Annotated in this window: 51 protein-coding genes (2 of these 51 running past the window's edge); 26 read left to right on the forward strand and 25 right to left on the reverse strand. The window is 44.6% G+C overall.

What is annotated here, in order from left to right:
• Positions 1 to 660, reverse strand: partial view of an asparaginase gene (locus tag DFP81_RS06195; protein ID WP_115896890.1) — the 5' portion only. 339 nt of this gene lie to the left of the window's left edge; 660 of the gene's 999 nt are visible here — the first part of the coding sequence; the start codon lies at positions 658 to 660; its stop codon lies beyond the left edge, outside the window.
• A 124-nt stretch (positions 661 to 784) separates the two neighbouring features.
• Positions 785 to 1,672, reverse strand: coding sequence for an HTH-type transcriptional activator IlvY (gene ilvY, locus DFP81_RS06200; protein ID WP_115896891.1), 888 nt, complete (start codon positions 1,670 to 1,672; stop codon positions 785 to 787).
• A gap of 213 nt (positions 1,673 to 1,885) precedes the next feature.
• Here ilvY and ilvC point away from each other — a divergent pair, with 213 nt between their 5' ends.
• The 5 genes from ilvC to DFP81_RS06235 all read left to right on the forward strand — a co-directional run bounded on the left by ilvC (position 1,886) and on the right by DFP81_RS06235 (position 10,343).
• Entirely contained in the window at positions 1,886 to 3,358 is a 1,473-nt protein-coding gene (gene ilvC, locus DFP81_RS06205; RefSeq protein WP_115896892.1) for a ketol-acid reductoisomerase, read from the forward strand.
• A gap of 161 nt (positions 3,359 to 3,519) precedes the next feature.
• Positions 3,520 to 5,007 (forward strand): molybdate ABC transporter ATP-binding protein ModF, encoded by a 1,488-nt coding sequence (gene modF / locus DFP81_RS06210; protein WP_115896893.1) that lies wholly within the window; start codon positions 3,520 to 3,522, stop codon positions 5,005 to 5,007.
• A gap of 159 nt (positions 5,008 to 5,166) precedes the next feature.
• The gene (locus tag DFP81_RS18600) at positions 5,167 to 7,779 is read left to right on the forward strand and encodes a KAP family P-loop NTPase fold protein (protein WP_115896894.1); all 2,613 of its coding nucleotides are present in this window, start codon (positions 5,167 to 5,169) and stop codon (positions 7,777 to 7,779) included.
• Between the two features lie 359 nt (positions 7,780 to 8,138).
• Positions 8,139 to 9,092 (forward strand): hypothetical protein, encoded by a 954-nt coding sequence (locus DFP81_RS06230; RefSeq protein ID WP_147299438.1) that lies wholly within the window; start codon positions 8,139 to 8,141, stop codon positions 9,090 to 9,092.
• Between the two features lie 3 nt (positions 9,093 to 9,095).
• Positions 9,096 to 10,343, forward strand: coding sequence for a hypothetical protein (locus DFP81_RS06235; RefSeq protein ID WP_115896896.1), 1,248 nt, complete (start codon positions 9,096 to 9,098; stop codon positions 10,341 to 10,343).
• Between the two features lie 39 nt (positions 10,344 to 10,382).
• On the opposite strand, the gene DFP81_RS06240 is transcribed toward DFP81_RS06235, so the two are convergent.
• The 5 genes from DFP81_RS06240 to DFP81_RS06260 form a co-directional block, all read right to left on the reverse strand.
• Entirely contained in the window at positions 10,383 to 11,507 is a 1,125-nt protein-coding gene (locus DFP81_RS06240; protein WP_115896897.1) for a helix-turn-helix transcriptional regulator, read from the reverse strand.
• Between the two features lie 151 nt (positions 11,508 to 11,658).
• Positions 11,659 to 12,390, reverse strand: coding sequence for an anti-sigma factor (locus tag DFP81_RS06245; protein ID WP_115896898.1), 732 nt, complete (start codon positions 12,388 to 12,390; stop codon positions 11,659 to 11,661).
• A complete protein-coding gene (locus tag DFP81_RS06250) occupies positions 12,387 to 12,950 on the reverse strand; it encodes a sigma-70 family RNA polymerase sigma factor (RefSeq protein ID WP_245959097.1) in 564 nt (187 codons plus the stop codon). The genes DFP81_RS06245 and DFP81_RS06250 overlap by 4 nt, the downstream gene beginning before the upstream one ends.
• A 115-nt stretch (positions 12,951 to 13,065) precedes the next feature.
• A complete protein-coding gene (locus DFP81_RS06255; protein ID WP_115896899.1) occupies positions 13,066 to 13,617 on the reverse strand; it encodes a DUF3455 domain-containing protein in 552 nt (183 codons plus the stop codon).
• Positions 13,618 to 13,985: 368 nt separating this feature from the next.
• Positions 13,986 to 14,669 (reverse strand): hypothetical protein, encoded by a 684-nt coding sequence (locus tag DFP81_RS06260; protein WP_115896900.1) that lies wholly within the window; start codon positions 14,667 to 14,669, stop codon positions 13,986 to 13,988.
• Between the two features lie 309 nt (positions 14,670 to 14,978).
• Here DFP81_RS06260 and aphA point away from each other — a divergent pair, with 309 nt between their 5' ends.
• Positions 14,979 to 15,689: an acid phosphatase AphA gene (aphA, locus tag DFP81_RS06265; protein ID WP_115896901.1), complete on the forward strand. Its 711-nt coding sequence runs from the start codon at positions 14,979 to 14,981 to the stop codon at positions 15,687 to 15,689.
• A gap of 279 nt (positions 15,690 to 15,968) precedes the next feature.
• Positions 15,969 to 16,385 (forward strand): PhnE/PtxC family ABC transporter permease, encoded by a 417-nt coding sequence (locus tag DFP81_RS06270; RefSeq protein WP_245959098.1) that lies wholly within the window; start codon positions 15,969 to 15,971, stop codon positions 16,383 to 16,385.
• A gap of 62 nt (positions 16,386 to 16,447) precedes the next feature.
• Here DFP81_RS06270 and DFP81_RS06275 read toward each other — a convergent pair whose 3' ends face one another.
• On the reverse strand, positions 16,448 to 18,043 hold the full coding sequence (locus DFP81_RS06275) for an L-lactate permease (protein WP_115896902.1): 1,596 nt from the start codon (positions 18,041 to 18,043) through the stop codon (positions 16,448 to 16,450).
• 27 nt (positions 18,044 to 18,070) lie between these two features.
• Between DFP81_RS06275 and DFP81_RS06280 the strand changes: the two genes are divergently transcribed.
• A complete protein-coding gene (locus DFP81_RS06280) occupies positions 18,071 to 18,316 on the forward strand; it encodes a hypothetical protein (RefSeq protein WP_115896903.1) in 246 nt (81 codons plus the stop codon).
• A 228-nt stretch (positions 18,317 to 18,544) separates the two neighbouring features.
• Here the strand turns inward: DFP81_RS06280 and DFP81_RS06285 are convergent, their stop codons facing one another.
• Entirely contained in the window at positions 18,545 to 19,726 is a 1,182-nt protein-coding gene (locus DFP81_RS06285; RefSeq protein ID WP_115896904.1) for an MFS transporter, read from the reverse strand.
• A 134-nt stretch (positions 19,727 to 19,860) separates the two neighbouring features.
• On the opposite strand from DFP81_RS06285, the gene DFP81_RS06290 reads away from it, so the two are divergent.
• Positions 19,861 to 20,751 carry a LysR family transcriptional regulator gene (locus DFP81_RS06290; RefSeq protein WP_115896905.1) on the forward strand — a complete coding sequence of 297 codons (891 nt, stop codon included), beginning with the start codon at positions 19,861 to 19,863 and terminating at the stop codon, positions 20,749 to 20,751.
• Positions 20,752 to 20,763: 12 nt separating this feature from the next.
• On the opposite strand, the gene yghU is transcribed toward DFP81_RS06290, so the two are convergent.
• A complete protein-coding gene (yghU, locus tag DFP81_RS06295; RefSeq protein WP_115896906.1) occupies positions 20,764 to 21,615 on the reverse strand; it encodes a glutathione-dependent disulfide-bond oxidoreductase in 852 nt (283 codons plus the stop codon).
• A 225-nt stretch (positions 21,616 to 21,840) separates the two neighbouring features.
• Positions 21,841 to 22,617: a ferredoxin--NADP reductase gene (locus tag DFP81_RS06300; protein WP_115896907.1), complete on the reverse strand. Its 777-nt coding sequence runs from the start codon at positions 22,615 to 22,617 to the stop codon at positions 21,841 to 21,843.
• A gap of 156 nt (positions 22,618 to 22,773) precedes the next feature.
• Here DFP81_RS06300 and DFP81_RS06305 point away from each other — a divergent pair, with 156 nt between their 5' ends.
• Together DFP81_RS06305 and DFP81_RS06310 are read left to right on the forward strand one after the other, a co-directional pair.
• On the forward strand, positions 22,774 to 23,721 hold the full coding sequence (locus DFP81_RS06305; RefSeq protein ID WP_115896908.1) for a LysR family transcriptional regulator: 948 nt from the start codon (positions 22,774 to 22,776) through the stop codon (positions 23,719 to 23,721).
• Between the two features lie 295 nt (positions 23,722 to 24,016).
• Positions 24,017 to 24,598 carry a porin family protein gene (locus tag DFP81_RS06310; protein WP_115896909.1) on the forward strand — a complete coding sequence of 194 codons (582 nt, stop codon included), beginning with the start codon at positions 24,017 to 24,019 and terminating at the stop codon, positions 24,596 to 24,598.
• Between the two features lie 57 nt (positions 24,599 to 24,655).
• On the opposite strand, the gene DFP81_RS06315 is transcribed toward DFP81_RS06310, so the two are convergent.
• On the reverse strand, positions 24,656 to 25,006 hold the full coding sequence (locus tag DFP81_RS06315; protein WP_115896910.1) for a putative quinol monooxygenase: 351 nt from the start codon (positions 25,004 to 25,006) through the stop codon (positions 24,656 to 24,658).
• Positions 25,007 to 25,216: 210 nt separating this feature from the next.
• On the opposite strand from DFP81_RS06315, the gene nfsA reads away from it, so the two are divergent.
• Positions 25,217 to 25,954: an oxygen-insensitive NADPH nitroreductase gene (gene nfsA, locus DFP81_RS06320; RefSeq protein WP_115896911.1), complete on the forward strand. Its 738-nt coding sequence runs from the start codon at positions 25,217 to 25,219 to the stop codon at positions 25,952 to 25,954.
• A gap of 131 nt (positions 25,955 to 26,085) precedes the next feature.
• Here the strand turns inward: nfsA and DFP81_RS06325 are convergent, their stop codons facing one another.
• Positions 26,086 to 27,321, reverse strand: coding sequence for an NAD(P)/FAD-dependent oxidoreductase (locus tag DFP81_RS06325; RefSeq protein WP_115896912.1), 1,236 nt, complete (start codon positions 27,319 to 27,321; stop codon positions 26,086 to 26,088).
• Between the two features lie 263 nt (positions 27,322 to 27,584).
• Here DFP81_RS06325 and DFP81_RS06330 point away from each other — a divergent pair, with 263 nt between their 5' ends.
• Entirely contained in the window at positions 27,585 to 28,895 is a 1,311-nt protein-coding gene (locus DFP81_RS06330) for a YjiH family protein (protein WP_115896913.1), read from the forward strand.
• An 87-nt stretch (positions 28,896 to 28,982) separates the two neighbouring features.
• Here the strand turns inward: DFP81_RS06330 and DFP81_RS06335 are convergent, their stop codons facing one another.
• Positions 28,983 to 30,140, reverse strand: a complete 1,158-nt coding sequence (locus DFP81_RS06335) for a TauD/TfdA family dioxygenase (protein ID WP_115896914.1) — start codon at positions 30,138 to 30,140, stop codon at positions 28,983 to 28,985.
• A gap of 108 nt (positions 30,141 to 30,248) precedes the next feature.
• Here DFP81_RS06335 and DFP81_RS06340 point away from each other — a divergent pair, with 108 nt between their 5' ends.
• Positions 30,249 to 31,160, forward strand: coding sequence for a LysR substrate-binding domain-containing protein (locus DFP81_RS06340; RefSeq protein WP_115896915.1), 912 nt, complete (start codon positions 30,249 to 30,251; stop codon positions 31,158 to 31,160).
• 9 nt (positions 31,161 to 31,169) lie between these two features.
• Here DFP81_RS06340 and DFP81_RS06345 read toward each other — a convergent pair whose 3' ends face one another.
• On the reverse strand, positions 31,170 to 32,120 hold the full coding sequence (locus DFP81_RS06345; protein WP_115896916.1) for a LysR family transcriptional regulator: 951 nt from the start codon (positions 32,118 to 32,120) through the stop codon (positions 31,170 to 31,172).
• Positions 32,121 to 32,280: 160 nt separating this feature from the next.
• On the opposite strand from DFP81_RS06345, the gene DFP81_RS06350 reads away from it, so the two are divergent.
• On the forward strand, positions 32,281 to 32,934 hold the full coding sequence (locus tag DFP81_RS06350; RefSeq protein ID WP_115896917.1) for a nitroreductase family protein: 654 nt from the start codon (positions 32,281 to 32,283) through the stop codon (positions 32,932 to 32,934).
• Between the two features lie 111 nt (positions 32,935 to 33,045).
• Here DFP81_RS06350 and DFP81_RS06355 read toward each other — a convergent pair whose 3' ends face one another.
• The 4 genes from DFP81_RS06355 to DFP81_RS06370 form a co-directional block, all read right to left on the reverse strand.
• On the reverse strand, positions 33,046 to 33,996 hold the full coding sequence (locus DFP81_RS06355) for a sensor domain-containing diguanylate cyclase (protein WP_115896918.1): 951 nt from the start codon (positions 33,994 to 33,996) through the stop codon (positions 33,046 to 33,048).
• Positions 33,997 to 34,282: 286 nt separating this feature from the next.
• Complete coding sequence (locus DFP81_RS06360; protein WP_115896919.1) at positions 34,283 to 35,710, reverse strand: sigma-54-dependent transcriptional regulator; 1,428 nt, start codon at positions 35,708 to 35,710, stop codon at positions 34,283 to 34,285.
• Positions 35,707 to 37,398: a transporter substrate-binding domain-containing protein gene (locus DFP81_RS06365; protein WP_115896920.1), complete on the reverse strand. Its 1,692-nt coding sequence runs from the start codon at positions 37,396 to 37,398 to the stop codon at positions 35,707 to 35,709. The genes DFP81_RS06360 and DFP81_RS06365 overlap by 4 nt, the downstream gene beginning before the upstream one ends.
• A gap of 2 nt (positions 37,399 to 37,400) precedes the next feature.
• A complete protein-coding gene (locus DFP81_RS06370; RefSeq protein ID WP_115896921.1) occupies positions 37,401 to 38,327 on the reverse strand; it encodes a LysR substrate-binding domain-containing protein in 927 nt (308 codons plus the stop codon).
• A gap of 235 nt (positions 38,328 to 38,562) precedes the next feature.
• On the opposite strand from DFP81_RS06370, the gene cuyB reads away from it, so the two are divergent.
• Together cuyB and DFP81_RS06380 are read left to right on the forward strand one after the other, a co-directional pair.
• On the forward strand, positions 38,563 to 39,270 hold the full coding sequence (gene cuyB / locus DFP81_RS06375; RefSeq protein ID WP_245959099.1) for a cysteate racemase: 708 nt from the start codon (positions 38,563 to 38,565) through the stop codon (positions 39,268 to 39,270).
• Between the two features lie 235 nt (positions 39,271 to 39,505).
• Positions 39,506 to 40,786, forward strand: a complete 1,281-nt coding sequence (locus DFP81_RS06380) for a dicarboxylate/amino acid:cation symporter (protein WP_115896922.1) — start codon at positions 39,506 to 39,508, stop codon at positions 40,784 to 40,786.
• A gap of 425 nt (positions 40,787 to 41,211) precedes the next feature.
• Here DFP81_RS06380 and hutG read toward each other — a convergent pair whose 3' ends face one another.
• The 4 genes from hutG to hutU form a co-directional block, all read right to left on the reverse strand.
• A complete protein-coding gene (gene hutG, locus DFP81_RS06385; RefSeq protein WP_115896923.1) occupies positions 41,212 to 42,042 on the reverse strand; it encodes an N-formylglutamate deformylase in 831 nt (276 codons plus the stop codon).
• Entirely contained in the window at positions 42,035 to 43,273 is a 1,239-nt protein-coding gene (gene hutI / locus DFP81_RS06390; RefSeq protein ID WP_245959100.1) for an imidazolonepropionase, read from the reverse strand. Before hutI ends, hutG begins: the two co-directional genes overlap by 8 nt.
• A 95-nt stretch (positions 43,274 to 43,368) precedes the next feature.
• Positions 43,369 to 44,904 carry a histidine ammonia-lyase gene (hutH, locus tag DFP81_RS06395; RefSeq protein WP_115896924.1) on the reverse strand — a complete coding sequence of 512 codons (1,536 nt, stop codon included), beginning with the start codon at positions 44,902 to 44,904 and terminating at the stop codon, positions 43,369 to 43,371.
• 119 nt (positions 44,905 to 45,023) lie between these two features.
• Positions 45,024 to 46,712, reverse strand: coding sequence for a urocanate hydratase (hutU, locus tag DFP81_RS06400; RefSeq protein ID WP_115896925.1), 1,689 nt, complete (start codon positions 46,710 to 46,712; stop codon positions 45,024 to 45,026).
• 302 nt (positions 46,713 to 47,014) lie between these two features.
• Here hutU and DFP81_RS06405 point away from each other — a divergent pair, with 302 nt between their 5' ends.
• A complete protein-coding gene (locus tag DFP81_RS06405; RefSeq protein ID WP_115896926.1) occupies positions 47,015 to 48,424 on the forward strand; it encodes a formimidoylglutamate deiminase in 1,410 nt (469 codons plus the stop codon).
• Positions 48,414 to 49,037, forward strand: coding sequence for a HutD/Ves family protein (locus DFP81_RS06410; RefSeq protein ID WP_115896927.1), 624 nt, complete (start codon positions 48,414 to 48,416; stop codon positions 49,035 to 49,037). The genes DFP81_RS06405 and DFP81_RS06410 overlap by 11 nt, the downstream gene beginning before the upstream one ends.
• 18 nt (positions 49,038 to 49,055) lie before the next feature.
• Here the strand turns inward: DFP81_RS06410 and hutC are convergent, their stop codons facing one another.
• Both hutC and DFP81_RS06420 read right to left on the reverse strand, forming a co-directional pair.
• The gene (hutC, locus tag DFP81_RS06415; RefSeq protein ID WP_245959101.1) at positions 49,056 to 49,811 is read right to left on the reverse strand and encodes a histidine utilization transcriptional repressor HutC; all 756 of its coding nucleotides are present in this window, start codon (positions 49,809 to 49,811) and stop codon (positions 49,056 to 49,058) included.
• 83 nt (positions 49,812 to 49,894) lie between these two features.
• On the reverse strand, positions 49,895 to 50,554 hold the full coding sequence (locus DFP81_RS06420) for a cytochrome b/b6 domain-containing protein (RefSeq protein WP_115896929.1): 660 nt from the start codon (positions 50,552 to 50,554) through the stop codon (positions 49,895 to 49,897).
• 177 nt (positions 50,555 to 50,731) lie between these two features.
• Between DFP81_RS06420 and DFP81_RS06425 the strand changes: the two genes are divergently transcribed.
• The 7 genes from DFP81_RS06425 to arsH form a co-directional block, all read left to right on the forward strand.
• Complete coding sequence (locus DFP81_RS06425; RefSeq protein ID WP_115896930.1) at positions 50,732 to 51,763, forward strand: SRPBCC family protein; 1,032 nt, start codon at positions 50,732 to 50,734, stop codon at positions 51,761 to 51,763.
• Between the two features lie 166 nt (positions 51,764 to 51,929).
• A complete protein-coding gene (pepQ, locus tag DFP81_RS06430) occupies positions 51,930 to 53,228 on the forward strand; it encodes a Xaa-Pro dipeptidase (protein WP_115896931.1) in 1,299 nt (432 codons plus the stop codon).
• A 314-nt stretch (positions 53,229 to 53,542) separates the two neighbouring features.
• Positions 53,543 to 54,535: a tripartite tricarboxylate transporter substrate binding protein gene (locus DFP81_RS06435; protein WP_115896932.1), complete on the forward strand. Its 993-nt coding sequence runs from the start codon at positions 53,543 to 53,545 to the stop codon at positions 54,533 to 54,535.
• Between the two features lie 62 nt (positions 54,536 to 54,597).
• A complete protein-coding gene (locus DFP81_RS06440; protein WP_115896933.1) occupies positions 54,598 to 55,116 on the forward strand; it encodes a tripartite tricarboxylate transporter TctB family protein in 519 nt (172 codons plus the stop codon).
• A 3-nt stretch (positions 55,117 to 55,119) separates the two neighbouring features.
• On the forward strand, positions 55,120 to 56,634 hold the full coding sequence (locus DFP81_RS06445) for a tripartite tricarboxylate transporter permease (RefSeq protein ID WP_115896934.1): 1,515 nt from the start codon (positions 55,120 to 55,122) through the stop codon (positions 56,632 to 56,634).
• A gap of 198 nt (positions 56,635 to 56,832) precedes the next feature.
• Entirely contained in the window at positions 56,833 to 57,168 is a 336-nt protein-coding gene (locus DFP81_RS06450; protein ID WP_115896935.1) for a metalloregulator ArsR/SmtB family transcription factor, read from the forward strand.
• Positions 57,169 to 57,196: 28 nt separating this feature from the next.
• Positions 57,197 to 57,671: the 5' portion of an arsenical resistance protein ArsH gene (gene arsH, locus DFP81_RS06455; RefSeq protein ID WP_115896936.1), read on the forward strand. Its footprint extends 245 nt past the window's final position; the window shows 475 of its 720 coding nt (coding positions 1–475); it begins with the start codon at positions 57,197 to 57,199; its stop codon lies off the right edge, out of view.

Consider the following 57,671-nt stretch of genomic DNA (forward strand, 5'->3'; position numbering starts at 1 on the left):
TTTTTGTCGGGCTGGCGCCAGTTCATCTGGGCTTGAAAATTTAGCAAAGGCAAGCGCCAGATTAGTCAGTGGCATTGCCCATGTAGGCGCAGAGCAACCATCCGGAGACCAATGGGCATTGTCATAATCGTATTCACACATTTGCGCCATGGTGGCTGAGATTTTTTGCTGTACTGGGTGGTCTACTTCTATGTAGCCACGCGGTGAGGTGCCTAACAATTTGGCCAACCCAAGCATACCAGCGTGCTTTCCCGAGCAATTATTGTGCAGTTGATTGGGTATTTCACCCTTACCAGCCAATTCATAACTGGCTTCAGCGCGCATCGGCCAATGGCAGCCACACTCAAAATCACTTTCTGAGAGAGATAATTTATCTAGCATACTTTGCACTGTCGCAACGTGCTTTGGCTCACCACCATGCGAAGCACAACAAATGGCTACTTCTTGATCATTAAAAGCAAACTTCTGCGCCCCTCCCATTTCGATAAAAGCAAGTGCTTGCATAGCCTTAATAGCACTACGTGGGTACACTAAAGACGCCACATCTCCCCACGACTCTACAACCTCACCCGTACTCGAAACAATAACAGCCTTTATATTGTGCTCGCTTTCAACCACCCCGCCACGGGACACTTGGACGGTAAGAGAATCGTGCTTCATATCAAACTCCTTGTTTGAAAATAACCTGACTCACAGACTAAAAGGAACGGGCCTTTACCACAAGTACCAACAAAAGCTTCTACCTCACTCTAACCTGACTAAGAAAGCGGGTAAACAGATTAAACTAGTTGCTTTCTATGAGATCCCAAAAGGCTGCAACCATGGGGTTTTTAAGGTTTTTTGTTAGCGTAAATAAACCAATATCGTAGGGTTCCAGCTCTGGCTTCACATCCAATACCTGAATACGATCTGCAAGTGGACTGTTGTCTAATACGATTTTCGGCACCACACCAACACCAAAACCTAAGCTCACCATACTCACAATGGCTTCATTTCCTGTTACTTGGGCATAAATCTTGGGGGCAATGGAGTGCTCAGCAAACCAGTCGTCTACTTGCTGTCGAGACACCCCACTTTCAGACAAAATCATAGGAATATTCGCCCACTCTTTAGGATCTTCTGGTGGTGTGGTGGGCACATTGGGAACCAATTGCTCTACAGGTGCAATAAATAACAAGGGAGAAATGGCCATTGGTTTAAACGTCAATCCACGCGGAATTTTATTGGGACGCGCGGCTATCGTAATATCTTCCAAACCATCCAATATATGCGCAATAGCGTGTTCTGGGTCGCCCGTTCTGAGTTTAATTTCAATGCCGGGTTGAGCCAGCCGGAATCGATTTAGCAATTCAAATAAGAAGCTATAGCTGGCGGTCACCGAGCCATACAAACTAATTTCGCCACGCAATTGATCTGAGCTATCCGTTAATTCATGACGAATCACATTCCACTGGTTGCTCGTATCACGAGCATATTTGAGAAACTTTTTGCCTTCCATGGTTAACGTAACAGTACGATTATCACGGTTAAACAGGCTCACACCAACTTCGTCTTCCAACTGTCGGATGTTACGAGAAAGCGCAGAAATGCTGATATGGCACTCATCGCTAGCGCGGCCAAAGTGAAGGGATTCTGCCAGAGCCAAGAAGTGTTTTAAGGATCGTATATTCATAACCGTCAGTTTATCTTATGTTTGCAAAAAATGGGACGTTATATTGCATATATATCAATTTACGAAAGATAGGCTTTTCGATAGAGTGACCCCACTGACATGGTTTGCCACTTTCTATTGGCTTTCTATGTAACCCTTTTTTGAAATTAAACAGTAATATTGACGTGCCTTAATCGTCGATACTTAACTCATAATAATTAGGATGTGTTTATCATGGCTAACTACTTCAATACCTTGCCGCTTCGTGAGCAATTGGCTCAACTAGCAAAATGTCGCTTCATGGACAGCTCTGAATTCTCTGATGGCGTAGAAGCGCTTAAAGGCAAAAAAATAGTTGTCATTGGTTGTGGTGCTCAAGGTCTTAACCAAGGCTTGAACCTACGCGACAGTGGTTTAGATGTATCTTACACATTGCGTGCTGAAGCCATTGCTGAAAAACGTCAGTCTTGGAAAAATGCCACTGAAAACGGTTTTGTTGTTGGCACTTACGAAGAATTGATCCCAACTGCAGACGTGGTTCTTAACCTAACGCCTGATAAGCAACACACTCCAGTTGTTAAAGCGGTTATGCCTCTTATGAAACAAGGTGCTTGCCTATCTTACTCTCACGGTTTCAATATCGTAGAAGAAGGCATGCAGATCCGTGAAGACTTAACTGTCATCATGGTTGCACCTAAGTGCCCAGGTTCTGAAGTTCGCGCTGAATACGTTCGTGGTTTTGGTGTTCCAACGCTTATCGCTGTTCACGAAGACAACGATCCTAAAGGCGAAGGTCTTGCTCTAGCAAAAGCTTACGCTGTCGGTACTGGCGGTCACAAAGCAGGCGTTTTGATGTCTTCTTTCATCGCTGAAGTAAAATCTGACCTTATGGGTGAGCAAACTATCCTTTGTGGTATGTTGCAAACAGGTTCTATTCTTTGCTTCGACAAAATGGTTGAAGAAGGTATCGATGCAGGTTACGCGTCTAAACTTATTCAATACGGCTGGGAAACCATCACTGAAGCATTGAAATACGGCGGCGTAACTAACATGCTAGATCGTCTTTCTAACCCAGCTAAGATCAAAGCCTTCGATCTTTCTGAAGAGCTAAAAGTGATCATGCGTCCTTTGTACAATAAGCACCAAGACGATATCATCAACGGCACTTTCTCTCGCGTTATGATGGAAGACTGGGCAAACGATGATGCTAACCTTCTAAAATGGCGTGCAGAAACAGCAGAAACTAACTTCGAAAAAACACCTGCTGGCGATGTTGAAATTTCTGAGCAAGAATTCTTCGACAATGGCATCTTGATGGTCGCTATGGTTAAAGCCGGTGTTGAATTGGCTTTCGAGACTATGACAGCCGCTGGCATCATTGCTGAGTCTGCTTACTACGAATCTCTACACGAAACACCACTAATCGCGAACACCATTGCTCGTAAGAAACTTTACGAAATGAACGCGACTATCTCTGATACTGCAGAGTACGGTTGTTACCTATACAACCACGCTTGCCTACCATTGCTAGGTGATTTCATGAAAGGCATCAAAACTGACGTGATCGGTAAAGGCCTTGCGACTGACGATAACGGCGTAGACAACGCTCGCCTGATCGAAGTAAACGCCGCACTTCGCTCTCACCCAGTAGAAGCGATCGGTGCTGTACTTCGCGGCCACATGGCTGACATGAAAAAAATCGTTTAATACGATTATTGCGCTTGCCAATACTGTGCTAGACATAGACGCGTATTGGCATCGCTTATAGCATCGTAATTTACTTATAAGAAGCCGAGCTTTTCATCACTGAAGGCTCGGCTTTTTTTGTTGCTTCACTTTGTATTTTTGGTTTAGAAAAGGAATCTATCATGGGCATTGCTATCCACCTAGACGACCTCAGCGTTAACTTCGACGATCGTTTTCAGCTAAATAACCTCAACTGGTCGATTGAAGCAGGTCAGCATTGGGTCGTTACTGGCACCAATGGCTCAGGCAAATCCGCCTTAGCGGCTGTGTTGGCTGGAGTGGGTAAGATAGAACAAGGCAGTTTATCAGGCTTACCAAGTAACGTTGGCCTGGTGTCCTTTGAGGCTCAAGCCGAGTTGATCGCCAAAGAGCTGAAAAAAGACGACGCCGATATCATGGACGTTATCTCCCTTGGCACACCCGTCCATGAAATGATTTTTGACCAATGCCAAGATCCTGAACTGGCACAAGAATTGGTCGAAAAATTTGGCCTAACGCCCCTACTAGATCGTGCTTTTCGTAAATTATCGACTGGTGAAACACGCAAAGTCATGTTGATTCGCGCCCTCTCCAGCAAACCCAACTTGTTGATTTTAGACGAACCATTTGATGGCTTAGATGCTGGCACACTGACCATGCTACAAGAGCACCTGATCAGCATCGCTGATACGGTTCCCATGGTTATGGTACTTAATCGCTTTGATGAAATGCCCGACTTTATTACCCATGTGGCCTACATGGACAAGGTCGCACTCGAGTCAAAAGAAGCACACAAACACCGTTCAGAAAAGAAACTGAGCGGGGCTGGAAAACTAGCACTGACGGTGGATAAAAACGACGAACAAGCCTTTCATGAGCTTTATCAGTTGCTACACCTTAAAACCACCGACCTAAGTGTGCCTGAGGCTGACCCAAGCACTAAACTGCCTGATCTAGACCCAAGCCAACCACTGGTAAGATTAAAACAGGCTAGCATCAAATATGGCGATACTGTCATTGTCGACAAGCTCGATTGGACCATTGAACCAGGTCAACACTGGCAACTCAGCGGCCCTAACGGCAGCGGTAAAACCTGCGTATTGTCCTTGATTACTGGCGACCACCCACAATGCTACACCAATGATATTTTCGTCTTCGGCTTCCAACGTGGTAACGGCGAAAGTATCTGGCAGATTAAACAATTTATCGGTTATGTATCGACCGCACTGCAATGGGAATACCGAGTCAGCACCAGCTGTAAAAACGTCATTATTTCCGGATTCTACGACAGCATCGGCATGTACACTAAATCCACCGATAACCAGAAGAAAATTGCCGACCAGTGGCTTGAACTACTCGGCATGAAAGACCGTGCAGACCAGCCCTTTAACAAGCTCTCCTACGGCGACCAACGACTTCTACTCATCGCTCGAGCCATGGTGAAACACCCACCACTGCTCATCTTAGATGAACCTTGCCTTGGCTTAGATGACATGAACCGTCAGCTAGTTTTGGCCTTGATAGAAAAAATCTGCGAAGGAAAAGAAACCACGGTGCTCTACGTCAACCACCACGCAGAAGATCAGATCAAAGGAATTGAATACTACCTAGGATTGAAGAAGAATAACTAGAATTTTGGTTAGCTTACTGCCTTGAGCAGAAACTGTGTGACGCTTAATTTCGAAACTGCCGCCTACTTCATATGAAGCGTCACACTTGTTTTCAAAAACTGATATAGTTTCATTATCCATATCGACTTATATAAAGAAACTGTCGCAAAGGACATTGCTGTGCCAACGTACCAACCTTTTACAAATGAAGAAAAAGCACACCTGAAAGTCAGATTAAATAAGTTAAACGACGAATCAATTTTCATCTTCTCATCAAGATGCGCCTTAAGTGTATTCCCATTTATTTTTGCAGAAAATAGCTTAACTCCTGAGAATAAGTCAGGTCTAGGATTCTGGAAAAAATCAAAACAAGGAAGATACCTTTTATCTGTATGGAGAGCATTACTTGTTTCTTATACTAATAGCAGGTCATTAAATATAAATCATAAGATTATAGCGAAGAACGCATCTTTGGCTGCCAGTTCTTCTCTGGATTCTAGAAGAGGCGATTTTATTTCTGAAACTGCTGATTATGCAGTTTATTCAGCAGCTTATTCTGTATTATCTTTGCTCTCCCCAAAGCTTGATTATCCCTTGGACACAGCAATTGCAGCATTGAGTTCAGCAAATCATTATCATCCAAGTTATGTAGAGGAAATTAAAAATATAATAATCAATGACTTAGAGAAATTAGAACAGAACATTTATATAAAAGAGACACCTTTATGGTTAGAAACCAAAGACTCCAAATATGTAGACTTAGTTCAACACTACATTACTCCTGAAAAATTAAAAGGCCTTTCAAATCAAATACGAAAAGTAGATACTAAGGCTGCAGAAATCACTGAAAAAATTCAACATATTTATTTAGGGATTTCTAACGCAAAACCAGATAATAAAGCAATAGAAAACGCCCTCGATCAACTGGAAGTGTATTTTTCCAATAAGAGTATTGAAGAAAAAGAGAACAACAATACCTTCTATGGTAAAGAGGATGAAGAATTTTATAGGGAAAACGACGATCTTTTTTATGAGAAAGAAAATGAGACAAATTCTGAAAATGAACTAAAAAAAACAGAATATGATATTGAAACCATCGCGGATAATCGCCACAGCAGTCATCAATATGCCGCGGAAGATAAGCTTAACCGTCAGCATCTAGTGAATACCTTAGCGGCTTTGTTGCAAAACAAAAACAATCATCACCATCAAACCATTGGTTTATTAGGTCATTGGGGAGTTGGCAAGACATCCGTTGTTGAGCTACTAAAAAACGCCCTACAAATGAAACAACAAACAGACGAACCTGATTTTTTATTCGCCGAGTTTAACGCTTGGGAATACGAACACACTGACAACCTGCAGGCAGGCATCGCCCAAGAAATGGTCAAAGCACTTTCTAGCCCAGAGCCTAAACCTGTTTGCTGGGAAAAAGCTTGTTGGCCTTTTAGAAAGCTTTGGCTAACACTACAGTTTGCTTGGAGCTTGCTGGGCTGGAAGATATTAACACCCTTATTTCCTCTTGTTTTCGCACTTGCACCTATTTGGTTTTTATACTTTTTCAATGAACCATTTAAGCAAGTAAATGAATCGATTATTTATATTTTTTCCACTACTTGGTTCATCGGCTTTTTGTACCCAACGTGGAAAGAAGTTAAAAAGGTATTAGCAGGACCACTAGCAAAAGAGTTTTTGACCTATTTGAAATTACCCGATTATGGCGAACACTTAGGCACGATTCCGGTGATGCGTGAACACATTAAAAAACTCACCAAGGTACGTTTGGGCAATGAAAAACGCTTGTTGTATGTGGTGGATGATTTAGACCGCTGTGGACACAAGGGCATTGTTAAAGTGCTCGAGGCAGTGCGAATGGTACTAGATTTAGACAATGTCATTGTGGTAATCACCGTAGACCAACGAATTGCCCTCGCGGCGCTGGCGCTAAATTATAAAGAACTCGCCACACAGCACCATATTGAAGACCCTAGGCTGATCGCTCGCGATTACTTGGCGAAAATCATCCATCTTCCTATTGTACTTACTGAGCCAGATGAAGCATCTGTATCCAGTTATCTTGAACACCTTTGGGAACAGACCAGTTCACCGAAAAGTAATACACCAAATGAAAGAGATGACAATCCAAATAAAGACACCGCCGACAATACCGATGAAACAAGTCAGATAAAAGGTGTTGAGCAAGAAGAAAAAACTAACCAAAGAGCAAACACCCCTTTTCCAAACACTGTCCTCCTCAGTGCAGATGCGACTGAAACAGACTCTCAAATAGAAGAGGCAACTGAACACAAACAACCAGTAGAACAACTTACAGATCTACAGAAGCAAGCCTTCATATTTTGGATAAGGCATTTTGAATTATCGAACCCGCGCCAAATAAAGCGCTTGAATAACAGCTTTAACTTACTTCGAAACTTTTATCCTGAAGATGAGATTTCTGACGATATAGCAACAGAAGAAGGTGGAACTGAGCATGCTTTTCCCATGATGGTGACGTTATTTGCCTTTGAATACCTAAATAATCTTGATGACATGCAAGAGCGACATTCGTTGAAAAAGCTAATTAAAAAAGAAAAAATCGATTCAGAAGGTGCAAATAAAAAATACCTAACGGGTCACAAGATAACGCCATTAGTGATTGAGCTGGCAAACCTGAGCTTAGAAAACACCACTATGATCCAAGGAATTGAGCCTTTCGTTCTTCCAGGGATTGATATGATCGATAAAAATTTTGCCGAAAAAGCTGAAAGCTTTGAAGCAGGAAGATGTAGATGATCTAAGCACTCAATTGATGCTGGTGCATGGCTCCAAGTTTTTGCCATTCTTGCAGAGCACTCTTTTTAAATTCGAGTTTATAAGTCAGCGATGCTGACTGAGATACTTTCTTCATTTGCGCGTTTCTTCGCCAGAGCTACAAGATCCATACCTTCCAATTTATCCATTCAGGCTTCATACGCTTCTGCAGGAACACAGTAAAACGCAGCATCATTAAAACGACAACTCTACCATTAGTTCTGGAGCCAATTCCATCAGGTCAGCTTTTTTGCCTTCCCACCCTCAAATGAGGGTGGTCTGCTCGATTGTAAAGAGTCTATATTTAAATCGTCAGCAAAAACTAAAAAAGAAGATGAATTATGAACAAAGTAACGTCGCTAAAGGTCGTATTATCTGCAGGAATCACTCTCACTTTATCTGGATGTTTCTCAAACACTTCAATGATCATGGACGCGACGGGGGCAAAAAAAGGCGAGCTTCCTGCTTTTCAACAACCCGATTTCACTAATGCTCAAGCTGATTTTAGAAAAAAACTAGAGCAATACCACAATACTAATCAAATGCCTGTGGATACCAGTTCATACAGCAGCTGTAACCTCAGCCAAAAAACACTTCAAGACATATCAGGCTTTACAATCATTGCTGACCTACTTGATACCACTCGAAAAAATAAAGATTCAAAAAAATCACTCACTGCACGAATTGGTCAGGACGCATCTTCTGCTGCAGGGCAAGATATCCAGCAGACTTATCATTGGCAAGGTGGTGCTTTATATGCATCAACCATAGATTGTCAAAAATTAACGAACAATTCAGATGCTAGTAACGTTAGTTTTTTAATTGATAGCCAATACCTAATCAAGACAACAGGAGCTAATTTTAATGGCACACATTCTATTACCGAGCAGAAGCATGTTCAGCGGATAACACCCGATCACATTGTTTCTATAGGCCTATCCTCTACCGTCATGGGTGATGACTTCACAAAAGACTTTGGTACCAAGCTGGCACTTAGTCTGAGCAATTTAAAAGATCCTTCGTTTATTTACACTTACAAGAAAGGAAATGACCAATTAAATATGATTGAAGCACCATCAAGTCCTGGCATCTATTTCACTCAACACTTTATTACCTTAAACAAAGAAGAACAACGGATTCGCTCTTATCGATATACAGGAGCGGTTCATGATGGCGTTGGGCGCTCTCTAAACGGTAAAGCACAAGGTCTACAGGAGAGTTTTGGGAAATACGGTTCCAACCTATGTTTTGATCAAGGAGAACTTGTACAGAAATCAGATTGTGAGACCTTTTAAATAATGTTTACTATTATCTCTAAATGGTTTTTGTTGATTATCTGTTTAGCATGTACGGGCTGCTCAACATTACAGATGCCTCATGGGCTTGGGCCTGCAGAATGTAAATCTGGGGACTGCTCTAATGGTGTTGGATCTCTCTACTCACCATTCGCAAAAGTAACCTATCACGGCGAATGGGATGGAGGGGAGATTGGTAGCGGTACTTATACCATTGACTACAAAGGTCAAGAGTTTACCACTCTTTATAAAGATGGCAGGCCGGTCAGTGGGACTAAGTTTTACCCGCATATTAATGGCGAATTAGATTATTTTACCGGTGAATGGACACAGTATTATGATCCTTTCAGCAAGCAAACCATCACATTTCCCCATGAAGGGATTTACCACTCTATCACTGGCGCAACGTTAACCGGAGAATTCTATGCCATTCCTAGCCGGGGTATGTTTAAGCATATTTATGAGGAAAATCCCGACACCTCACTGAGACATTCAATCGCTAATATCCTTTTTATTGGGAAAGTGAGCTATCAAGGTGAAGAAGAAATCACCACGTTAGCCGGCACAAATTACTTCATCGGCATGCCTTTTATCAGTTCAAAATATTCTGGGTTAAAACCTTCTGATGCCGGTATGTTGGCTCAATTCAAACGCGACTTAAAATCAGAACAACAAGCGCAACAAAATGCCAGAGTACAAGACCAAGGTAACGGCTTCGACTTCGGTAAAATCATTGCGATTGCAGCTACGGTTGCTGTTGCCAGCAGTAATTTCAGCGACTTAGGACCAGATGTAAGCATGTTTTCTTCCACCATGGGTGATTTCACAAACACACAAAAAACACCAGAACAGCAAAAAACGTCCTTTATACAGCACAAAGAACAAGTGACAACACAGGTTCAATCGAATGTGAATAGGATTGAACAACGCTATGCCCCTTTACCAAAACCCAAGCCGCGCTCACAACAAATAATAGCCAAGTCAAAACCTGCAGAAACCAAAGCTGCCACTGCTCAGCCAAGGAATATAAACATAGAGGCGAGTGGCACAACGGGTAGCTATTTTGCGTATGAGCAAGCGCTTGATTTGTCACAAACCAACGCTGAAAACAAGGCGCACTCAATGTGCCGTAACGACCACAATGGACGACTAAAAGCGAACAGTGGCAATATGGCCAAAAAGAATTGTCAGCAAAAGAAAAATGAATTCCGCTGCAATGTGACTATGATTTTTGTATGTCAAAAAGAATAGTTTCTAACACTTAGTAAGCGTTGCTAACTCTGTATCTAGTCAATGGAGCAAAGCGGATAAGATACTACTAATGAGCTCTCCTTGCCTTGAGTGATTGGTTTTAATAAAAACATTTTTCAAATAAGAGCGGATTGTTGCTTCTGTTTTTCCGCTCTTTTTTGAAATGTCTTTTAACGTTAGCCCTGTGACTAAACCCTCACATAATTCAGACTCGGCAGGTGAAAGCGAAAAATATTGTCCAATCGTTTCAGCCTTTGGCAGCTTTCTCTTAGCGGGTTCAACAATAGCCACTAAAGCACCGCCCCGTGAAACATCCGTACTTTCCATCGGCCTTATCAGGACAATAAGCGGGGGTCGACCTACTCTATGTAAAAATAAGGTATCTGCATCATATTCGCCTTGCCCCATGCTAGCTCGAATCACTTGCACTGAGGATCGAAGATACGCGTTTTGAACATCATTCTGTTGGAATATTAATCGTTCATTACGAACAGATAATAATTTTTCTTCTAATAAAAATGCTTTAGCTTGCTGATTCGAGTGAATGACAACGGCCTGTTCATTTAATATCAGCGTTGCCTGAGGCATAGCGTTAACCACACTGGTTAGTGTTTTTCTCGCCACATTTCGCTGATCAATTTGCTGATACAACAAAACGGCTTGCCGGATAAAGGGCACTAATTGATTAAGCCGAGCTAGCTCTTCAGGATGATATATACCTTGGTCAACAGTCCTCTGCATCGTTAATAATATTGTGTGAGTCTGCGTGCAATGAACAACTAACCAAGCACTATCTAGCATATTCTGATCATTCTGCCAGCGCTTATAATCTTCTGTGACATTCAACTCATCCTTGATAGACAAAGCTGAGTGAAATAACCCTGGAGGCTGAAAAGTTGCATATCTAGAAACTAGATCCTGCTGGATCATATTATTCTTTGTATACCAATCTATAAAATCATCCGGCAGTCCTGCATACCAAAGGTGATCAATTTGTAATGGTTGCTTACGAACAACCACTAATTCCGCAGCACATGCATTATGCGTCGTTCGGAGAAGATCTAAAAAATGATGAAAACCTTCTCGATCAGTCAGTCCCTCATATAACGCATGAACAATGTTGGCATCAGGTAGAATCATCTCATTTTTATAACTTAGAGACATATCTAAACCACCTTAAATATTCAGTAATCCCTAGGGATATTATGATAAATAATAATAGCATAGCCCCTTATTCGAACTATTTTATAAAAAAGCAGCAAAAAGAGTCGCGATCCTTGATTACTCTGACCTCTACCATATTTAATATATTGGGCTACAGCATGATTGTGCCGCGACCTATCGATTGAATTGGCCCTGTTGGTTTACCGGTTGGCGAGCCACCTTCTTGCTCTAAAGTCAGCTCAAACAGTTGATTGTCTGTCAGGGGTGGCAGCTTATCCAAAGCAATGTTTAGGGTCTCTCCTTTCTTAACTAAGCCCAGCGACACGGGAGCGTCCCAACCTTCGGCTTTGGTCCAAAACTGCAATGCTTTGCCTGCTGGAATTTCTATCGCGGCTAATGGAACAAGCTGCATTTGCCTTGCTTGACTCGTTTGTATTACCCAGCCAGGTGTTTTGTTTTCAGGCGCGACCAATACAGCAATGTAGGTAGGATCGCTCATGGTAGGTTGGACAGTCTGCAGCTGCACGGCAAAAAATACCGCGACAACAAAACAAGCCGTCGATAAACCACGCCACAATGCTAAATTCTGCCAAAATAAACCTAATTTAGTACTCGCTGGCGCTTTCGTTTGAGTAGCAGACTCTAACGCATCGACGCTACGTTCAATACGCGCAGATAACGGCTGGGGAGCAGTTAATGGCACTAGTCGATCGGTAATAGACAAAAAATGTTCTTGCCACTGATTCACCGCTTTTTGCAGTTCGTCGCTTTGAGCTAAACGCGCTTCAAATGCAACTCGCTCTTCATCATTTAATGTACCCAGTACATATTGTCCAACCCATTCACTGTCTGTCTCTGGCGTGTCATTTGTCGGTTTATTCATTGTAAACACTCCTTCAAGGCCGCCAGACTGCGCTTAATCCATGATTTCACCGTGCCAAGCGGCTTACCTAGCAGCTTAGCGATTTCATCTTGTGTGTAACCATCAACATACGCATGCAAGACACAGAGTTTTCGTTCGTTTTCCAAATGATCCAAACAAACATCAAGCGACGCCTGAGTGAAAACATCGCTAGCGAATTCATCATCTGGATGCTCATTATCCAGTACTTGCTTATCACATAAGTCCAATAAAAAGTCAGGTTCAGCAAGCACTTGTCGTTGGCTGTATTTTAAAGCGTTCAATGCTAAATTTCTTGCTACGGTGTAAATCCACCCCCGAGCAGAGCCTAGCCCTTTATGATAACGATCGGCGTTTTGCCAAATTTTAATGAAGGCGTCATGCACTATATCTTCCGCCAAAGGACGATTTTGTAAAATCCTCATCACCACAGCCAGCAACCTTGGTGCTTCCTGCTCGTAAAGCTGCATTAATGCTCGTCGATTGCCACCAGCACAACACACTAGCGCATTTTCATAATCAAAAGTCGTTACTGATGGCACGCTGATTTTCCTAATGAAAAAACCCAGTGTACGGAACTGGGCTTTTCAAGTCATTAAAGGCTGAAGAAATGACATATCAACTCATTGCTACACTAAATAATAGTCGAGCAAAATATCACTTCGCTTTCCAAAATAAATAATCACCAGAATAGTTCACTACAACAGTGTGGCCAATTTTATCAATGCTGCAGCCTTTCTCAGGTGCCGCACCGCCTTTCAGGTTGATACGCTGAACATAAGTAACCCCCTCTAACGCGCCAGAGCGAGCGGAAGCATTCGCTTTCACCAACTGCATAGGAATACTCCCTTTCGCTGATGGGGATACCGCCAACTGCTTACCGGTAATTGATGAGCCGTCTAAGGACTCCCAAGTAGCAGGAGGCCCAAAATAGGACACTAAATGATTACCCTTATTATCGCTTAAGATGGCGCGTGGGCCAGCAAAAGACCACTTCGCTTGCTTGCTTTTTTTCGCATCGGCTTTACAGACCCAAGTGATATTACCTTGTGCTGAAGTGTACATAACGACCACATTGCCCTCAGGCACTTTTACTGCATCGGGTAATTTGTCTTGAGAAAAACTGCCCGCATAGGATTGTGATGCGGCGGCCATTAATACAGACGCGGCGGTAATTTGTAGGCTTTTACGCATAGTGTTATTTTTCATTTTCATCTTCCCTATTGCTGATAATTGTTAGTGTCAGAAACAGTCAATGTCCTACTGCTAATAGGTACTACAATCGAGAATGTTATTTGGATGCAGAAAAATAAAAATAATTTAAAAAAACCTGCTGAGCCCTACGATAAACCCACGCAGAAGATCAGATCAAAGGAATTGAATACTACCTAGGGTTGAAGAAGAACAACTAGAATTTTGGTTAGCTTACTGCCTTGAGCAGAAACTGTGTGACGCTTAATTTTCGCTTTTAGAAAAAGGCATACCTACCTAATATTAAGCGTCACACTTGCTTACCTAATTAGTCACGCCTATAACTTCCAGAAATAGAAGAAATAAACTCTCTTTAACAGAAGGCTTTAACGAAACAAGCGTTTTCTAAAGCTTCTGAAGTTTTGTTTAGCATCATATAGCTTATAAAAAAACATCAACTCAAAGACAGAAGCGCCGCTCAGTTTAGAGTATTCTTTAACAAAGGCATTAAACTTAGCGTCATCAACAACGCTCCTAAACCTAAAGAACTCCTCCCCTCGCGCTTTCTTAAAAGACCATGAGTTGTATTTAATGATTTTCCCCATGCCGAAATCAAAAGGACAAAACTGCCCCTCTATTTCAACGAAATTTTCGCATCCCACATCAAGCACTAAAACATTAAGCTGGTGTAAGTAAAATAATGTCTGAGCCAGCTTAGAAACCTGTTCATCTCGGTATTCCTTACTTACTTTACCATTCAGAAAACTTTTTACATAAAATGCTTCCACTCTCTTTTTAGATTTTCTTATTTCTAAATCTATATTATCTGGTAGAGGAAATTTATAGCTTTTTATTTTCTGTAGATAGTTAATAATGTTCGCTTCTACATTCCAAATATAATTCTTTTCTTTATCTTTATAATCAAACTCTTTATAGACATATTTGCGGTCCACCAAGGTAGTTCTCCGCCACGAATTCGTGTACTGGCGATCCGAATACACAAAAACATCCGATGAGTTATCGATAATCTTTCTAATTTTTTTGCTGGTCGCTTTTGTCACTAACGACATTGGCATGCCTCCCTACGAACCCAGCCAAAGGGTTAAAAAACCAACTAGATACATTTTATAAAAGTGAAAAATACATGAAAAATACATGAAAAATACATATTAATGCAATATTCCTCATTTGTCAGTCAAAACCGCCTGGCTTCAAGGGATTAGGAGACTGACCAACGCGGGGCAGCTAGATGACCCCCTTAAAAGCAGACCTAACGGACAGATTAAAAGTAAAATTCTCTTAGAAACAATAAGATAGAAAGTCGTATTTTTTCGCTATAGAATGGCAGATGACTTGAATCAAAATGCTGAGGGATCACATTGAAATACACACTAAGCACTATCACTCTAGCGCTGGCTTGCATTGTCAGCCTCCCTGCAAATGCAGACCCAAAAACACCAGGCACTCATCCGGGTTACTCCACTATTGAAATGACAGCAGCAGGCGCCCCTAAAGACGTCCGCATGATTTCTGTCGCGGACATTAAAAAAGAGCTAGAAGGAAAGGCACCTTTTGCTGTGGGCCTGGATATCGATGACACCAGCTTATTTAGCTCTCCCGTTTTTTACCGTGGCCAGCAGGTGTTTTCACCAGGTGGCTACTCTTATTTAACAAACCAAAAATTCTGGGATAAAGCGAACTGCGGATGGGATAAGTTCAGTATGCCTAAGCAGATTGCACAGAAGCTAATTAAAATGCACCAAGAACGTGGCGATGATATTTACTTCATTACGGGACGCACAGGTTCTGCTTGTCACTTCACCACTGACTATTTGCAAAAAACCTTTCAGATCAAGAAAATGAACGATGTTATTTTTGCCGGCAGCAGCCGTACTGAATACACAAAGACTCAGTACATAAAAGCGCATGACATCAAGATCTACTACGGCGATGCAGACGGCGATATTATTTCCGCTCGCGACGCCGGAGCAGAAGGTATTCGTGTGATGCGCGCAGCCAACTCGAGCTATAAGCCAATTCCTAAAAACGGCATTTATGGTGAAAGAGTGCTAAAAGATTCTCAATACTAGTACTCACCACACCTTATAAAACAAAGCCGCTGCTTATTATGGGCAGTGGCTTTGTTGTTACAACCAACTCGCCATAAAGGGCGGCGTCCATTGTTAGCCACTCTCCGTCCATGACGCCATCGTAGAAACGCTAAACATTGCCACCATAGGCACCTTGCTCACCTTGATCATCGCCATTCCTCTGGCCCTTATGAACGCCAGTAACATTACCAGTTCGACCTGGAGTCACTGGATTGCACGTTTTTTCTTAGTGTCTTCGCGCTCCGTCAACTCTTTAGTATGGGCCTTATTGTTTGTTTCTATTTTCGGCCCTGGGGTGATTGCTGGCGTACTGGCGATCGCTTTCGCTCTGTCGGTTTTGTCGGCAAATTGCTCGCGGAGGCCTTGGAAGAAGTCGACATGGGGTCAGTGGAGGCGATTAGAGCAACAGGCGCGTCACCCATGTCTATCTTGATGAAAGGTTATTGGCCGCAAGTGCTGCCTGCCTTCTTTAGTATTATTTTATTCCGCTGGGACATTAATGTCCGCGAATCCGCAGTTCTAGGTTTGGTGGGTGCCGGTGGTATTGGCGTGGTACTGAATGATTCCATGAATCTATTTCAATGGGAGCGTGTTTCGGTCGCACTTTTGGCTATTTTTGTAGTGGTGATTCTGGCGGAGATCCTCGTCGTCAATATTCGTAAGAAATTGATCTAGAAAGGTTTTAAAACAGCAATAAGACCAACACGCCAGATTAGCGTTTGTTGGTCTTGTTATTGTTAACCATGACTGGCCAATACCACCCCCACCAGCGCAGCAACCAAAGCATAAGCCAACATTGGAATAATGGTTTTTTTAATGATAAAACCTTCTTTGTTGTTGATGCCTAAAATAGTAGAAACCGCAATAATATTATTAATACACACCATGTTTCCCATCGCAGCGCCGGCGGATTGCAGGGCTAATATTAAGGTGGTCGATAAACCCACTTGCTCTGCGATGCTTTGCTGAATCCCACCAAAGGTGAGATTGGAAACAGTCGCAGACCCTGAGAAGAAACTGCCTAACGCCCCCAGTAAAGCAGCGAACAACGACCAGCTGTTTCCGGTTACGTCTGCAAAGGCGTTAGCAATCAATAAGATAGGCGACTTTTCAGCGCCGAGCATCATCAAGTTCACCATCACCAAAGCCCCCGCTAAAGAGACGAATGGTAACTTTATGCGACGACCGGTCTCAAAAAAGGCTTCCGCAACTTGTCGACCGGTCATCTTCAGCAAGGGAATTGAGATCAATACCACCAGCATAAATGGAATCAAAGCAGGAACATAGAGGGTTTTATAGGACCAACCCACCGAAGTAGATAAGATGTTGTCAAATGAGATAACCAATGACGGGCTGACTCCTAGGTGCCCACCAACAAAGTCCATGCTTAACCAAGCTTGTGTATTGATCAGCAAGCCTTTGATGCCCAGCTGACTTATTCGCGTGACGATCAAGATCACCATCAGCAGTATCAATGGCAACACCGCAATGAGCACCTCTCGAAATGGCGGACTATCCCCTTTCGGCACATCATGCTCAGCAGCATTCAAACCTATGTCAGCTTTTGCCAACACAACACTTAACACCAAGCCAATAGCCCCACCAAGCAACGAAGGAAATTCATAATTCCAGTTCGCCAAGGCGTAATAAGGCAGGGTGCAAGATAGGATACTCAACAAGATAAACACAAGATTGCGACGAATAAGGTGCCAGCTAACGACAAATTTCAGCGCCAACACAGGCACGATAAACGCGGCGAAAAGATTGATTAGAGCGGTCTGGCTCGACACACTCAAGAGCTGTTCAGACGTTAGGTTTAACCCTTCAAAACCAAACCAGATAGGGGTACCAACCGCACCAAATGACACCGGAACCGAATTCATAACCAAGGCAAAGATAGCCACATTTAATGGCGTAAATCCCAAGCCAATCAGCATTGGCGCAGCTATCGCAGCAGGAGTACCAAACCCTGACGCTCCCTCTAGCATAAACGCAAACGCCCAACCGATAATCATCAACTGGGCAACCGCATTGGTACTAATCGAATCCAGCCAACGCCCAATCACTTTTTCCGCACCTGATATGGCCAGTACCCGATTTAACAAGATGGCCCCCGCGATAATAGAAATCGGTGTGAGCACAGACAAGACACCAGAAATCACATTGGCGGCCATTAAACGCCCGGCGGATTGAAAATAGAAAAGCTGAATCACAGCCACTAATAAGGCGGTTATAGGCAGAGCGATATGGGATGGCAGGGCATGCTTCTTGGTCATCATCCAAATCAGAAGCACAATAGGAAATGCCGAAACAAGAGTACTCTCAACGTCCATATTAGATACCTCATTGCATGTTTTCGGATGACACTCAAAAGCATTGCTTGTCTCGGCTATATAACAAAAACGCCACTCGATGAGCCTGTGGCTTTGTACGCTATTTCAGCTTACTACATAGCAAGAAAGGCACCTATGACCTTGATCAGCTTTACGCAGGTTGTGGCATCGCTTGCCTTTCCCGCCTACTACCCTAGTAATGGCAACTTACAATCAAGCTTTGTGCCAATAAAGGCGAAAAACCTCTTACGCACAGACACAATGCAGCCATGACCTTGCTCGATTTACCAGAACGGCACTCAAATCAGTACCACCTCAGCGTTGAATACCGCAGCTTAAGGCTGGACATCGCTGCAAATAGCAATCGGTGCCGGTGCTGGCATTAGTGAGCGCAACAAAGGAGAGAGGAAAATAACGGGAGACTAAGAAGAAGCTTGATAAGCTGATACAAAAAAGGGGAGCGACATACGTCGCTCCCCTTATCTATTTACTATAAATGAGTTAAGCAGACACAGGCTTTCCTGCTGCTCGATTATCCAGATAACCACTAAAACGAGTCAATACAAAGGCAACCAGAACAATAACACCCCCAACCCACGCGGTGTCGATTAGTTGGAACTGATCCACTATGTGGCCACCAATCAATGCGCCCAATGCAATCCCCACATTAAATGCGGCAATATTCAAACCCGATGCAACGTCTACCGCATGAGGAGCTTCGCGCTCTGCAATCTGTACCACGTAAACTTGCAAACCAGGAACATTACCAAAAGCAAAAGCCCCCCAAATCAGAACCGTCACTAATGCCAACCATGGGTACGGGGCAGTAAAGTAGAACAAGAAGAGCACGGCCGCCAAAGCAACAAACAGGTAAGACAAAGCAGAAACCGCACCCATTCGATCTGCCATTTTGCCACCATAGATATTACCCACAGCAACTGACACACCATAGACCAGCATAATCAAGCCAATCGCTGAAGACGGAAAGCCACTCACGGATTCAAGAATGGACGCTAAAAAAGTAAAGGCAACAAAGGTGCCGCCGTAACCGACCGCCGTCATTGCATAAACTAGCAATAGGCGCGGTTTAGCCAATACAGACAACTGTTTAACCAAACTTGCACTGGAAGATTGCTGCAGATTATTTGGCACCAAAATAGCGCTGCCTAGCATAGCAATTAGGCCCAAAGCCGATACGACTAAAAAGGTGGCTCGCCAACCGAAATGCTGGCCAATCCAAGTACCTAATGGCACACCTGTCACCAAGGCGACGGTCAAACCAGTAAACATCAAAGCAATCGCACTGGCTTCTTTTTCTTTCGATACCAAGCGAGTCGCAATGGTTGAACCAATCGAAAAGAACACACCGTGCGCTAAGCCAGTTAATATTCTAGCGGTAATTAATGCTTCATAGCTCGGCGCTACCCAAGCCAACAAGTTACCAAGAATAAACAAGCTCATTAAGCCAATTAACAACCATTTTCGGTTTACATTGCCGGTTAACGCGGTTAACACAGGGGCACCAATGGCCACCCCTAAGGCGTATAAACTAACCAATAAACCGGCACTAGGCAGGCTCACTGACAAATCGTTTGCAATGGTCGGAATCAGGCCGACAATAACAAATTCGGTGGTACCTATAGCAAAGGCGCTAAGCGCCAACGCCCAAAGAGCAAGCGGCATAATAATGCACTCCTATTTAAAAATGAGATTCAAGTTTTGTTGGAGTGGATTATGAAGCCTGTTAATATTTACAAAAACAGCATTAATAACAAATCACCTTTTCACAAATAGCAACAATATATGAGTGAGGCAAGATGAATGGTATACGCTCAAAAACAGAAGACTTAGAAATACTCCTTGCCGTCGCGGATCATGGGGGGTTTTCTGCCGCAGCCAATGCACTAGACATACAAGTCGCCAAGGTTTCCCGTGCTATTTCGCGCCTAGAGCAAGAGCACGCCTGCAGTTTATTTACTCGCACCACTCGAAAAGTCACAGTGACACAGGAAGGTGAGCAATTTATTCGCTCGATTCGTGAGGCGATGAAGCAAATAATGGGCGCTGAATTCGCCCTTACCGAACAAAAAATACGCCCTAGCGGCCGCTTGCGAATCGACGCCGCCAGCCCTTTTGTTCTTCATCAGCTTGTTCCTTTGATCAAACCGTTTCGAATCGCCTATCCAGACATCGAATTAGAGCTGGTATCCAATGACAGCATTATTGATTTGATTGAGAAACGCACCGATCTTGCAATACGCATTGGCAACCTAACAGACTCAGGATTGTATGCCACTCTCCTTGGCCGCAGCCCGCTGTATCTAGTGGCATCGCCTGACTATCTGAGTCAGGCCGGAACCCCGACTCACCAAGAAGAATTAATTCGACACGAGATTATTGGTTTCTCTGATATTGCCAATCTAAACAAACTGCCCAACACGACACCATTCAACCTCCCAGTCACCATCAAAGCCAGCAGTGGAGAAACCATTCGCCAATTATGTTTAGCTGGCAATGGTATCGCCCTACTGTCTCACTTTATGATTGCTAATGATCTTGCTTCTGGTCGCTTAGTGAGTCTGCTTCCCGAAATTATTCAAAGCCCCAATCCACGCGAGCAAGTTCAGGCTGTGTATTACAAACACACCAAGCTATCGTCGCGAATCGAGGCTTTTTTACAATTTATTACGGGTAAATTGAATCTTTAGTGTGTCGCTGAATTAGTCGAGCAAACCATCAAAGTCAGAGGCCTCATGACGCTCCTGCAACTTGGGTCCGTCACCAAAACCTTTATTAACAATGCGCCCGCGCTGCACCGCTGGGCGCGCTTCAATTTGTTTTGCCCAACGCATTAGATTTTTGTAACTGGCTACGTCTAAGAACTCAGCGGCACCATACAAATTACCCAACACTAAATTGCCATACCAAGGCCAAATAGCGATATCTGCAATCGAGTATTCCTCTCCCGCAAAGTATTCATTTTGTGCTAAATGCTGATCAAGTACGTCTAGCTCACGTTTTACTTCCATTGAAAAGCGGTCAATTGGGTACTGCATTTTAAATGGCGCATAAGCATAAAAATGACCAAAACCACCACCTAAATAAGGTGCAGAACCCATCTGCCAAAACAACCAGTTTCGGCATTCTGTTTTCGCTTTAAAATCACTTGGCACTAACGCATTAAATTTCTCTGCCAGATACTGCAAAATAGATCCAGATTCAAACACGCGCGTTGGCGGTGTTGTACTGTGATCCATTAAAGCTGGAATTTTGGAGTTGGGATTGATTTCAACAAAGCCGGAACCAAACTGATCCCCTTCGCCAATATTAATCAAATAAGCATCGTATTCGGCAGCGTCAATGCCCATAGCCAATAGCTCTTCCAACATGATCGTCACTTTTTGACCATTTGGGGTCGCTAGCGAATGCAGTTGAAGCGAGTGCTTACCTACTGGTAAAACCTTTTCATGTGTAGCTCCCGCTGTGGGTCGGTTAGTTCCAGCAAATTTACCTCCGTTACCTGGCTCCCATTGCCACACTTTCGGTGGAACATAATTTGTGTCAGTACTCATACAATCTCCTAAGAATATTTTGCAAACCAAGTAAAAGCCCTTGTGGCTTATGACACAGTCAAGTTAGCTGGTTTGCCAGTCGTATCGGTCGTACGGCATTGCTTACGCTCTTAGCCCAGTCATAGCTAAGATCGCCCATACTGCCAGTGCACGTAAAAAATAATGACACAAAAAATCCTTTGCGCACTAGAGCACAAAGGATTAAAAAAAAGGAAACTCGTGTGCTTATTTCTCAACGAAAGCTCGTTCGATCACGTAATCCCCTGGCACACCAATTTTAGGCGACTCATTAAAGCCTCGCTGATCCAATAAAGCCGAGGTATCTTTAAGCATGTGAGGGCTACCACAAATCATCACGCGGTCGTGCTCTGGGTTTAATGGCGGTAAGCCGATATCATCAAACAATTTACCGCTGGCGATCAGATCCGTTAAACGTCCCTGATTGCGAAACGGCTCACGTGTCACTGTTGGATAATAGATCAGCTTCTCTCTCACCACATCACCAAAGTATTCGTTATTCGGCAATTCGTTTTCAATAAAGTCCGCGTAGGCCAACTCGCTAACCTGACGAACCCCATGAACCAAAATGACTTTTTCATACTCTTCATAGGCTTCAAAATCTTGAATCAGACTTAAAAATGGCGCTAACCCTGTTCCCGTAGACAATAAATATAGGTGTTTACCTGGGTGTAAATCACGTGTCACTAAGGTGCCTGTTGGCTTGCGACTTACCAATATGTCATCACCTGCTTTTAAATGCTGTAAACGTGACGTTAATGGACCATCGGCCACCTTGATACTAAAAAACTCTAAGTGCTCACTGTAATTAGGGCTAGCAATACTGTAGGCACGGATCAATGGTCGTGAGTCAGTTTCAAAGCCAATCATCACAAACTGGCCATTATCAAAACGTAAACTGGGATCTCGCGTCACTTTAAAGCTAAAAAGATTGTCATCCCAATGATGGACACTCAACACTTGTTCTGTTGCAAATGCGCTCATGATTATCCTGCTATAAATCTATAAAAATACTTGGCTGAGAAAAACGACCCTATAGTCGACACCTCAGCGCTGTTGTTGATCATTCTATAAACAGCTATAGTATTTGTTAAGTTGATTGTTTAGATATTATCCATCTATAAAATAGATATAGAGCCTATGAAATTCACTTTAAGACAGCTTGAGATCTTTGTTGCCATATCCCGTACCGGCAGCGTATCGCGAGCTGCTAGCACCTTATTTCTCTCCCAATCAGCCACCAGCACCGCCTTGGGCGAACTGGAACGCCAATACGATGCTCAATTGTTTGATCGCGCCGGAAAATCACTCAAGATCAATGAAATGGGACGCCAAATTCTGCCTTTAGCGGTCGAGTTGTTAGATCGAGCCGAAGACATTAACAACACCCTCAAAGGCCACCAAGGCTACGGTCTAATGAAAATCGGCGCGACACTCACCATAGGCAACTACTTGGCAACACTACTGGTCGCAGAGTTCTTGCATTTACACCCGGATAGCCAGATTAAGCTTGAAGTCCACAATACCAGCGCAATTATCCAGCAAATCAGTAACTACGAGCTGGACATTGGGCTAATCGAAGGTGCTTGCCACCATCCAGACATTGAAGTGGAAAAGTGGATGGCGGATGAACTGGTGGTATTCTGCTCCCCAGAAAACCCTTTAGCGAAAGCGCAAAATATCAGCATGGAAACTCTGATTAAAACCCCTTGGATTCTTAGAGAAAGCGGCTCAGGGACACGAGAGACCTTTGATCACGCCTTTCATCACTATCATGCTCAATTGAACATTCGTCTAGAACTAGAACATACCGAAGCCATTAAGCGCGCGGTTGAATCGGGTCTGGGAATTGGCTGTATTTCACGCCTTGCGCTAAAAGACGCGTTTCGGCGCGGCAGCCTAGTACCGATAGAAACGCCGGACTTGGACCTAAAACGCTACTTTTATTTCCTTTGGCATAAGAAAAAATATCAGACTCCCAGCATTAGAGAGTTTTTATCTTTATGTCGCGCTATTAGCGAAGGTGTAGAACGCAGCGATCAAGTCAGCCTGTCTCAAATTAACCAGCACGAATCCAACCAGGCATAAATGTATGCTTTGCGACCCTTATCAGTAATTTTTTCAGACGCCATAAAGAAACTTCAAGCTTAAGCAAACTATTCAGCCGCTGTCTATTTTTAACAGCACAGCACCACGACCTAGTTTCTGAAATTACAGCGCTTGTTATGAGAAGAATATGACAGTTTTGTCAGCTTCCTTTCCTAAAAAGGGCAGCAAAAAGGAGATAAACAAAACCAAATAAGACTGGCATACGCCTTGTTAGTTACTCCGATGAAGCGTTTGTTCGCTTCGTCATTTTAGAAATTAACTGAGGAGTAAGCACATGAAGAACTTCATTCCCGCACTCGTGACCAGTGTCGCATTAGTTTCTTTCAGTACGATCGCAATCGCAAACGACACACTCAGCAACAGCCACGGATTTTATATTGGCGGCAACTATGGCTATTTAAAACTTGATGGTGATGATGATTTTGAGCAAGACGATGACCACGACATCAAGCAAGGTGTGATCGGTTATCGCATTAATCAGTACCTAGCATTAGAGGGAAGTTATATCGACTTTGGCCGCTATGGCAATGGGGTAACAAGCGCTAAAACAGACGGCTATACCGCCGCCATCAAAGGCACCATTCCGCTCACTGACCGTGTCGAACTGTTCGCAAAAGCAGGTCAGCTCTGGTATTCCACAGATTATTCTGTTGCTTCCTATAGCGACAGCACAGACGACACCGGGGTATTCGCTGGTGCTGGGGTAGGCTTTAAAGTCACGGAGAATTTTTTGCTGAACGCTCAGTACACCTGGTATGACGTTGATCTAGATGCGAAAAGTGCTACCGACAGCACGAGCACTAATACCAATACAGACTTTAACCAAGCCAGTGTTGGTGCAGAATACCGCTTCTAAGCACTGACGGCTCGACAAGACAATGCTTGTCGAGCCTCTTTTAGAGCGCCGCGACCATCAAGCTAATTTTGGGGCATCAAAGTCTTCAGGTTCATCTGAGTAGACGCACACATTCCAGTCTTCAATTAAGCCATCACTAGACAGGCACTGGCTCTCAAAAAATGCCGCCAATTCACTGCGCTGATTATGCGCTTCAAATGACTTCATATCTTGCCAAATTTCATTGAAAACAATAGGAAAGCTGGTACCAGTTGCCGCTGGACTGGCGATTTGTCGCGTTAAACGATATTGGATACAACCGTCTTCTCGTAGCGTGTTGGCTTCAAGTCCCTGTAATAATTTGAAGGCGGCCTTTTCCTGACCCGCTTTTGGTAAAAACTGCGCAATGCAATACACTTTACTCGACATAATGACATCCTTTCAGAAAATAAAAAACGCTTAAGCTGCTGTTGAAAAGCCGTATGACCATAGCTAATCCACTAGGGAGTGACAAGTTCCTGTGAGCCATTTTCTTCTATTGTCTTCTTTGTGTAGCAAAATGCGAAAGCTCATTAGCTTCTTCCTTTCTGTTAATCCTCTGATTAATATCGATGATTATTATTACAAGGTAGCCTAGTTATGAACCCTATTATTGAAGCCCAACTCGCCCACAAATCGATTCGAAAATATCTAGATAAAAGCATCGAACCCGAACTTTTACACCAGCTTATCCACAGTGCACAAGGGGCAGCTTCATCCAGTTTTATTCAAGCCTATTCATTGGTTCAGGTAACAAACACAGAAAACCGTAAGAAAATTGCCACCTTGGCTGGCGGTCAGAATTGGGTAGAAGACGCCCCTGAATTTCTGGTAATTTGCGCCGACCTAAGCCGAGTAGAATATGCCTGTGTAGAGCAAGGGCTTGGCAAATTAGAAGGCCACACCGAGCATTTTTTAACCGCCACCGTCGATGCCGCCCTAATGGCGCAAAACCTAATGTTAGCAGCAGAATCTGTTGGCCTTGGCGCTGTCTTTATCGGCGGCATTCGCAACGACCCAGCCCAAGTGTCTGAACTCCTTTCCCTACCGGAACAAGTCTACCCTGTGTTTGGTATTTGTCTTGGCTACCCTGATGCGGAACCGGATGTTAAGCCGCGCCTACCTGTTGATGTTGTATTGCATACGGAGCGTTACGATGCGTCTCGCTGTGCAACCGATGTCAAAGCCTATGATGCGCAAATGGAAACCTACTACCAAAGCCGTGGCAATAATCAAAAAGCCAGTAACTGGTCAGAACAAACGGCGGCCGCCGTGCAGAGAAAGAAACGCGAACACATGCTTGGCTTTTTACAAGAACGCGGTTTTCTAAATAAATAAGTTCGCTTAAAGACAGGTTACAAGCTTTGTATTAAATCCTGAAAAGCGTGATTAAGAGTCACGCTTCTCACCTTGCCGCTGATAACAGTCAATTCAATTCGCTAATCTGCGCCTAGCCATTTTCCAGCAAACTAACCTAACTGGTATTTTGGCGCCAATGCACTAAGTAAGGCACTTTCTTCACCTGCAATCGACTTCGCTAGAAGCTCTGCGGTTGTCGGCCCCAATGTAAAACCTTGATGCCCATGACCAAAATTAAACCATAAGCCCTTATGTTTTGGCGCCGCTCCCACCAAGGGCAACATGCCTGGCATACAAGGACGAGTTCCTACCCATTGAGGCTCAATCACCCTGCCTCCTAGGGGAAGTATGTCACTTAACGCCTTAGCACCACGATCCAACTGACGTGTATCAAGTGGCGCCGTCATTGGTACTAACGCTGCCCCGCTTGTCACCCTAAGACCAGATGTCATCGCTGAAGCAACCACGCCATTTTCCACATCCATTAACGGCCGCGTTAGCGCCGTGGGTGAGGTAAAATGCCCATGATAACCACGTTTATAAATCATCGGAATATAATAACCAAAGCGCTTCAATAGCTCTGGTGACCAAGGCCCAAGTGCGATCACCACCTGCTCGGCACTCAATTCCCCTGCTTCAGTCATGACTCGCCAGCCGGTTGCGCTTTGCTGCAAACTATTCGCCTCACCAAAAACAAAGCGCCCACCACGAGACACAAACAAGTCCGCGTATGCTTTCGTCAAATCACCCGGCGATCGACAGCTCCAATTCTGCTCAAAATTAACCACTCCTACCGGATCGGACTGCAACATAGGCTCTTCTACACGGTAATCTTTGCCCTCAATAATGCGAGATATAACACCATATTCCTTAGTCAGAAAAGTGGCTTTTTGTGTGGCGTCATCAAACGCCTCTGCCGTTCGATAGAACATAGCAAAGCCATTGCGTTGAATTAAATGCTCTGCACTGGCATCACAAATCCAAACTTCATGATCTGTAGTTGAGCGTGAAGTAAGCTGAGAATAAACATGAGCAATTTTGCTATGCCGAGCGGCGGAAGATTGTCGAAAGTAAGACAGCAGAGCCGGCGCCATTTGCAGCAATCCATCTAACCGCCAGGTTACATCATTGCCCCTCTCAAAGGCATAATTCAGCAAGCTCATAAAATGTCTTGGCAAGGCATGAGGCTCTGCCGCTTCAGCTTGAATGATGCCAGCATTGCCATAACTGGTTTCACAGCCAGCCTCAATACGGTCCACAAGTGTCACGGTATGGCCCGCCGCCTGTAGCGCAAGCGCACTACTAACACCCACCATCCCTGCGCCTAACACCAAAAATTCAGCCATACCTTCTCCTTAACGATCCATTTAAAACGCTATTAAAAAACACCAATTGTCTATACATGTATTAATGATGTATTTTTGATGGTAAATTATTCCCGCAAGTAAAAAAGAGCGGTTAATAGAGACTATTGCCTCTAAAAACACTAACTCTCTTATTGTCACTTGTTGGTTCAACAATAAAAACAAACATAAATACAAGTTGTATATACATATTGGCGTAATTCTTGCCTTTACGATAGCAACTAAAACCAAAAGGGACGACCCCCATGAACTCAAGCAACACTCAAACGACAAACAAAGGGCTTGCTGCTGCAAAGCTCATCTTATTTAGCGTCATTGGTTTCCTGTTCTTTTTTATGCCGATTACTCTAAACGGTAAAAGTACTATACCACTGGATCACATCGTCTCTTGGCTGCGTTCCGATTTCGCTTACAGTATCCAAGTCTATGCCCTGATCGTGATCATCGCTGGGGGAATCTATCCTTTTTGGAAAGGGACATGGCACACCAGCACCACTAATAAAGTACTGTCCGTATTCAAAGTCCTTGGCGTAATGACTGCGTTAATGGCTTTCTTTTCTGTCGGCCCCGCTTTCTTATTTGAAAAAGACATGCTGCCCTTCTTATTCTCAAAACTGGTTGTACCGGTTGGATTAATTGTGCCGCTTGGTGCTATTTTCTTAGCGTTTTTAATCAGTTACGGTCTTTTAGAATTAGCAGGCATCCTTCTACAGCCGATTATGAAGCCCATTTTTAAAACCCCAGGTAAATCCGCCATTGACGCAGTTGCCTCCTTTGTTGGCAGCTATTCTGTTGGCTTATTAATCACCAACAAGGTGTACAAATCAGGACAGTATTCCGCTAAAGAAGCTGCGATTATTGCGACTGGGTTCTCTACTGTGTCTGCTACCTTTATGGTTATCGTTGCGAAAACGTTAGGCTTGATGGAAGTATGGAATCTATTTTTCTGGAGCACCCTACTCATCACCTTTATCGTGACTGCCATTACCGTTCGCTTGCCACCATTACGCAGTATGAACAATGAAAAAGCCGTTACAGACGTAGACGAAATGAAAGGCTCTCGCATTCAACATGCACTAAAAGAGGGCTTATCCGTTGCCTCTCAAGCTGAACCACTAACTAAAAGCATCATCCAAAACACCAAAGACGGCATGTTAATGGCAATGAGTATTTTGCCTTCCATTATGTCGGTGGGGTTACTTGGCTTGTTGTTAGCTAAATACACACCGATTTTCGATTGGGTTGGTTATCTTTTCTACCCATTTGCATGGGTATTGCAGTTACCAGACCCAATGCTGGTTGCCAAAGCCTCTGCAACAGGTCTAGCTGAAATGTTTCTTCCGGCATTGATCGCGGCCAAAAGTATGTTCGTAACCAAGTTCGTTATTGGCGTAATTTCCATTTCATCGATTCTCTTTTTCTCGGCGTCTATCCCTTGTATTTTGTCGACTCAAATCCCTATTTCAATCCGACAAATACTGGTTGTTTGGTACATACGTACCCTGCTCACCATGGCCATCGCGACCCCTGTTGCCTTCTGGGCTGCCAGCGTATAACCAGGTTAGCAGCGCTCAATAGTAAAAAGCCAACCCGCTAGGTTGGCTTTTCTTACTGCTCTTATCACTTATAGCCCATACCACCACTTAACCATACTGCTCGGCAAGCATTCGTAAACGGCTTTTAAATTCAGAGCGATCCACATAACAGCCATGTAAGTGTCGACGACCACCTTTGTCTTCAAACTGGTTACGCCCGTGTAGCACACGGCGGTTATCAAACACGACCATTTGACCCGCTTGCAGTTTAATTTCGATTTTAAAACGCTCGTCACGTAACCGCGCCATCAGGTTGCGATAAGCAAGGTAATAGTCGTGCATTACATCAACAGGTAGGTCCAACACTGAAGCTAAGTGTGCATTGTATTTAACTTCAATAATATTGCCGAAATCATCCACATTAATCACGCTATGATGCTGACGAATATCATGTTCTTTATCATGAAATCGAAACGGCACAACCTGTTCTGACAAGAGGGCGAAGTGATCTGGACATTGCTCACGTAACTCTTCAGCGACTCGTAAGCCATCCACAAAAGTCGACTCTCCTCCTTCGCATTCATTGGCGAGGCAATGTAAAAATTGATAGCCAGGTGGTGTCTCTTGATTAGGCAGATCCGTGTGCAGCGGCAGTGAAATTGAGGTATAGGCTAGGTTAATAGGGGATGCGACAGACACCACATCAAAAGTGGTGCCGAAATTCGTTTGACGTAAATAGTCCACTCGAGTTGCTAACGTTACCGTGGATTCCACGGTATCAGGCATGCCCTCTACAATCGTCAAGCCAAATTTGTCTAATGCTGCCATCCATTGATAAAGCGCCTTGTTATCGTCAACCACTGACTGATAATCCGCCCGCGGAATGCGCTGAATAAATGACGAGTCCCAGCTTTGATAACTGCTTGTATGCCTTGCTCTATCAGTACGAGAATAATCATGTTGATGCAACCAAGTCTGGCTAAATGAACTCTTGTGCCCTCCTTCGGACCAAATAATGTCCAAATTTGTTTCATTAATCTGAACCTGCAATGGGTAAATTTCTTCGCTCACACTCAATAAGTCAAAATCCCGTTCTTGGGTATCAGGGTGAAACGCCGTAGAACAATTATCTCGTAACCAAAGGTAATGATATTGCGACTCTGATCCGTCACTCCACACCACCATTAGACTATGCTCGGCTTGCACCACAGAGGAAATGCTTCTGTTGTTAAGACAGCGACCTGAATGGCTAATATTGGTGGTCATGGTGTACTCCTAAGGCAAAACGCATCAACTAAATTCACCAAACCATGCTAGATCTATTGTATATTTTATTCAAACAACATATTTTCACAAAGTTAATAAGTAATTGTGATGGGTAAGATGAAAACAGACCTTCCCCCTATGAATTGGGTAAGAACGTTTGAAGTTGCAGCTCGCTTGCTCAACTTCAGCGCTGCGGCACGTGAACTCAACATGACTCAATCCGCCGTAAGCCAGCAAATTAAATTGCTAGAACACCATTTAGGTGAGCCTTTATTTGTGCGTAAACACAAAAAAGTCAGCCTCACGAATAGCGGGCTTGCATATCTTCCTGTTGTGCAGGGTATATTGAATAATTTACAACGCAAAACGGCGGATATCTTCTCACCAGTAGGTGAAGGCCGCTTAGTCTTGAATGTAAATTACGCCTTTTCATCCCTTTGGTTAAGCCAGCATATTAATACGTTCTGCGCCCGATACCCTGGTATCAGATTGCAATTGATACACTCCAATTGGGAAAGAGAATTTTCAGAAAGTCGTTATGATTTATCCATCATGAATGGCAATGGCCGTTGGCCTGGGTTAAGCCTAGAGCCTCTACTGAAAGCTGAAGTGAAGGCGTTTTGTTCCCCTCAGGTGGCCCATTTAGTTCACACCCCCAAAGACTTTCTTGCCTTGCCGCTTATCGACATTATGGGGAGTAGCCATTCTTGGTCCCTATGGTTTGAGCGAATGGGCGTTGATATGAGCGACGCTAACGTAATTTGCCATAAAGTAGATACTCTAGCGGCGGCTTACCAAATGGTTAAATGCGGACTCGGGGTGATGCTCGCTTACCCTGATTTCATTGCTCAAGAAGAGCCAGATAAAAGGCTAATCGCCCCTATTGAAGAGGCCTTGCCAAGCGAAGACAATTACTTTCTTGCTTTCCCTGAAGGCAAGCCCCTGTCTAAATCTGCAATGGTGTTTCGTGATTGGCTATTTACTGAACTGGGCAAAGTAACACCTCCTAATCATCATTAACGAGGCGCTTTATTTCCTTTTGGTTTCTTCCAAAATACTGGCGTCGATCACCCCGTTCGCCACAAGTTTTGTCAGCACTGCTTGAGTGCGCTCACGAAATAAATCGCGTAACAGACGAACCGTAGGGGTAATGGTCTGGCGACTAGAACAAATCAGCCAAAGCTCACCTTGAGGTACTTTATAGTCTTGCATTAGAGGCACTAATCGACCTGACAGCAAGTCATTTGCAATGTCCAAAGAGGATTTGATTGCCACGCCTTTTCCCGCCACACACCAGCGTCTCACTAGGTCACCATCATTAGCGGCACAATAGGCTTTCGGCTTCACTTTATAGCTTCGTTCATCGTCAAAAAAACGCCATGTATCATTGAGGATTTCTTGCAGCTGGTAGAATAATCCCTTGTGACTCAGTAGATCTTTTGGCTGCTGAGGCATCTCATTTTGATCAATATAACTAGGGCTAGCCACCAGCAAGCGCGGTACATTACAGATTTTAAAACCATATAAATTTGAATCAGCTGGCGGCCCATAGCGCAGCGCCATATCCAGTGCATCACGATAAAAATCGATATTACTGTCACTAATATGAACACGGCACGTCACTTCTGGATGCTGCGTCATAAAATCATCGATCCAAGGTACCGCTAAATTTCTACCAAAATCGGACGACACAGCAATACGGATCTCCCCATTAATTACATCAAGATCGTTATGAATGGTTTGTTTTGCTTGCTCAAGTAACGATAAAGCCTCCGCACATTGTGGCAGATAGCGCTCACCCGCCGACGATAAACGTAAATGCCTAGTGGTACGCACAAACAACTCGACGCCCAACGCCGTTTCGATTCGCTTAACCGCCGCGCTGGCGGTCGCCATTTGCATATCAAGATGCCTAGCCGCTGCGGTAATGCTACGAAACTCTGCCACATTCAGCACTACTCGAAGATCTTCAAGCTGCATAATTCAACCTTTTCCATAAAAATGTCATGAAAGTATTATCAAATAAGAATTGATAATAATTCAACAAAAACCCTGTTTTCCATTTGTTGAAGAAGCGTTAGTATGGCGCCATCTTATTTGGCCACACTGCCAAGTTGCTTATATTTTTACGGAGACCTAAATGTCTAACCCAATTATTTCTGAACTAGAAAAACGCTACACAGTAAAACACTACGATGCCTCTAAACGTATTTCTCAAGCAGATCTAGAAGTGATTTACGAAGCGATTCGTCTTTCTCCATCTTCTATCAACTCACAACCTTGGAAATTCATTGTGATTGAGAGCGATGAAGCAAAACAACGCTTCCATGACACGTTTGCCAATAAATTCCAGTTCAACCAAAAACACGCTAAAGCAGCATCACACACCATCCTTTTTGCGCAGAAAAAACAGTACACACGTGATGATTATGCAAAAGTAATTGATGCGGATATTAAAATTGGCCGTACTAAAGCAGAAAACAAAGAACAAGCGTTTGGCGCTTTCGGTTTCGTTGATATGAATACCGATGAGAACGGCATCAATGCACCATGGACAAAAGCACAAACTTACATCGCGCTTGGCAACGCAATGACAGTGCTTGCTCGTATGGGCATCGATTCAACCCCTATGGAAGGCATTGATCACGAGCTTATCAGTGAATTGTTCCCAGAGCTTGAAGGCTACCAATGCGACGTAGCGCTAGCAATGGGCTATCACGATGCAGCGGAAGACTATAATGCCGCATTACCAAAATCTCGCCTTGCTCTTGAAGACATCCTAACGGTACTGTAATACGCTTTAGCCTAACGTAGAACAAGACAAGATTTGAAAAAAGAGCAGCCACCAGCGTGGTCTGCTCTTTTTTATGCCAATGCCACCCTTGCGTATAGCCTATTCGAGACTCTAATTTTGGCCCTGGATGGCAGTGGACGGTATAACAATCAAGCTTGAGACTTTATTGCGGCCACTTTCTTTGGCTTGATAAAGAAGATCATCCGCTTGTGCAATTAAGTCTCTCGTTTCCAATATTCGGTTTGGGGTCATTTCGACCAGACCTATGCTGGCCGTCATGTAAGGCACAATCGGCGAACGCTCATTTGGTATTCTTAGCTGACGTATCTCTTCTAGTAAAGCTTGAGACAGTGATTGAGCTTCCAATAAAGTCGTATAACTCCAAATAACCGCAAACTCTTCCCCACCATAACGCGCACAGACATCTCCGGTTCGCCGGGCAAAGTTTTTTAATAATGCACTCACGGCAATTAAGCAGTCATCCCCTGTTTGATGACCATAAGTATCATTAAGTAATTTGAAGTGGTCTAGGTCAATCACCGCTAGGCTAATAGGTTGCTTTACTGATAAACATTGCAGCCATTGCTCGTTTAAAATTTCATCGAACGCTCGGCGGTTATAAATATTGGTCAAACCATCTCGACGCGCCAATTTCTCTACCGCTTTTTCAGCCAGCTTTCTTTCGGTGACATCCTGATGAGAAATCACAAAAAAGTGCTCTTTGTTAAGGGAAAAAGGCGAGACTCGCATAATGAACCAGCGCTGCTCATTATCACTATGGCAAGGGTACTCTAAATTGAAATACGCCTCTGTTTGATCAATTACGCTTTTAATTCCAGCCCCAGCCAAAGCCCCAAACTCATCGCCAGCTAACGCAGCCCCATCACAAACAGAAAGGTAATTCACCTGGCTCCAATCTTGCGCGGCTGCACACTCATTATCTGAGCCAAACTGAGACCAGCTATGATTTACAAATCGAATGTCACCCAACTCATCAATGACCGCAATACTCTCTGCAATTGAGTCTAAGATTAATCTCAAAAAATCGTTTGAATCTTCCACTCACAGTTCCTTTATTCCACAAAATGGCATTATTAATCAACGCGGTCTTATACGATTCTAGTGCAAACTCTGACAGGCGCTCAGTGCAGCGTTGGATCACTTTAAGCACTATCTCAGAGGCCTATCTAAAATGCTAAAATTAAGCCTAGTACAGGCCTAAACACATCTCAATTTAGAATTGTAAGCTTTTGAAAATACAAAGATTCTATTTAAAGGGAAGGGACAACAAAAAAAGAGCCAGCTGCAGCCGCCGCTGACTCTTGATGCAAAAACACACGCAATTTATCTATTCAGAAGGGGTATCTGCGCCTTTACGGCTTTTTAACCTTTTACTCAAAGCTGGTTGCGAAATACCTAACAAGCGGGATGCCACAGATTGATTCCCATTGGCTCGCTTCATTGCCTCATCCACTAGCAAGTCCGCTGACTTTTGTAAGGTCGGGAGCGGAAAGTCGTCCGGGTATTGATAAAAAGCGTCTGTCATATCAGAAAGTGAAGCCGTATCTGTGTTTTCACAAGCTCGCTTAAACACAGCCATTGATAGAATACCGCCGCGGTGGCGACTTACTGCATCAAAACACAATGCCTGAAGCTCTCTTACATTGCCTGGGAAAGCGTAATTTTGCAGCAATACCAGCAGCTCTTTTGGTACAGTGGGTTTACTCCGACCTAACTCTTCCGCTGCTTTTTCAAGAAAGTACTCTAACAATAAAGGAATATCAGCCGGCCTTTTTCTTAATGCTGGCAACTCTACTTGATGAGTGCATAAGCGGTAATATAAGTCTTTTCGAAAGCTCCCATCTGCTTGTTTAGCATCTAAATTTTGATGGGTAGCCACCACTAAGCGAGCATCAAGACGTTTAGCGGTATCTGAGCCTAACGGGTAATACTCCCCTTCCTGCAGTAAGCGCAGCAATTTCACCTGTGATGCCAAACTAAGATCGCCTATTTCATCTAAAAATAGCGTTCCACCATTTGCTTGCTCTACCATTCCTGAGCGTGCTTGGTCAGCGCCACTAAAGGCACCTCGCGCGTGTCCAAATAAGGTATCTGAGAAAAAGCTATCATCTACTCCAGCCACATTGACACTGACTAACGAACCTTTGCGCCCACTCAGGTCATGTATTGCTTGGGCAATGGCTTCTTTGCCTGTTCCGCTTTCACCCGTAATCAATACATGACGGCTGCTCTCTGCCACAGACTCTAAATATTGAAACACCAACTTCATGTTTTTATCTTGCGTCAGTATGTTGGTGAACGCTTCAGGATGTTTTAACGTATCAGAGAAAAACAAGCGGCGCATTTCTTGGTTTTCAAGGCGCATTTCCTGCATTTCAATTGCACGCTTAATGCCATCGATAAGGCGATTTTCTTCGCTACTTTTAATAAAATAGTCAAACGCTCCCAAACGAATGCAATTCATGGCGGTTTCTAATTGATTTAAACCACTCACAATAATAACGTGAATTTCTGGGTGCTTTGCGACTATTTCCGACAACAGAGATTCGCCCGATAAATGGGGCATATTAATGTCTAACAGCACCAAGCCTATGCAATGCTTATCTATTAGGTCCATCGCTTGACGGCTGTCATCACAAGTATAAAGATGATTAATGCCCGCTGCGGTTTCGAGCAACAAACTAAAGCTGCGTAAAAATGAAACCTCGTCATCTATCAATAACACACCGAATGAGGGGGATAAGTTTCCGCTCATATTGCTTCGCCTCTAACATGAATGGGTAAGGACAAGATTGCTCGCGTCCCTAGCCCTAAAACTGACTCGTATTCCAGCGTCCCGCCATGCTCTTGAACAATCCCCGATGACACAGAAAGCCCTAACCCCATTCCACCTTGATCTCGTTTTGTGGTAAAAAATGGATCATTAAGCTTAGAAAGATCACCCGCTTCTATACCTCGCCCTTGGTCTTGCACCTCTAAACACACCATGCCCCTTACTTCATTAACATAAGAGAAAACCTTAATCCCCTGTTGCGGGTTATTCAGTGCTTGGCATGCATTAACAATCAGATTTATCACAACTTGTTCTATTTTTTGCTTATTCCCTAAAAAAGTTGGTAACGCCTTGTTTAATTCTGTACTAAACGCAAAGGTAGATTGCTTGATCGTATTGTCCACCAGCCGAATAGACACTTCAGCGACTAAGTTAAGATCAACCTGTTCACTCAAGTCCAGTGGACCTTGACGCGCAAAGTCTCGTAAATCATCAACAATTCGACGAATTCTCTGTGCCCCTGTGGCAATGTCTTCCAACATATACGGAATTTTTTCACGCATCCTGCTGTAAGGAATACCGCCTAAATTAAAGTCACCATGTTGCTGGTAATGCGCCTCATACACGCCTTCGCTGTCCCGTAGCACGCCTTTTAGTATAGAGATATTCATCGACACTAAACTGCACGGGTTGTTAATTTCATGAGCTACTCCTGACACCAACACCCCCAGCGACGCCATTTTATCCGCTTGAAGTAACTGCTTTTGCTGCTGCTTCAGCTCTTCGGCACGACGATTCACTTCTTTTTTGAGCATACGGTTCCAGACCCCTATACCCCCCAAAGAAATCAATAATAACAGTGAAACAATCGCCGTGGTCTGCCCAACTTTTTTCCATGGGTACTGGCTTCTTTCTAATGCGGCAAACCATTTATCGTAGATTTCCTGCTGCCGGCCGGTATTCTTCAAAATCGCGAGGCCTTCACTAAACTTCGCCAACAAATCTTCATTGCCTTTTTTGACCCCAAACCCATAACGCTGTGCTGCAAAGGTTTGCCCCACTGGTTTAATATTAGACAAAGCAAACTCTTGGCCTACATATAAACCCGGAAGATTCGCTACCACCGCATAATCATGCTGCCCCGATGCCAATAAACGCAGCGCATCCGCGTGTGTATCGACGGTGAATAAGTTTATCTTGATATCTTGTTCTAGTATTAGGTCGTGCATAATGCCATGCTTCTGCACTATGACTTCTTTGCCTTGTAGATCTTCGATGCTATTAATACTGGTGGGCTGGTCATCTCGCGCGAAGACGGACTGGTTTACTATCGCGTAATGAGGGGAGAAATCATAAAGTTTAGCCCGCTCAGCTGAATAGGCGATTCCCTGTAGAACATCGATTTCGCCATTTTCAATGGCCTCTCGCATGTCCGACCATTTCCCTAAACGTATTTCAATATTGATGCCCATTACAGCCGCAATTTCTTTCGTTAGCTCGGTGCCATAGCCAGCAGGATTCCCCTCTTTGTCAATAAACTCATAAGGTGGATAATTAAAATCCCCACCGATAATAACAAGGTTATTGGTCGAGTCTGTTTGCCCACGAGCACTGGCGTCAAAAGCAGAAAGAAAAAACAAACTGCAAACACACAAACAATATCGAAACATAGTTATATTTTATCCAATGACTGACCCGCATCCTCATAACGAAGCTGCAAAATCCCCCAAAGCCGTTCTGCTTCAGGGCTTAATATGCGATTACAACGATAGACGAAGACTTTTAATGGCAATTGCCAGGCAGCGCCACCACAAATAGACAAAAACCCTTGCTTAAGCTCTTCTGTTACCGCAAAGGTAGGCACCCACGCCACCCCCATACGCTGTAATGCCATGACCTTTAAGCTGTCCGCCATCGGTGATTCAAACATTTGACGCAAATTTAATTTATGCGGCGGATCATCCAGTAAACCTTTCACTCGCCGTCCCAGATAGATTCCCTCAGGATAAGCTAGATAAGGGATTTCTGCTTGCTGTTTGGCATCCAAATCATAAATCGGTAGCCCTTCTTCATCCTGATAACAAACAGGTACTAACGACTCCGTTTGCAATTCAAGTCTCGAAAACAATCCATTTGATAGCGTAAAGTCATCAAATGCCACCAAGAAATCGCACAAGCCATTTTTTAATGCATGAACGCTGTCATCCACATTAGCAACTAGCTGACGGATCTGAACATGCTCTAAATCCGCTTTAATTGATTGTGCAAACGCAGGAAAGAGAGACAAGGATAAAGTATGCGAGACAGCCATATTAAGCACTGGGGTTGCCGATTTCTTCAAGGAACACAGGTGCTCAATACTTTCATTTAATTGTGACACCAGATTTTTTGCCGTAATCCGGAATAAAGTACCTTCATCGGTTAACTGGACTGGAAATCGCGTTCTATCAATCAACTCACGACCAACAGCGGCTTCAAGCGCTTTAATGCGACGACTAAAAGCAGGTTGAGTTAAAAATCTCTCCTCCGCAGATTTAGAAAAACTTTGAGTCTGAGCAAGTGATAAAAAATCTTCAAGCCACTTGGTTTCAATATTCATCGGGAGCAGACCTTCTAGTGAATAACATAGAATTTACCTTTTTGAGTGTAATAAACACCTCATTAAGCCACTTTAATTGGTTTAATGTAAATTAAAAGAAAAACCATAAACAACTGATTTTAATAAATAAAAATATAGCATATGCCTAACGTGCATAAGCATTGCAAAACTGGCATTAGAACCCCTCAACTTTCAGCGCTAATGTTGCTTGGTTAATTTCAAGAGGGGAATCAGTGTGACTTCAACAATTGGTATTTTAGGTGGTATGGGACCTTTGGCGACATTGGATTTCGTACAAAAGATCATTCACCATACACATGCCAGTAGTGATCAGGAAAATATCCCACTGCAGATACATTGTGTTCCACAAATTCCAGACCGCACCGCGTTTCTTATGGGAGCCGGAGAGTCACCTTTACCAGCGCTCGCTAAAGGGTTAAACACGTTAATCGGTACCGATGTTGGCTGCATCACGATTCCATGTAATACAGCCCATTATTGGCACCCAGATTTACAGCGCATTAGCTCAGTTCCCATTTTGCATATTGCGCAAACGTGTGCTCAACAACTCACACGCCAACACATCAAATCCGTCGCCCTAATGGCCACCGACGGCACGTTAAAAGCAGGGTTTTATAGCAAAGAGTTAGCTCAGTATGGTATTGAATTAACACAGCCGTCGACCGAGATACAAGAAAAAATCATGAACGGCATCTATTTAGTCAAAGCCGGTTCCATCGAGCAAGGAGCCAGCACACTAGAAGAATGCGTTAAGGAATTATTACTCACTGGAGTCGAATCCGTGATCCTTGGCTGTACCGAAATCCCTTTCGCTCTAGATCATATTCATTCTGAAACAAAACCATTCACACTCGATGCCACAGACACACTCGCAAAAGCTTGTGTTGAATGGTATGCCGCTGAGCAACTAAAAACCCTATAACTTAAGTTATAGGGTGACACTTGGTTATATTGATGATAACCATTTGAAAAATAAGAAATTTTATAAAAATAATAAGATTTATGAATAACATAAGTTATAACGTTATCCTCTGATAACAAAAGAAATATTTTCTTAAAAAACAACAAGTTAAATATAAAAACTTAAGTGGCACACCACTTGCTATCTTACCTAAATATAAATTCTAAAAAATAACGCAACACAAAAGGAAAACTCTATGACAAATAACACAGTAGGCCAAAAGCAACCCGGCTTTTGGGGCAAAATGCCATTATGGCAAAAGATCTTTATCGGCATGGGATTGGGTGTCTTAGCTGGGGTTTTCCTAGGGCCAGATGCTGAGTTTCTAAAACCGATCGGAACCTTGTTCGTAAACGCGATCAAGATGCTGATTGTGCCACTTATTTTCTGTTCTCTCGTGGTCGGTGTGACCTCGATGGAAGACAGCCGCAAAATGGGGCGCATTGGCGCTAAATCCGTTGTTCTTTATTTAGGAACAACCGCTGTCGCTATTACCATCGGTCTAGTTTTCGGTTCTGTTTTTGCTCCTGGTATGGGTCTAAACATGGTTGCCAACGAAACGTCAACCGTTGTAAAAGAAGCGCCTACTCTAGTACAAACCTTCTTAAACCTTATTCCTAAAAACCCAGTTAATGCATTAGCAGCCGGCAACATCTTACAAATCATTGTCTTCGCATTGGGCTTAGGTATCGCACTTAACTTGTGTGGCGAAAAAGCAAAACCTGCTGTTGCTGTTTTTGAAAGCCTTGCAGAAGCTATGTACAAGCTAACTGAACTGGTTATGAAACTAGCGCCATACGGCGTATTCGGTTTAATGGCTTGGGTTTCAGGCAAATACGGTATCGAAGTACTACTACCATTAATCAAAGTAATCGCGGTCGTTTACTTAGGTTGTGTGGTTCACGTTATTGTCGTTTATGCAGGCTTAATCGGTACTATCGGACGTCTTAACCCAGTACGTTACTTAAAAGCTTTGCTAAACCCTGCTGCCGTTGCTTTTACGACAACTAGTAGCTCCGGCACCTTGCCTGCGACAATCAAAGCATCACGTGAAGAACTTGGTGTATCAAAAGGCGTTGCCAGCTTCGTATTGCCATTGGGTGCGACCATCAACATGGATGGCACCGCGTTATACCAAGGTGTGTGTGCTCTTTTCATCGCACAAGCTTTTGGTATCGATCTAGACATGGCTGATTACCTACTTATCATCATGACGTCTACTCTGGCTTCTATTGGTACTGCTGGCGTTCCTGGCGCGGGCTTGATCATGCTGTCATTGGTACTTACTACTGTTGGCCTACCTATTGAAGGTCTAGCGATTGTTGCCGGTATCGACCGTATCCTAGACATGGCACGAACCAGCGTAAACGTATGTGGTGACTTGATGGTGTCTGCGCTTGTTGGTAAGAGTGAAAACGAGCTAGATGAGTCTATCTACAACAAAGAAGGCTACAGCAAAGAAACAAATGTGGCATAAGATTTATTAGCCATAAACGGCGAATAAACCACGACCCATAAAAAGCGCCCGCCTTGCAAAAGACGGGCGTTTTTTTGTCAATAACACGGTGGCGATTGAAATGCCGAGTTGTAGATTTAATAGGGCTATTCTACGATGTGAAACAGCTGCTTCGCACAATCGATTAGTGCCAAAGATACGCGATGGATTATACATTTGCTCAATCCAACACAGGCAGCGGTCAATTCCCTCAGGCATAGATGGTTCGTGTTTTCCCACTAATTACCATTTTATCTCGTTATAAATATCGCTATTTCAAACACGATCACTTCCCTCTTAGCGGCAGCAAGAGCATTTATTAGCATATCAAAAAAAATCCCCATGCCGCTTTCACGAAATGGGGGGTCTTGTGTTTCACTAATGAGCTGTCTAGGCGCCAGAAAAACTTAGAGTTTTGTCTGTAACAAGGCGTCCACCAGCGCACTGATCTGCTTTTGAATCGCGGGAAGTTTATCGTCATCCAGCAAGTATTGACCTTGCTTTACTAGATCATCGTTTAGGTAAGTCGCTTGGGATAGTTCCAGCTGGATAGCATGAATCCCCTGCGCTGGCTGACCAAAAGCGCGGGTAATATAGCCGCCTTTGAAGCGACCGTTAGCCACTTGGCTGTAGTCTTCTGATAAACATTCTTGCGCACTTTTTAATACCGCAGGAGCACAAGACTCACCGGCGTTGGTCCCCCAATTAAAGTCTGGCAGCCTGCCTTCAAACAACATCGGCACTTGTGCTGCAATACTGTGCGCGTCCAACAAAATAGCGTAACCGAATTTGGCTTTAATACGAGCCAACTCGTCTTCAATTTGCTGATGATACGGGCGCCAGATCTGCTCTTTGCATAATAAATGATGCGCCTCACTGGGCTCTTTTCCAGCTAAAAACGTCGGACTCTCATCAAACAAAATGTCTGGGAACAAGCCTGTTGTTTTGCTTGTATAGAGTGCAGCATCATCATAAGGTCTATTAAGATCAATAACATAGCGCGAGTAATTAGCAGAAATAACACTCACGCCACGCGCCGCTAAATCGCCATAAAGTTCTGGAATGTACCAGTCTGTGTCTGGCAAGCGCTGCGCTTTGTCAGTGAGAGACTCTTCTTCTGTGGCGGTTAAACGCAGACCAGAATGAGGCATACTTACCAATAATGGCGAATCCCCTTGATGAAATTCAAACGGTGATTCAATACGGCTATGAACAGGCTGAAGATCGACATTACTCATGGGATACTCCGTGTTGGATGCGTTGTTTGACTAATTGCCCCCCTAACCAATAACAAAGTTCGCCAGGGCTTTCCACATCCCAACACACAAAGTCTGCGACCTTGCCCACTTCTAAAGAGCCATGAGAGTCACTGATCCCCAGGGCTTTCGCGCCATGAATCGTCGCCCCAGCCAACGCGGCTTCCGGCGTCATACCAAATAAGGTACACGCCATATTCATCATTAAACGTAACGATAAAGCAGGCGATGTACCCGGGTTGGCATCGGTGGCAATGGCAATGTCTACACCATATTGACGCAGCAAATCCATCGGTGGTAACTGGCTTTCTTTCAAGGTATAAAATGCCCCTGGCAACAATACCGCTACCGTGCCAGATTCCGCCATGGCTTTTACATCGGCCTCGTCGATAAACTCCAAATGGTCGGCGGATAACGCCTGATAAGAGGCCGCCATGCGTGTGCCACCTAAAGCAGACAGCTGTTCCGCGTGGATTTTAATCGGCAGGCCTAGCTCACGGGCCTTTTGAAAATATCGCTCAACCTGCTCGGTGCTAAAGGCAATGCCTTCACAAAATGCATCGACCGCATCAGCAAGACCCAGAGCGGCCACTTTCGGCAATACTGTCTCACATAGGTAATCAATGTAGGCGTCTTTATCATCGAACTCTGGTGGCATGGCATGCGCGGCTAGACAGGTACGCTTAATCGTCACTGGGTACTTGTTTTCTAAAACACTGGCGACCCGTAGCATTTTTAGCTCACTGTCGAGGGACAAACCATAACCTGATTTCACCTCAATGGTAGTGACGCCATCGGCCATCAAGCTTTGCAAACGCCGTGCAGCACTAGCCACCAATTCTGCTTCGCTGGCAGCACGGGTGGCGTTCACTGAAGAGGCAATGCCACCACCTTGTTGGGCGATTTCTTTATAACTCACGCCATTCAAACGCTGCTCAAATTCACCGGCACGATTGCCCCCAAACACCAAATGGGTGTGACAATCGATCAAACCTGGGGTCACCCAACCTCCCCCTAAATCGTGCACCTTTAGCACCTCAAAGTCAGGCAAATTTTGCGCTTCGCCTATCCAGGTAATACGACCACCAACAACGCCAATCGCAGCGTTCTCAATCGTGCTGTAACGCCCGTCTTTCATGGTCGCTACATGAGCGCCTCGCCATACACTATCAAACTTAAGACGTTCGTCATTACTGGCCATTGATGCTGTCATTTGTTACCTCTACTGGTTGCCATTGCTCGTCTGCTACCGGCGAATAAAAATGCCTCTTACGAGGCGCATTTATTCGCCTATTCTGCCTCAATAATTTAAGCCACGCTTGGCAACAAGCCTGCTGGCATCGAGCCGTTGTGAGCGGCTTCTAGTAACAACTCATTGGCTTTTTCAATGTCCGTGGCAAAGTAACGGTCTTTATCATAAAAAGGCACTCGGGCACGTAATGTGGCGCGCGCTTCTTCTAAGCGTTTGGTGGATTTCAATGGGGCTCTAAAGTCTAAACCTTGTACCGCAGACAGAATCTCAACCGCCAAAATTCCACGAGTATTTTCCGCCATATCTTTCAAACGACGGGCAGCAAAAGTGGCCATTGAAACGTGATCTTCTTGGTTTGCAGAGGTTGGCAAGCTGTCCACAGACGCAGGATGCGCGTAAGTTTTGTTTTCACTGGCCAAAGCCGCTGCGGTCACTTGAGCGATCATAAAACCAGAGTTCACTCCGCCGTTATCCACAAGGAAAGGTGGTAATTTACTCAGGTTGCTGTCGATCAATAACGCCATACGACGCTCAGACAAACTGCCGATCTCAGCAATCGCCAAGGCCAAGTTATCCGCCGCCATAGCCACTGGCTCAGCGTGAAAGTTACCACCAGAAATAATGTCGCCTTCTGCGGCAAACACCAATGGGTTATCTGAAACTGAATTGGCTTCGACACACAATACTTTCGCCGTGCTGCGAATCTGCTCCAAACATGCACCCATAACCTGTGGCTGACAACGCAAAGAATACGGGTCTTGTACCTTCTCACAACCTTGATGGGAATCCCCTAATTCGCTGCTTTCGCCTAATAGATGACGGTAGGCAGCAGCGGCATCGATCTGCGTTTGATGGCCGCGAACCTGATGAATACGATCATCAAATGGGCTTCGGCTGCCTAGCGCCGCCTCCACAGAAAGAGAGCCACACACTACCGCCGAGGCGAACAGATCTTCCGCTTCAAATAACCCTTCTAAGGCAAACGCCGTCGATGCTTGAGTGCCGTTTAGCAAAGCCAAGCCTTCTTTAGGGGCCAAGGCAATTGGCTCCAGTCCAGCAATAGATAAGGCCGCTTGACCAGAAATAATTTCACCTCGATAACGGGCTTTACCTTCACCTAGCAAAATCGTGCTCATGTGCGCTAATGGTGCCAAATCACCGGACGCGCCCACTGAGCCTTTTTTGGGAATACAGGGATACACTTCTTTATTGATCAGTGTCAGCAAGGCTTGGATAACTTTTAAACGAATACCAGAAAAACCACGTGCTAGGCTGTTTACCTTAAGCGCCATAATCAGTTTAACGGTTTTATCTTCCATTAATTCGCCAATACCGGCCGCATGAGACAACACGATACTGCGCTGTAATTCGTCTAAATCTTCTGGCGCGATACGGGTATTCGCCAGCAACCCAAAACCAGTGTTGATACCATATACGGTACGATTTTCTGCAATCACATCATTGACCACTTGGGTGCTGGCATTAATGGCTTCATGAGCGCTTTCGTCTAGGCTCAGCTTTACCGCACGGCGGCTGATTTGACGTATTTCATTTAGCGTCAATTGACCTGGTTTTATCGTTAGTTCAAACATGTGATCTCTCTTTTATTCGGTACAAATATAATGCTGTCTTATGTTGTAAACAGCCCTATTTTTTATAGATGAACGGCCGCCATCAGGCAGCCGCTTTCTTTCAAATTTGCTTATTTAGCTTATTTACCTGTGATCATAGGCAGGTTAAGACCTTGTTCTTTCGCACAATCGATGGCGATATCATAACCCGCATCCGCGTGGCGCATCACACCTGTTGCTGGATCATTATGAAGTACACGGGCAATACGCTCAGCCGCGTCATCACTGCCATCACACACAATCACCATACCGGAGTGCTGTGAAAAGCCCATGCCAACGCCACCACCATGGTGCAAAGAGACCCAAGTTGCGCCAGACGCTGTGTTCAGCAAGGCGTTTAATAACGGCCAATCCGATACCGCATCGGACCCGTCTTGCATGCCTTCTGTTTCACGATTTGGACTCGCTACCGAGCCTGAATCTAGATGGTCACGACCAATCACGATGGGAGCCGACAATTCACCGCTGCGCACCATTTCGTTAAACGCCAGACCAAGCTTGGCGCGCTGGCCTAGCCCTACCCAACAAATACGCGCTGGCAAACCTTGGAACTGAATACGCTCACGAGCCATGTCTAACCAATGATGCAAGTGTTCATCGTCGGCTATCAGCTCTTTTACCTTAGCGTCGGTTTTATAAATATCTTCAGGGTCACCAGATAGCGCCGCCCAGCGGAATGGCCCAATGCCACGACAGAACAATGGACGAATATACGCTGGCACAAAACCTGGGAAATCAAAGGCGTTTTCCACCCCTTCTTCCATCGCCATCTGACGAATATTGTTACCATAATCAAATGTTGGCACGCCCATTTTCTGGAAGTCCAACATGGCTTGTACATGCACCGCCATGGTTTGCTTCGCCGCGGTGACTACTTCAGCTGGATGCGTTAGGGATTTTTCACGGTACTCTTCCCAGCTCATGCCAGTTGGCAAATAACCATTTAATGGATCGTGTGCCGATGTTTGGTCAGTCACCATATCTGGACGAACACCACGTTTCACCATTTCTGGCAAGATGTCTGCTGCGTTGCCACATAGAGCAATAGAAACCGCTTTGCCTTCTTCTGTGTATTTTTTTATGCGTGCTAGCGCGTCGTCTAGGTCGGCTGCTTGCTCATCCACATAACGGGTACGTAGACGGAAATCGATGCGGCTTTGCTGGCATTCAATATTCAAAGAACAAGCGCCCGCTAACGTCGCCGCCAAAGGCTGTGCCCCACCCATGCCACCAAGACCTGCGGTTAGCACCCAGCGACCCGTTAGGTTGCCATCGTAATGCTGGCGACCTGCTTCAACGAAGGTTTCGTAAGTACCTTGCACTATGCCTTGGCTACCAATGTAAATCCAAGAACCTGCCGTCATTTGGCCGTACATAGCCAAACCTTTGGCGTCTAGTTCGTTGAAGTGCTCCCAATTCGCCCAATGTGGCACTAGATTAGAGTTAGCGATTAACACGCGAGGCGCATTGCTGTGTGTTTTAAACACGCCCACTGGCTTACCAGACTGAACCATTAAGGTTTCATCATCTTCAAGATTCGTAAGGGACTCAACGATTTTGTCGTAACTTTCCCAATCACGAGCAGCACGACCAATACCACCATACACCACTAATTCTTCTGGGTTTTCCGCAACATCTGGATCTAAGTTGTTCATCAGCATGCGCATTGGCGCTTCGGTCAACCACGATTTTGCGGTCAATGTTGTCCCTGTTGCCGCTTTAACGACACCGGCGCGATAGCGTTTTTGAGCAAGTGTTTGTTTCGTCATTTTCTGCACCCTTAAAAGAAAGCCTATCTGGCCACTTGAGATAAATTAGAATAAACATGTATATACAATTAAAACAAAGATAGAATCTAACATTTGTATATGCAAGCCTTTTTTATAAAAAAACACGCTACCCCACAGTGCAAAACCGGATCAACAATCAATATTAAGGATCAAAGACCCTATAAAACAAGGGCTAAAACTAAGTCATACTCGATTTGAGGTAAAACAAGAAAAACACACTTGTATATACATTATGTTTTACATTACACTCAAACTATTCTAATCAAGCTAGGAATGGCATTGTGAGCAGCTTCAATCAAACGAATTCTGACCTTCAATATTTCTTCGCCGAGCGAGCCCTATTGCCAACAGGCTGGGCGAGCAATGTGCTGTTTTCGGTTACAAATGGCCAATTCCATTCCTTTGTAGAAAACACCACCCCATGTCATCAGGCGACCCTCTTATCAGGTCCGGTGTTGCCCACCATGGCCAACCTACATTCCCACGCTTTTCAACGCATCATGGCTGGCGCCGCAGAAATCAGCTTAAACCCCAATGACAGCTTCTGGAGTTGGCGGGATCTGATGTACAAAATCGTCCAAAAACTCACCCCAGACGATGCTCATATCATCGCCAAACAGCTCTATATCGACATGCTTAAAGCCGGTTATAGCCAAGTAGGCGAGTTCCATTATTTGCACCACGATATCGGCGGTAAGCATTATGGCCAGCTTGGCGAAATGTCGAATCAGCTTATCGGTGCCGCTGATGACTCAGGTATAGGATTAACCTTGCTGCCGGTGCTCTATAGCCATTCAGGATTTGGCGGACAAGCCCCCAATGCAGGACAGGCACGTTTTATTCATTCCACGGATTCTTATCTCGACTTGCACCAAGCCTGCGCGGAAAAACTAGCCAACCACGCCACTCATAAATTGGGAATTTGTTTCCACTCCTTGCGCGCAGTCACTAAATCGCAAATCGACACTGTGCTGGAATCACTCAACACCTCTTTCAATAAGACAAGTCCTATCCATATTCATATTGCAGAGCAGCAAAAAGAGGTGCAGGACTGCATCAATTGGAGCGGACAACGCCCTGTCGAATGGCTCAATAACGAAATTGGATTGCATGATCGCTGGTGTCTGGTACACGCAACTCACCTCACCGACAAAGAGCGCCAAGCCATTGCCAGCAGCCAAGCCATCGCAGGGCTGTGCCCAACCACAGAGGCGAATCTAGGTGACGGCATTTTTCCTGGCGTTGAGTTTGAAAAAGAGCAAGGACGCTGGGGAATTGGCTCTGATAGCCACGTCAGCTTGTCGATTGTCGAAGAATTACGTACCTTAGAATATAGCCAGCGACTGCGCGACCAACAGCGCAATCGCTTATACCGACCAGAGCAAACCAGCATAGGCGATAACCTTTTCCAACAAGCCTTATTAGGCGGCAATCAAGCCTGTGATGTGTCCCTTGGCTTAGCGATCGGGCATAGGGCCGATTTTATGGTACTGGATGAAAGCCAACCTTTTATTGCGGCCAGCAAAAGTAAGGACTTACTTAATCGCTGGCTCTTTGCCAGCAATGAAAATTTGATCAAAGACGTTTTTGTCGCCGGCCAACAGCGGATAGCAAACTTCCATCATGAGCAGGAAGAAAGCAGTCGTAAGGCGTTTATCCAGGTTATTAAAAAGGTGATGTATGACGCTTAACACCCCATTTCACTATCAACTTATTGAGCAAAAAAACTATCAGCGTATGCCGTGGAAAAATGGCCTAGGCGAGACCTTAGAAATTCAGCGTGATGATGACGAGCAAGGGCTTCGCTTTCGCATCAGCCAAGCATCCGTAGCAGACGATGGGGTATTTTCAGACTTCAGCGGTTTGGATCGTACCCTAGTATTATTAACCGGCAACGGGATGCGGCTAACCCATAGTAATGGGCATAACGAAAGGCTCGAACATAGCTTGAAGAACCCTTTAGACATGGCTCGTTTTACCGGCGGTGATCGCACCTACGCCAGTCTAATAAAGGGCCCTATCGAAGACTTAAACATCATGGTGCGAGCCAAAGATACGATTGCAAACGTGCAGGCAGGCTTTGCCCCCACCTCGCTAACCTGGTCGAGTAGAAAAGCTCTTTTAAACGGCTTCTATGCCAATGAAGACAGCATTGTTGGGGTGCAAATAGAAGGCAATGGCGACACAGAAACACTCAGTCTACCCGCTCAGAGCTTTATCACTTTCTCTGCCCATCCTACTGAGTGTGAATGCATCCAAATTATCAGCGGCAGCGGTGTGTTAATAGAAATAACCAACCGCTAACGGATATTAGATAAAGACCTAACGGCCAAAATGACCAAATAGCTGAAAGCGCGATCCCGGATGCAGCAAACGAGCAGCGGTAATAATGTCATCACCCGCCCAAGTACGGCGTTTGATTTGCAAACAGGGTTCGCTGTCTGCTATTTGCAAACGCTGGCATTCCTCGGCAGAAGGCAAAACCGCTTCAACCAAGTGTTCACCTTCTGTCATCGGCGCCGTTGTCATGAGATATTCATAAGGAGTATGTTTGGAAAAATCTTGTTGATCGTAATCCGGCGCTCGGCTTGCATTGACGATACGCTCTTCTATTTGGATCGGCGAGTCGTCTTCATAATGCACCACCACAGAACGGAAAATACTGTGATTGGTACGCACCCCTAACATCATCGCCTCTTCAACCGTGGCTTTAGCAGACTCAAGGATCAGCAAGTCTGCCCTATGCTGATGACCGCGAGCGGTGATTTCTTCAGCAATATTATGCACTTCGAAGAGCGCCGAATGAGACTTCTTCTCTGCCACAAAGGTGCCAAGACCTTGATGGCGAACCAGCAAGCCTTCCACGGTAAGTTCACGCAAGGCGCGGTTGACCGTCATGCGGCTCACGCCAAGAGATTTAACAATTTCCGCTTCGGATGGCACCCGTTGATTGGCCTGCCACTCACCCGCTGAGATTTTTTGGCTAATCGCTTGCTTTAGCTTCGAGTAAATAGGCTGAGGCACGTCTGGCAAGCCATCAAATAAATGCTCAAGCATGGTTACGGTCTTGTCTGACAAAGGACATCCTAATCGGTTAATAAATCAATTCGTTCATTATATCGTGAGTACTGGCTCTCTAACAACTTGTATAGACATTTAAATCAAACAGGCAATAACCATAACCAAACCAACCAAGCTCCTCCCATTAACAAAGCAAACAGCACTCCCCAACGAGGCGTGGTGATTGATTCAGGGCGAGCCTGATGTGTCCTTTTTTTGCCATGAATCATCGCTGACACAAGGCGCTCTTTTAAACATAACTCATGATAAAAAACAGCGGCTACGTGTAGTCCAACTAACCACAATAAAATATCTGGCAAAACATGATGAAGCCATGCCATCCAACTTTGCCAATCCTCAGCGAGGTAGGCGTTTAATGGCCCAGTCCAGAATAAGTCATCACTGGTAAATAACCCAGACCCCCACTGTAGAGTCAACCCGATTAAAAGTGCCACTACCATTAAAGCGCCAAGGGGGTTATGCCCTAAGTGCCTATTCGGCTTGCCTTTCAAGAAGCTTCTCAAATAATGAACAACCACCTTAGGAGCCTTTATAAACTGACTAAATTTGGCATAGCGAGAGCCATAAAAACCGTAAATCACACGAAAAACAACCAACGCAGACAAGCTATAACCTAGGTAGAAGTGGTAATCAAAATACGCACGTTCGAAGCGCCCGGTGATAATTAAACCGGTAAACAACAGCACCATTAGCCAATGGCTAACCCTAATAGACCAATCCCATACTAATATCGACTTCATCTCTTCACCTCGCTGCACAAATGTTAATCTGACTCTCAAACTTTGCCGTACTCACTATGCGTTCTATACCACACAACCCCAGTCGACTAAATAAAACTGTGCGTTTCACAGCAGCTTTCGCTATTCAGCACTATAGTTAGCCATAACAGAAGTTATTAATGTAGTTGGAGTCTTAGTATGGTTATAAGCTTCCTATTGATTGCCGTGTCCATTATTGTTTTGTTGTCTTATATGTTTTTCTACGAGCGTCACTTTTTTGTTCGTCGCAATGCCATCATTGACTTACCTATCCATCTTATTGCTCAGGATTTAAGTGATCTAAATAACTGGCCGAAGTGGATTCCTTGGCTTATTTATGAGCCCGATGCCAAGCTGCATTTTGGTTATCATAGTGTCGGCAATAATGCCGTATCCCCTGCTTGCCTAGAATGGCAGGGAGAGCGAATAAAACAAGGCTATATTTCCATTATTCCCGCCCGCTCAAGCGCTCATTATTGCCATACCATCATTGAAGCAGAAGCCTTTTTTCCTGAGGAGTTGCACTTTAATATCGAGTTAGGCGAACAGGGATCGCATACTCTTATCACATTACAAATCACCGGAAAGGTCCCTTTTATACAACGCTGGAAGAGCCCAAAATACTTGATCCGTGCAACAAGGGACCTAGAGCTCGCTTTGCTGCGCCTAAGAGCACATTTAGCGCAATATAATACCGCCTCATTACATGAATATGATGACCCTTCCTTTGAACTTCTAGCAGAAACAAAAATGGAGCACTTTGATGCTGTAACTCGCCCTTTTGTAGTCAGCGACCAACCGATGTCACAAAAGATGGAACAAGGTTTTCATGATCTTATTTTGTCACTAGGCCCTAATAACATTCCGTGCGGCCCCAGTTTTGCCTTGTACACTAAAGCGGACCCTGCGCACCATTATTTTGCCGGTAAACTGGGCATACCAATCCAAAATCTAGAGCCTTGCCATTGCCATCCAGAGCGCATCACTTTAGAAGGCGAATATTTAACCTTACGCTATTCTGGTAATTATCAAAATTTGGCCTTAGCTTGGCATGTTGCCCATAGCGCCATGCGCTTATGTCATCGGCGAGTTGACCGCAAGCGGCCCAGTGTTGAGGTATTCGAAACCGGCCCTTGTGAGACCTCTTTAGCCAAAAACTATGTGACAAAAATCGCGTTACCGATTAAGTAGGCCTATTGGATTTCACCCAGCACTTGACTAGAAAATGATGGGGATGCAAACAGCACAGTCGATTTACTGTATCCTTGAGATTGGACTCCCCCTTATGTTGCTATTTTGCCTGCTAATCCTGACCAGATTAGCTGATGATTTCATTTACCAATACGGGTTCTAAGCTATGACAGAATCACTTTACCGAGACCATTTAGCGACGCTCCAAGCTCGCTATGAAAAAGCTATGCAGCACTACCAAATTGACGCGATTGTGCTCGCTTCTGGTGATAAATCTTATTATTTTCAAGACGACCATACAGTGCCTTTTCACGCCTATTCGGGGGCTCAACAATGGCTTCCTTTCAGCCTGGTCGCCGAGACTTATATCGTCGTCCAAGCGGGTAAAAAACCACGCCTAGTGTGGCCTGTTCGAGACGACTTTTGGCATGCCCCTAACCCAGTACCCGCTGGTGAATGGCAAACCGAGTGGGAAATTTCTCCTGCTCGTAAAGACGATAAATGGTTTTCCTCTTTACCAACAAAGTGCGCTTGGCTAGGCCCACAACCACCCGCATTTGCAACGAAAGTTGAAGGGTTAAATGCCTACGTTGATTTTGCGAAAGCGATAAAAACACCTTTTGAGATCAATGCAATACGCCTCGCAACCAAGCGTGCAGTAAAGGGGCATCGCGCCGCGAAAGAGGCTTTTTTAGCCGGCATGAGCGAACTAGAAATTCACTTAGCGTTTTTATCTGCAAGCCAACAAACTGCCGCTCAAGAACCCTATCCCGGCATAGTTGGCATCAATAATCATGCGGCTGTTTTGCATTATGAGCATAAAGACCCGAATCGTTCAGCACGCCCATTAACACTGCTCATCGATGCCGGCGCCAGTGAACATGGCTATGCCAGTGATATCACTCGCACCTTTGTGCGCCATGATGACGAATTTAGCGCCCTAGTCGACAGCCTTGATAAAATGGAACAAGGCTTGGCACACCAAGCTAGGTCAGGCGTGGACTACCGCACACTTCATCAAGACACCTTAACCGGAGTCGCCCACATACTTAATGAACATAAAATCTGCCACCTAAGCCCTGAAGAGCAAATGGCAAAAGGCATTCCTCAAGTCTTCTTCCCCCATGGTTTAGGGCATTTGTTGGGGCTACAAGTACATGATGTGGGAGGTTTCCAAGTCGATGAAGCGGGCACGGTACGCAAGGACGACAACGCGCCTTTCTTACGCCTTACTCGAACACTGGAAGAAAACATGGTGGTTACGATTGAGCCTGGATTATATTTTATTCCCATGCTGCTAGAAAAAATGCAGGCAAGCATCCCGCAGCACGGCTGTGATCTTTCACTCATTGAGCGTTTTAAACCTTACGGCGGCATTCGCATAGAAGACAACGTCGTGGTTCAAGATGAGCGACCAATCAACCTCACACGTAATGAGTTCCAATTAGACAACCCCCTTTCATAACCCTCACACAATGAAAATATCTGTAAAGAAGCGCCTTATTCGACAGCGCTTCTTTGCATTGCCACCCACCTTACTGTCACTTGGCCCCACCAACAGCTAACAATTTTCCTCGTTTGGGTGCCATCAGGTACGAAAAGACAATAAAATAAGCGAAGTTATTCGATTGATTGCATCTTTTTAGTGTAAAAATTGATAGCGTAATGTCACAAAAATTTGCCCAGTGCGCGGCTACCAGCCAACAAGCGAGCACAAGAAGAGCAAACACGGTTAAACACCATTATTCACTTACAAAATTAGGCAACATCGGAGTCCCAATGAAAAAAACAATCGCACTACTTGCAGCACTTTCGCTCTCATCTACAGTCGCTTTGGCCGACTACCCAAGTAAAGATGTTCAGGGCATTATCCAATGGGGCGCAGGTGGTTCAACGGATACTGTGATGCGTTCTATCGCACCGCACGTTGAAGATGCATTAGGAACAGACTTAATCCTTACCAACCGTACAGGTGGCGTTGGCGCGATTGCGACCAAATACGTTAATGCCAAAAAAGCAGACGGTTATACTCTGCTTATGGGAGCTGAAAACCCTCAAATGTACAAAGTATTGGGGCTTGCAAAAATCGACTATAGCGACATGATCGCCATTAATGTACTGGCTCGTGGCACGCCTGTTTTAGTGGCAAACAATGATGCGCCTTTTAATAACATGCAAGAGTTTCTTGATTACACCAAAGCCAACCCAGGTAAAGTAAAACTAGGCTCTACAGGAAAAGGTGGCCTCGCTTCCATCGTGCTGGCGATGTTGAATTCTCAAGTCGACTTAAATTACATCAGCATTCCATATAATGGTGATGGCCCTGCACTTACCGCACTACAAGGTGGCGCGATTGACGTGATGCCTGTGGTATTAGGTGCATCGCTTGAATCCATCAAAGCAGGCCGTATGAAAGTGATTGGCTTAATCGACAAAGAAGCCAATGATTTATTGCCTAACGTACCACCAGCAACCGATACCTTACCAGGACTTGCTCGCTACCTTCCTTGGGGGCCATTCTTTGGCGTGTTCGTCAAGAAAGGCACACCTGAAGACGCCGTTATAAAACTACAATCTGCATTTCATAGTGCGGCGACCAGCCCCGACTTTGTCTCTCTGATGGAAAAACGCGGTTTCACCATCTTGAATATTGCAGGTGAGAAAGCAGATACCTTTTTGAACTCGTACCGTTCAACGTCTTCTTGGTTAGTCGATGAAGCTGGCTTCAGCAAATACTCTCCAGAGAAATTTGGCATTCCTAAACCACAATAATCTTGTTTTTCTGGCGTGTGAGCCTTCCTCACACGCTTTGTTTTCGTTTACCTGGGGTCATCATGTCCAGTCAGCTCTCTAGTCAAAAAGTCCGTAAGCCTGGCGAACGTATTTTTTGCTTGTTACTGATCGTTGTTAGTATTTTTCTGTTTTGGCAAGCTTACCAAATAGCAGGGTTTAGCTCATTAAGCTCTTCTGGCGCCTTTCCATTAGCCGCATCCGCGACCATGGTTTTGGCTTCTTGCGTCGTATTTGTGAACACCCTGAAATTACCAGCCGCAGAAGGCATTCAGTTTTTCCGCCACTGCTTGCCGCCTGTGGTGTCGATTATTATGGCGATTATCTTGCTCTACGCTGTGGTCATCGACAGCCTTGGTTTTATCCTTAGTAGTTTTGTTTTTCTATTCGTTTGTATTCAACTGCTGTACCGCCGTAGCCCTCTCTTTACTCTCGCTATATCGATCGTCTCCTTGATTGTGGTGTACATCATTTTTCGGCTTGTGTTTCAGGTTGTATTACCTGAAGGCATAGTGCCTGAGCGAGAAATAATCGCCCAAATTACCTCTTGGTGGAGCAACTAAAAAATGGATGCATTACACTTTTTTGCCACCTCTTGGCTCTCCCCAGAACTACTAGGACTAACCGCTTTAGGCACCTTTTTAGGTATTTACGTCGGCGCAATACCAGGCTTATCCGTCACTATGGCGGTGTCGATCCTGATTTCATTTACCTTCTCTTGGGATGTAAACAACGCCCTTTGCTTAATGGTTGGCGTCTACATGGGGGGCGTCTATGGGGGTTCTCGCACCGCTATTTTGTTAAACATTCCTGGAGCTCCTTCTGCCATCGCCACGGCAATGGACGGCTACCCACTCGCTAAAAAAGGCTTAGCAGGCGAAGCCATTGGCCTCTCTACTGTGATGTCGGTGATTGGTGGTTTTGTCGGTATTATTGTGCTGGCTTTGGCTGCGCCAACGGTAAGCGAATTCGCCATCACCTTCCAGCCAAGGGACTATATGATGCTGGGCGTATTAGGCATTATGCTGGTCGGTTCATTGTCTGGTAATAGCTTAGCCAAAGGCATATTTGCAGGCGCCCTTGGCTTACTCATTGGCACCGTTGGATTGGACCCTATGTCCGCAGAAGAACGCTTCACATTTGGCGTTGTTGAGCTGTGGGATGGCATTAACCCTGTGGCGGTAATGATCGGCATGTTTGGTGTGTCTGAAGCCCTGCACCAACTGCATCATATGGATAAAGCCGTAGTGAAGCAGAAGATATCTCGTATTATTCCAAAGTTATCTGATGTGAAAAAATACTTACCACTGAGTCTACAAACCTCATTCATTGGCGTCATCATTGGCGCGCTTCCCGGCACCGGTGGAGACATTGCTGCTCTAATGGCGTACGACCATGCAAAACGCACTACGAAAAACCCCAAAGTCCCATTTGGTGAAGGGGCAAAAGAAGGCTTAATTGCCCCCGAGTCGGCCAACAATGCCGCCGTCGGAGGCGCTTATATTCCTATGCTAACACTGGGGATTCCCGGCGACGCGGTAACCGCTGTTTTCATTGGCGCCTTGTTTATTCATGGTTTGAATCCAGGACCCATGTTGCTGGTCGAGCAACCGCAGATGTTTTGGTTTACCGTGGGCAATCTCACACTGGCGAACATTTTCGTACTGATCTTTGGCTTAACTGGCATCCGGTTATTCTCAAAAATCGTCGAATGCCCAAAAGGCATTTTAATTCCATTGATCTTCTTACTGTCTATTGTCGGCGCCTACGCTATTAATAATGCCGTCATTGATATTTGGTGGATGTTTGCTTTCGGAGTGTTTGGTTACTTCATGCGGCTATATGGGTTTCCAGTTGGGCCTGTTATTTTGGGCGTCATTTTAAGCTCTCTAACCGACGAAAATTGGCGCCGTGCCATCCTCACTGAAAGTGGCAGCTTGGGTAATTTCTTCGCTCACATTTTTACCAGCCCGCTTTCGAGCGTTTTGTTTTTGAGTATCCTCTTGATCTTTTTCTCAAAAACTTCCCTTTGGAACAAAGGGTTAAAACCCTTGTTATTTCGCACTAAACAAAAACCCTAAAAAAGAGTAACAGGGCTGCAAAATAAGTTTTGCTACTGCTCCCTTAACCACACTAAGCTATGTTCCTGATAAATAACCCATTTATCAGGAACATTTATTCCTCACCATACCACAACCGCTAAAAATTAATTTGCAGCCCTGTTGACTCAGGGTCAGTTACATGCGATTTTTCACATATGTTATTTTTCGGATATGTTTATGAACCCTTGTAAGTTTTATAAGTGCCTCGCCGACGACACTCGCTTGAAATCCATCATGCTGATCCAGCAAGCAGATGAAGCCTGTGTTTGTGACCTGATGGCGGCGTTAGAGCTTGACCAACCCAAGACCTCTCGTCACCTTGCTGAGCTTAGAAAATGCGGCATTCTACAAGACGATCGCCGTGGTAAATGGGTCTATTACCGCTTGCACCCTGAACTGCCTGAATGGGCAAAGTCGGTTATTAACGAAACCGCTCAACACAATAAAGATTACTACCAAGCGGCACTGGACAAACTTTTATCCTGCAAATTATCAGCCAATAACTGCTGCTAATACTTGCTTACGTATTATGGAGAACACAATGTCATCAACTGAAAACAGTTTACCGAACATCGCTCAAGAGCAACTTAACATCCCTAGCCATGAGCAATTTGCTGTCACCCCAAGCACCCACAAACCGCGTATTTTGTTGCTCTACGGATCACTGCGTGAGCGCTCTTATAGCCGTCTGGTGGTTGAAGAATCGGCACGTTTATTAACCCAGTTTGGGGCCGAGGTAAAAATCTTTAACCCAGCAGGCTTGCCGCAACCAGATTCAGAAGATGAGCAACACCCAAAAGTACAAGAGCTGCGCGAGCTAATGATGTGGTCTGAAGGCCAAGTTTGGTGCTCACCAGAGCGCCACGGCTCAATGACCAGCATCTTAAAAAGCCAACTGGATTGGATGCCGCTAAGCATCGGCAGTGTACGCCCAACACAAGGTAAAACCCTGGCGGTCATGCAAGTCAGTGGTGGCTCTCAGTCGTTTAACGCAGTAAACCAAATGCGTATTTTAG

It is taken from the genome of Marinomonas pollencensis (assembly GCF_003387375.1).
In the GTDB taxonomy this organism is placed as follows: domain Bacteria; phylum Pseudomonadota; class Gammaproteobacteria; order Pseudomonadales; family Marinomonadaceae; genus Marinomonas; species Marinomonas pollencensis.

Excerpts from the sequence above, each read along its gene's own strand:
- DFP81_RS06255 (WP_115896899.1), bottom strand. The coding sequence starts at position 13,617 with ATGAAAAATAACACTATGCGTAAAAGCCTACAAATTACCGCCGCGTCT.
- ilvC (WP_115896892.1), top strand. The coding sequence starts at position 1,886 with ATGGCTAACTACTTCAATACCTTGCCGCTTCGTGAGCAATTGGCTCAA.
- DFP81_RS06230 (WP_147299438.1), top strand. The coding sequence starts at position 8,139 with ATGAACAAAGTAACGTCGCTAAAGGTCGTATTATCTGCAGGAATCACT.
- DFP81_RS06350 (WP_115896917.1), top strand. The coding sequence starts at position 32,281 with ATGTCTAACCCAATTATTTCTGAACTAGAAAAACGCTACACAGTAAAA.
- DFP81_RS06335 (WP_115896914.1), bottom strand. The coding sequence starts at position 30,140 with ATGACCACCAATATTAGCCATTCAGGTCGCTGTCTTAACAACAGAAGC.
- hutH (WP_115896924.1), bottom strand. The coding sequence starts at position 44,904 with ATGTTTGAACTAACGATAAAACCAGGTCAATTGACGCTAAATGAAATA.
- DFP81_RS06330 (WP_115896913.1), top strand. The coding sequence starts at position 27,585 with ATGAACTCAAGCAACACTCAAACGACAAACAAAGGGCTTGCTGCTGCA.
- DFP81_RS06235 (WP_115896896.1), top strand. The coding sequence starts at position 9,096 with ATGTTTACTATTATCTCTAAATGGTTTTTGTTGATTATCTGTTTAGCA.
- nfsA (WP_115896911.1), top strand. The coding sequence starts at position 25,217 with ATGAACCCTATTATTGAAGCCCAACTCGCCCACAAATCGATTCGAAAA.
- yghU (WP_115896906.1), bottom strand. The coding sequence starts at position 21,615 with ATGAGTACTGACACAAATTATGTTCCACCGAAAGTGTGGCAATGGGAG.
- DFP81_RS06370 (WP_115896921.1), bottom strand. The coding sequence starts at position 38,327 with ATGAATATTGAAACCAAGTGGCTTGAAGATTTTTTATCACTTGCTCAG.
- hutG (WP_115896923.1), bottom strand. The coding sequence starts at position 42,042 with ATGAGTAATGTCGATCTTCAGCCTGTTCATAGCCGTATTGAATCACCG.
- DFP81_RS06280 (WP_115896903.1), top strand. The coding sequence starts at position 18,071 with ATGACACTCAAAAGCATTGCTTGTCTCGGCTATATAACAAAAACGCCA.
- DFP81_RS06325 (WP_115896912.1), bottom strand. The coding sequence starts at position 27,321 with ATGGCTGAATTTTTGGTGTTAGGCGCAGGGATGGTGGGTGTTAGTAGT.
- DFP81_RS06450 (WP_115896935.1), top strand. The coding sequence starts at position 56,833 with ATGAACCCTTGTAAGTTTTATAAGTGCCTCGCCGACGACACTCGCTTG.
- hutU (WP_115896925.1), bottom strand. The coding sequence starts at position 46,712 with ATGACGAAACAAACACTTGCTCAAAAACGCTATCGCGCCGGTGTCGTT.
- DFP81_RS06310 (WP_115896909.1), top strand. The coding sequence starts at position 24,017 with ATGAAGAACTTCATTCCCGCACTCGTGACCAGTGTCGCATTAGTTTCT.
- pepQ (WP_115896931.1), top strand. The coding sequence starts at position 51,930 with ATGACAGAATCACTTTACCGAGACCATTTAGCGACGCTCCAAGCTCGC.
- hutI (WP_245959100.1), bottom strand. The coding sequence starts at position 43,273 with ATGACAGCATCAATGGCCAGTAATGACGAACGTCTTAAGTTTGATAGT.
- DFP81_RS06245 (WP_115896898.1), bottom strand. The coding sequence starts at position 12,390 with ATGAATAAACCGACAAATGACACGCCAGAGACAGACAGTGAATGGGTT.
- DFP81_RS06315 (WP_115896910.1), bottom strand. The coding sequence starts at position 25,006 with ATGTCGAGTAAAGTGTATTGCATTGCGCAGTTTTTACCAAAAGCGGGT.
- DFP81_RS06275 (WP_115896902.1), bottom strand. The coding sequence starts at position 18,043 with ATGGACGTTGAGAGTACTCTTGTTTCGGCATTTCCTATTGTGCTTCTG.
- DFP81_RS06435 (WP_115896932.1), top strand. The coding sequence starts at position 53,543 with ATGAAAAAAACAATCGCACTACTTGCAGCACTTTCGCTCTCATCTACA.
- DFP81_RS06425 (WP_115896930.1), top strand. The coding sequence starts at position 50,732 with ATGGTTATAAGCTTCCTATTGATTGCCGTGTCCATTATTGTTTTGTTG.
- DFP81_RS06300 (WP_115896907.1), bottom strand. The coding sequence starts at position 22,617 with ATGAGCGCATTTGCAACAGAACAAGTGTTGAGTGTCCATCATTGGGAT.
- DFP81_RS06380 (WP_115896922.1), top strand. The coding sequence starts at position 39,506 with ATGACAAATAACACAGTAGGCCAAAAGCAACCCGGCTTTTGGGGCAAA.
- DFP81_RS06345 (WP_115896916.1), bottom strand. The coding sequence starts at position 32,120 with ATGCAGCTTGAAGATCTTCGAGTAGTGCTGAATGTGGCAGAGTTTCGT.
- DFP81_RS06270 (WP_245959098.1), top strand. The coding sequence starts at position 15,969 with ATGGGCCTTATTGTTTGTTTCTATTTTCGGCCCTGGGGTGATTGCTGG.
- DFP81_RS06305 (WP_115896908.1), top strand. The coding sequence starts at position 22,774 with ATGAAATTCACTTTAAGACAGCTTGAGATCTTTGTTGCCATATCCCGT.
- DFP81_RS06360 (WP_115896919.1), bottom strand. The coding sequence starts at position 35,710 with ATGAGCGGAAACTTATCCCCCTCATTCGGTGTGTTATTGATAGATGAC.
- modF (WP_115896893.1), top strand. The coding sequence starts at position 3,520 with ATGGGCATTGCTATCCACCTAGACGACCTCAGCGTTAACTTCGACGAT.
- DFP81_RS06285 (WP_115896904.1), bottom strand. The coding sequence starts at position 19,726 with ATGCCGCTTGCTCTTTGGGCGTTGGCGCTTAGCGCCTTTGCTATAGGT.
- DFP81_RS06365 (WP_115896920.1), bottom strand. The coding sequence starts at position 37,398 with ATGTTTCGATATTGTTTGTGTGTTTGCAGTTTGTTTTTTCTTTCTGCT.
- DFP81_RS06420 (WP_115896929.1), bottom strand. The coding sequence starts at position 50,554 with ATGAAGTCGATATTAGTATGGGATTGGTCTATTAGGGTTAGCCATTGG.
- DFP81_RS06290 (WP_115896905.1), top strand. The coding sequence starts at position 19,861 with ATGAATGGTATACGCTCAAAAACAGAAGACTTAGAAATACTCCTTGCC.
- DFP81_RS06440 (WP_115896933.1), top strand. The coding sequence starts at position 54,598 with ATGTCCAGTCAGCTCTCTAGTCAAAAAGTCCGTAAGCCTGGCGAACGT.
- DFP81_RS06240 (WP_115896897.1), bottom strand. The coding sequence starts at position 11,507 with ATGTCTCTAAGTTATAAAAATGAGATGATTCTACCTGATGCCAACATT.
- DFP81_RS06340 (WP_115896915.1), top strand. The coding sequence starts at position 30,249 with ATGGGTAAGATGAAAACAGACCTTCCCCCTATGAATTGGGTAAGAACG.
- DFP81_RS06445 (WP_115896934.1), top strand. The coding sequence starts at position 55,120 with ATGGATGCATTACACTTTTTTGCCACCTCTTGGCTCTCCCCAGAACTA.
- DFP81_RS06260 (WP_115896900.1), bottom strand. The coding sequence starts at position 14,669 with ATGTCGTTAGTGACAAAAGCGACCAGCAAAAAAATTAGAAAGATTATC.
- DFP81_RS06410 (WP_115896927.1), top strand. The coding sequence starts at position 48,414 with ATGACGCTTAACACCCCATTTCACTATCAACTTATTGAGCAAAAAAAC.
- ilvY (WP_115896891.1), bottom strand. The coding sequence starts at position 1,672 with ATGAATATACGATCCTTAAAACACTTCTTGGCTCTGGCAGAATCCCTT.